Below are 56421 nucleotides of genomic sequence, written 5' to 3' on the forward strand. Positions count from 1 at the left end.
ACCGACGTTCCTGCTTGTCCAAGGTCAGCCCACCAGGCGCCACGGGCTGCTGCAGCGCGGCAAGTCGCGGCTGGTGCAATGTTTCTTCGGCGAGCGAAGGATCGCCGCTGAAGACATAGCTGCCGTCCTGCTGCCATTTCGCACGGTACATGGCCGCGTCAGCACGATCGATCAGCGTTTCAACGTCGTTGGCATCATCCGGATAGATGCTGATGCCAATGCTGGACCCCACGCGAACCACATGTCCTCCAGATCGACAGGGCACATTGAGGGCGGCGATGACCTTGTCAGCGATCGTGGCCACATCGGAAGGCTGGGCGATGTCGGCGAGCAGGATCAGAAACTCGTCGCCCCCAAAGCGCCCGACCAGGTCTTCTTCACGAATTGCGGAGCCAAGGCGCGTTGCAACCAGCTTGAGCACTTCATCACCCGTGGCATGACCCAGCGTATCGTTGATTTGCTTGAAGTTGTCGAGGTCCAAGAACAGCAACGCCAGGCGCGTGCCGTGCCGCTTGGCGTGGGCGATGGCCAGCGCAATCTGTTCGAGCATCAATCCGCGACCTGGCAATTGCGTCAGTGGGTCGATCCCCGCGGAGCGGGCGGCTGCGCTCAGCGCGTGCGCGGCATCTTCGGCCTTCTTCTGCGCACGCAGTGCGGCCAGAACCAACTGCTCGTTGGCCTCGACGATCCGGAACGTTTGGGTCGTGGCCAAACTGCTTTCGGCCACGACCACCTCCATCAGCAATCGCTTGAGCACCTCGCGCACAGCTTCGACCTGCTCTTGCAACTGAGCAAGCTCTTGCTCGGATTGTTCAGAAGCTGTCGAGTTCGGGTCCTGTGTCTGACTCACGGTGGCAGCCCCGGTTGGGTCCGTTCGGCTTGGAGGGTCAAGGGTCAAGGGTCAAGGATTATTTGCCGCTGGCGGATTGCCGGCATCTTCGGCCTTGCGCGTTGGCCGCCCTCCCAGCAGCCCCTCCTGATGGGGCAGCATCTCGCCGAGGTGGATGCCGTCGGCATCAATCTTGAATTCGCGCAAGGCGTTCGAGTGCGCGCTTGCCCGCACCTTGATGACGGCCATGACGCGCAGCAGGCGGCTGTCGACTTCAATGTATCGCTGCACGATGATGGCATCCGTCATGAAGGCGGCCCCGTAGGGACTGAAGCGCAGATCGGTATAGCGGTCTTCGAGCTCGGAAGTCATCAGCACGGTGACCCCTGCATACGACAAGGTGGTGACCATGCGCAGAAGAGATGCGCGGAAATCTTCCTTGAAGGTCGGAGCCAGCGCCAGCTCGAAACCCGATAGAGAATCAATCACGACCCGGCTTGCCTTCAGGCGCTGGACCTCACGCATGAGCATCTGAACGATTTCATCAATCGAAAGATCCGGCGCATGCTTATTCACCAGACCCACTTGATCGCGTTTGATGAGTTCCATGAGCGCGGGGTTGTTCGAACGGCTGGGGTGCTGCTCGAAGGTCGCAATCACGCCCGTCTCGCCGCACCGCGCCCCTTCAATCAAGAACGCCGAAGAAAGCGTACTTTTGCCGGAGCCCGAAGGGCCCGCGACCAGCAGTGAATACCCGCGCGGGAGTCCGCCACCCAGCATCTCGTCCAGGCCCGGAACGCCGAGCTTGAGTCGGAAACTCAGCGCCGACGTGGCGTCTTGATGGGGCCGGCGCGCTGGGGGCCGCGTATCGGACGATGGGAACACATGGAGGCCGGCGCTGCTGATGCGAAACGTGTGCAACCCCGGCTGCGGCGATTGACCGCGCATCTTCATGATCTCCATTTTGCGGACCATCGAGTTGCGGTGCAGGCTCTGGCGTAGCCAGATCAGGCCATCGGCCACGGTGAAGACCGGGTTGGCGTCGGTCTCGGTGAAGTATTCGCCGAGCAGGAACGTTGTCGCTTGCCAACTCGTCATCAACATCCCGAGTTGTTGGACGAATTGCTGCAGACTGTTGTGCTGGCTGCCCTCGGATTGGCTGGCAAGCACAACCGATCGGAACGAATCCACGACAACGAGTGCCGGGCTGTGCTCTTGAACCAGGGCGACGATGCGCTGCAGCACGCGGTCAAGATCCCCCGCCATCGCATCCTCCGAGAGGTTGAAGAAATGGACCCCCCGATTGATCTTCGAGCCGTCGAAGAAGTCGTACTGCTGCTGGTAGCGCAGCATTTTCAGCGGCGGCTCGCCCAGCACCGTGAAATACGGGGCGGGGCGCGCCGCTGTGGCGAGCGCAAACATCATCTGGTGCGCCAGGGTTGTCTTGCCACACCCAGGCGGGCCGGCGATGAGGTTGAAGGAAAACTCCGGCAAGCCTCCGCCCAACACTTCGTCCAAGCCGGGGACGCCGGTGACCAAACGTTTAATCGTCATTTTGGGGTGCTAGCCGGTTGTCTTGCCCCGTTGGGGCGCTCAAAAAATTGGTCCGCACGGACTCCAGCAAACGACCTGTCAACGTGGCTCCGATGAGGCTCGAGAGCAACGCATAGAACGTGTGGAGATGGGTTGTGGCACCGGCAGACGCATCGGCCCTGCTTTGCTGCGCGATGGCAGCTTTCAGGATGTCCAGATCCATGGCTGACGCCATGTCATGGTGCGCCATGCTCAACCAGGGATGGTCTTCGCTGGCGAGCCGCAGACTGCGCTGGAATAAAGCGGAGACTCCACGCTGCCCGATGATCGGGCTGAGCGCGGCATCGATCTGCTCCCAAAGGGAAATCACAGCCGCAGCGATTTGCGCCGAATCAGCATCGACGTCCCCCCCCCCCGAGAACTCCACGTTCATTGGATGCTGCCCCTGCGTGTCCATGGTGTGCCGTTGCGTGATGTTGCCAACTACGTGGGTCGGCCGGACCCTTGGATTGCGTGCAGCCCCTTGAAGATCAAAATCAGCGAACTCCTCGATGACGGCTGGTGCTGGCCAAGCTTGAACCACTGACAGAAATGTCCAAGCGCCGGAGTATGGGCTCGAACCAGTCCCCAGCGTTCTGTTTTTCAATTTTTTGACCTGCTCAGTGTACGTCTGGGAGGGGTTTCATGATGTTCGGTAACGCACAAAGCGGCAGACGAAATTGAGGGCCTGATTCTATTTCGATGTCTCCGGGCCGAACGCCCCGCGGCCGCAGTCGCTCGACGGATGCTCCTGAACTCGGGCCTGGATCTGTTGGGCCAAGCCCGGCGGCTGACGTCATGCATGGCGACCAGGAAACCGACTGGGCCGCCATGCCCTATGCCTGTGTGCATCCAAGACTGAACGCTGTGGTCATGACTGGGTGCGGCAGCGTACAGACGTATGGGGTGCTGTCTGCCATAGTCTTCACATGGCCATTTCGGTTGTATCTCGACAAGGAGTCATCATGAACTATTCAATACCCGCCGTTGTGTTGCTGGCAACCCTCGCGCTTGGTGCTTGTACAGGTCCCATGGGCCCGCAAGGCAACCAAGGTAATACTGGCAACCCGGGCAAAACTGGCATGCAAGGCATGACCGGGGATACCGGCAGCACTGGAAACACCGGCGATACCGGCGCGACGGGCGTTCCTGGCAAAAGCGGCGGCACCATCGTCGTTGTGCCGCCGCCGGCGCAGTAAGCAAGGGCGGAGGCAGTTGTCGTGGGCGCCGCTGCAAGCCACCATGTGAAGGGATGGCCGGATCAGCTCACCGGTTCAGCCATGCCCGCAGCAACCGGCCAATGGGATGGGAAGGCCGCGTGCGCATATAGGCATCTGCCGCCATTTTGATGGCCTCGGCCTGGGTCGGATAGGCATGGATCACCCCGGCGAGCGTGCTCAGGCCAATTCCCGCCACCATCGCCACTGAAATGCTGTTGATCATTTCACCCGCGTGCCGGGCGACGATGGTGGCGCCAAGAACGGTATCCGTGCCTTCTCGCACGTGAATTTTCACGAAGCCGTTTTCCTCGCCATCGGTGATGGCGCGGTCGACATCGTGCATCGGGACCGTGAAGGTCTTGACCGGAATGTTGCGCTCGCGTGCCTGCCGCACATACATGCCAACGTGGGCGATTTCGGGGTCGGTGTAGGTGCACCACGGAATCGTCAAGGCGCTCATGCGCTTGCGTCCGAAGAACAGGGCGTTTTGAACCGCGAGGCGCGCCGATGCTTCGGCCATATTGCTGTACTTGTGTTCGAGGCAGACGTCTCCAGCGGCGTAAATGCGTGGATTGCTGGTGCGCAAGAAGTCATCAACGTGAATCCCGGCATCAGGGTCGTATGCGACGCCGGCAGCTTCCAGCTTGAGCGCCCGTACCGCGGGCGTGTGGCCGATTCCGGTCAAAATTGCCTCGACCTCGACAGTCACGACGTTGCCGTCATTGACCAACTCAACGAGCTTGCGGCCGCGTTCCACGCGAACGCTGATGGCCTCGCTATTGAGGTGGATCTCGACACCGTCACGGGCCAGCGCGTCGGAGACCATCTGCGCGGCGTCGCGCTCTTCCTTGGGCAGGAACAAGGGGGCATTGTGGGCGATGATGGTTTGCACGCCGAAGCGGCTAAAGGCCTGCGCCAATTCGCAGCCGAGGGGCCCGCCGCCGATGACGAGCAAACTGCGCGGCAGCGCTGCCAGGTCGAAGACCGATTCGTTGGTCAGATAGCCGGCTTCGGTCAGGCCCGGAATCTCGGGCAGGATGGATCGTGATCCGGTGGCAATCAGCGCCTTCTTGAAGCGCAAACGCACACCGCCGACTTCGACCGCGTCAGCGCCGACGAAGTGCGCCGCGCCGAAATACAGATCGATCCCATCGGCGATCAGCCTTGCGGCCGAATCGACGCGGCTGATGCGGGCGCGGATGCGCCGCACCCGCTGCATCACCGCCTGAAAATCGACCTCGATCGTCGGGGGCGGCCCAGCGCCGAAGTTGGGCGCGTCGCGCATCTCGGCATACAGTCGCGAGGTTCGAATCATCGCCTTCGAAGGCACGCAGCCGTAGCTCAGTGAGCTGCCGCCAAGCCGGTGGCGTTCGATCAATGCCACGTTCATTCCGAGCCCCGCCGCGGCGCGTGCGGCTGCCAACCCGCCCGGCCCCGCACCGATGATGAGCAAGTGGTAGACGCCGGGTGGCGTCGGATTGACCCAGCCGGATGGGCAGACGTTGGCCAAAAGCTCCCGTTCATGGGCGCTGTCGCTCGAGGCTGCACCTGGGGTCGCGAGGGTCGACATCGGCCTCATGGTGCGCGGCGGCTACAGCCAGCCACCCGTGAACCCGGCGCGACGCAAGCCCGTCTGCATGATGCTGGAGCTTCGGCCCAGTTGCCACGGCAGGCCGGTACGGTAGTTCTCGATCATCAGCACGATCATGCCTTGATCGAGTCCGAACTCGCCCTCGGAGATCCAGACTTCGGCGGCGGGTTCGTTGAAGCTTGCATTGATTCCGCTGGAACGCAGCGCCTCGCGCTGTTGGCGCGCGCCATAGGCATCGAGATTCCGGACCGCGGGCAGCACGATTTCTGGCGCAAACACCAGCGATGCCAGGGTCGATGAGCCCGCAATGGTGCCGTCGTCGGGTCCGTACGGCACGCCGCGCGCGGCATAGCCGTAGAACCTCTGCAGCCGGCCGGCCATGAGCCGCGGCTCGGCCAACGGACCTTCGCCCGCGGAGAGGCCCCAGCAGTTGTCGGCATAGCCAGTGAAGCTGTGCGGATTGCGAATGGCATACTCGCGCTGCACATAGGTGGCACGACGGCTGTTCTCGAAATAGTCGCAGTTCTTTTCGCGCATGAAACGGTCGCGGATACCGCGAAAGTCAATCCACGCATGGGAGAACTGGTGAATGAAAAGCGGACCCGCATAGAGAAAGTCGTAGCCGTAAAGGTTCTCCCATTGGTAGGTCACGGTCCACGCCTGAAAGCTTGCTCCGGTGAACGGATGCGTCGGTGAACCCAGGCCCAACACATAAAGCAAGATGGCCTCGCTATAGCCCTCCCAGCCGTAGTGCAGAAAACCGCATTCAGGCTTCCAGCCCTGGGCAACCGTGGCGCCGTCGTATTGAGCCCAGCGCCAGTCAACCCTGCGGTACAAATGCCCGGCCAGCTCGCGCAGTTCGGTTTCGGCTGGCGTGCTGGCATCGAAGTAGGTGGCGGCCGTCAGCATCCCGGCCATCAACAAGGCGGTGTCGATCAGAGACAGCTCGGACTGCCACACCCGAGTGCCGGTTTCCATGTCGAGAAAATGAAAGTAAAAACCGCGGCAGCCGGTCGCGTTCGGGCTTCCCGTCTGGTCGCTGGCCCAAAAAAAACGCATGCAAGCGAGGCAGGCCTGCACGGCAGCGTCGCGCTCGATCCAGCCATGTTCCACCGCAATGGGATACGCCGACAGCGCGAAACCCATCACCGCGATGCTGGCCGGCGATCCGTCCCGCGTGGTGTCGGCGACCAAGCCGTTTCGCGCGTTCGTCGCCTTCGGAAAATAGTCGAAGGCCGCCTGCTGCAGCCGATCGAGCATGGCCTCGTCGGAGCACTGTGTTGCCTTCCCCGAGGCTGCCGCATCGGGCGTTGCCGGCGCTTTTGCCCGCATGCCGCCAGGGGGCGGGCTTGAGGTCGGCGTGGGTGCGGATGTCGGCATCATTCATCCAGCTTTGCTGCGCCCAGCCGGGCGCCGTGAAGCCGCCGCCGCGGCCGGCGATGAAGTCGCTGGCGCAATGGCGGCATCAACAATGGTTTGTGCCTCCTTGAGGATGCGCTGCAGGTGCTCGGCGCCCTTGATGCTCTCGGCATAGATTTTGTAAATGTCTTCAGTGCCCGATGGCCGCGCCGCGAACCAGCCGCTGCTGGCGACGACCTTGATCCCGCCAATGGGCGCGCCGTTGCCAGGCGCCTTGTTGAGGACGCTCTGAATCGTCTCCCCGGCCAACTCCGTCGATCCAATCTGTTGCGGCGTCAACGCCGCCAACTGCTTTTTCTGCTGCGCAGTCGCAGGCGCTTCGACCCTGTCGGCCACCGGATGATTGCCGAATGCCTTGGCCAAGTCCAGATACAGAGCGCCAGGATCGTGCCCGGTGCGTGCGGTGATCTCGGCCGAAAGCAGCGCCGCCGTGATGCCGTCCTTGTCGGTGGTCCAGACCGCGCCGTCGCGGCGCAGGAAAGCCGCACCCGCGCTTTCTTCTCCGGCGAACCCGAGGGTGCCGTCCAGCAACCCTTTGGAGAACCACTTGAAGCCGACCGGCACTTCGTCGAGGGAGCGGCCGAGTCGGGCAGCGATCTGGTCGATCAAGCGCGTACTGACAACGGTCTTGCCAACGGCAGCCCGTGCGCCCCATTGCGGCCGATGCCGAAACAGGTAGTCGATGGCGACCGCAAGATAGTGGTTCGGCACCAGCAGGCCGGCGGCGGGAGTGACGATGCCGTGACGGTCGTGATCGGTGTCGCAGGCGAAGGCGATATCGAAGCGGTCCTTGATGTCGAGCAAGCGCTGCATCGCGTACTTCGACGAGGGGTCCATGCGAATCTGCCCGTCCCAGTCGAGCGTCATGAAGCGAAAGGTCGGGTCGACGACATCGCTGACCACTTGAAGATCGAGCCGGTAGTGCTCCGCGATGCGTGCCCAGTAGTGAACGCCAGCGCCACCCAGAGGGTCGACTCCCATGCGGATCTTGGCGTTGCGAATCGCGTCCATATCGATCACGCTGCCAAGATCGCCGACATAGGCGTGGAGGAAATCATGGCGGTGCGTTGTTGCTGCGCCGAGGGCCTTCGGGTGGGACATGCGCTTCACGCCATCGAGGTTTTTTTCGAGAAGGCGGTTGGCGGTGGCGCCGATCCAGTCGGTGATGTCCTGGTCGGCGGGGCCGCCATTGGGCGGGTTGTATTTGAAGCCGCCATCGCGCGGCGGGTTGTGCGACGGCGTCACGACAATGCCGTCGGACAGCCCTGTGCTGCGGCCACGGTTGTGCGTCAGGATGGCGTGCGAGATTGCCGGGGTCGGGGTGTATTCATCGTTCAAGGCCAGCATCACATCGACGCCATTGGCTGCGAGCACTTCGAGCGCACTCGCGCATGCCGGCTCCGACAGCGCATGCGTGTCGATACCCAGAAACAGCGGCCCGTCGATGCCCTGCTTCTTGCGGTATTGGCATATGGCTTGCGTGATGGCGAGCACATGCCTTTCGTTGAAGGAAGCGTCCAAGGCCGAACCACGGTGCCCCGATGTGCCGAACGCAACGCGCTGCGCTGCGACTGTCGGGTCGGGCACATTGACGTAGTACGCCGTGACGAGCCTGGCCACATCGACAAGCAGCGCAACGGGCGCCGGCTTGCCCGCGAGCGGGCTGATCCGCGTGCTCATGGACGTGCTCCCTGCAGGGTCGGCGGCTGGCGGGCCAGTTGCTGCTTTGCCGCGGCGACGACATGCGCCGCATCCAATCCGAAATGCGCTTCAACGACCTTGCCCGGCGCCGACAAGCCAAACGTGCGCATGCCGAGGATGGCGCCGTGCTGCCCGACATAGCGCTCCCAGCCCAGGGGCGACGCGGCCTCGACCGAGACGCGCGCCGTCACGGCTGGCGGCAGCACGCTGTCGCGGTAGGCCTGGCTCTCGCGCTCGAACAGCTCCCACGACGGCATGCTGATGACGCGAGCCTTGATGCCTGCGCGCATCAGTTCCTCGCGAGCGGCGACGCACAGCGCGACTTCGCTGCCCGTCGCCAGCAGCAGCACGTCGGGCCGGCCATCGGCCGCGTCGGCCAGCACATAGGCGCCGCGCGCGAGGCCAGTGGCGCTGGCGTAGATGCTGCGGTCCAGCGTGGGCAGCGCCTGGCGTGTCAGCACCAGGCTGACCGGCCGATCCGTGGTCCGCATGATGACCTTCCATGCCTCCATCACCTCATTCGCGTCGGCCGGGCGCAGCAGCACCATGCCGGGCATCGCCCGAAACGATGCCAGCTGCTCGATCGGCTGGTGCGTCGGCCCGTCCTCTCCCATGCTGATGGAGTCGTGAGTCCAGAGATAGATCACCGGAATGCCCATCATCGCGCTGAGTCGGATGGCGCCTCGGCAGTAGTCGGTGAAGACAAAGAAGCTGGCGGCGAAGGGGCGAAGTTTCGACAAGGACAGGCCGTTGGCAGCGGCGCACATCGCATGCTCCCGAACGCCGAAATGAAGGTTGCGGCCCGCATAGGCATGGGCCCTGTCGGTGTGATCGGAGGGCGGCTGGAGGTCGCCGGCGAAGTCGAAAGTCAGATGGGTTTTTGTCGATGGCGCCAGGTCGGCCGCACCGCCGAGCAACCAGGGCATGTGTGCGGCGATGGCGTTCAACACCTTGCCCGAGGCGTCGCGCGTGGCGATGCCCTTGGGGTCGGCCGCGAAACTCGGCAGGGCGCCGTCCCAGTCGTCGGGCAAGGCGCGGCGCTGCATCTGCACGATTTGCAGCGCAAGGTCGGGGTACTGGGCCCGATAGGCGTCGAACTGCGTCGTCCAGTTGGCATGGGCACTCGCGCCACGCTCGCCGAATTGCGCACCGAAGTGCGCCTGCACACCGTCCGGAACGGCGAACTGCACAGTCGGATCGAAGCCGAAAAACTCCTTGGCGAGCCGCACTTCTTCGATACCGAGCGGTTCGCCGTGAGCTTCCTTGGTGTCTTGCTTGTGCGGCGCTCCGTAACCAATATGGCTTTGCACGATGACGAGTGTCGGCCGGTCGTCGGTGTCGATAAAGCTCTGGAAACTGCGTGTCAGAGCATCGAGGTCGTTAGCGTCGGCAACGCGAACGACCTGCCAGCCGTAGGCCTCGAAGCGCATGCCGACATCCTCCGTGAAGGTGATCGAGGTGGAGCCTTCGATGCTGATGTGGTTGTCGTCGTAGATCCAGCACAGATTGGCGAGCTTCAGATGGCCGGCGAGTGATGCCGCCTCGCTGCTGATGCCTTCCATCATGTCGCCATCGCCGCACAACGCGTACACGTTGTGATCGAACAGCGCAAAGCCGGGACGGTTGTAGGTGGCGGCGAGCCACGCCGAAGCCATCGCCATGCCGACGCTGGTGGCTGCCCCCTGACCGAGGGGGCCGGTGGTGGTCTCGACGCCCGCAGCCGCGCCGAATTCCGGGTGGCCGGTGCAGCAACTACCCGCCTGGCGAAAACGCTGCAACTCGGCCATCGTCACGGCCTGCCCGCGAGGCTTTGCATCCGCCGGGTCATCGCTCTCCGCCCCCGCCTTCACGCTGCACAGGAACAAGAGGCTGTAGAGCAAGGCCGAGGCGTGGCCGGCCGACAGCACGAAACGGTCGCGGTTCGGCCAGTCCGGCGCGTTCGGGTCATAGCGCAGAAAGCGCTGCCACAGGCAGTAGGCGACGGGCGCTGCGTCCAGCGGCGTGCCGGGGTGGCCGGAGCCCGCCTTCTGCACGGCGTCAATCGACAGCGTGCGCAGCGTGTTGATGCATCGCTGGTCGAGCTGCGCCGCGCCGCTCGCATCGTTGACCTCGGCGCCGTGTTCACCCTGCGTGTGGCTGTTCATAATGCCTCTCCGGCAATGGCATCGGTGCCGGCGACGCGTGCCGATCGCCCACGCTCGAAGATGTCGATCCACGCGCGCAGGCGCCCGGCAATCTGCGCGGCCGCGGCAGCACGCGTCAGGGTCTGTTCCCGGTAACCCGCGACAGCATCCCAAAAGCTCGTGCGCCCCACGGCGAAGCCAATGAACCCTGGAACGCTGGCGGCGGTTGCGAGCCAGCTTCGCACACTGGCTTCATCGGCGCCACGACCCAGCACGATGCAGCCGACCGCGTCGCGTCCATCGCGCCGCACCGTTTCAACCATCCGTACGCAATCGTCACGATTGGCCAGGCCCTCGATCTTCCAGACGTCGGGCTCGATCCCCGCGTCCTGCAAGGCGCGGATGGACTCGACCATGAGCTGCGGGCGCATGTTCAGGTCGTAGGCCGCCCGGTCACCGCTCAGGCCAGCGAGTTGCTGCCCGGTGGCGGGCACGAGCAGTTCGAACATGAATCGGCGACCGCTTGTTCGACAGACATCCGAGAGTTGTTTCAAGCGCGCGGCCTGGCGCAGATTCATCGCGCGGTCGCCCTGCGGGTTGTAGCGAACCAGCACTTTGGCGAAGGTCGGGTCGAAGACATCGATATGGCTGGCGAAGTCGTCTCCGTATTCAAACTTGAATTCGTCCGATCCACTGCTCTCGGTTGAAAGCGCCGTGGTGAAGCCGCGCCGGTGCGCGTCTCGCAGAATGCTGGCGCCGAACTCTTCGTCGACCAGGAGACCCGCCGATCCGCTTGGCACGCCGGCCTCCAATGCAAGCTGGAAGCCCTCGTAAATGAGCTGTTTGCTGTCGCAGACTTGGTCGCGCTGGAGTGCGGACAGCGGCGGCTCGAAGTGGAACATCCCGGTGACGTAGGAATGACGATGGTCGAATGGCAGCAGATAAAGCGCCTTGTCGTAGCCAATTTTCATGGCGACTCCTTGCGTTGGCGTTGGTAGCGACGCATCAATGCGTTGGTCGAGCTGTCGTGGGTGAGCGGCGCGTTGCTGGTGTCGGCCAATTCCGTCACGATGCGCTGCGCCAGAACCTTGCCCAGCTCGACGCCCCACTGGTCGAACGAATCAATGTTCCAGATGATTCCCTGCGTGAAGACGCTGTGCTCGTACAGCGCCACCAGGGCTCCAAGTGTGTGCGGAGTCAGCCGCTCGGCCAGCAGGGTATTGCTCGGGCGGTTGCCCTCGCACACGCGCTGCGCGACCTGCGCCTCGGCCACGCCCTCGGCCTTCAGCGCTTGTTCCGTCTTGCCGAACGCAAGGGCCTCGGTCTGGGCAAACAGGTTGGCCATCAACAAGTCGTGCTGATGGCCCCGTGGATTTTGGCTGTGGGCAAAACCGATGAAGTCGCACGCCACCAGCCGCGTGCCCTGGTGCAGCAGCTGGAAGAACGAGTGCTGGCCATTGGTACCGGGTTCACCCCAGACGATGGGCGAGGTCGCCGTGCTGACCTGCTGTCCAGCGGCCGTGACATGCTTGCCGTTGCTCTCCATGGTCAATTGCTGCAGGTAGGCAGGCAAGCGTTTGAGATCGTGGTCGTAGGGCAGCACGGCCAGCGTCTCGGCACCGAGGAAGTTGTTGTTCCAAATGGCCAGCAAGCCCAGCAGCACGGGCATATTGCGGGCAAGCGGGGTGCGCTGGAAATGCTCGTCCATGGCGCGAAAGCCAGCCAGCATGGCGCGAAAATGCTCCGGCCCGATCGCAATCATGGTGACGAGGCCGATGGCTGAATCCATCGAGTAGCGGCCACCGACCCAATCCCAAAGCGCGAACATATGGGCAGGGTCAATGCCGAAAGCCGCAACCGCCTCGGCGTTGCTCGAGACGGCGACGAAATGGCTGGCGACTGCGCGCTCGTCCCCGAGCTGGCTCAGGCTCCAGGCACGTGCGGCATGCGCATTGGTCAGCGTGTCGAAGGTGCGAAAGCTCTTGGAGCAGACGATGAAGACGGTTTCAGCCGCATCGAGGCCGCGTGTCGCTTCGGCCAGGTCGTTGGGATCGATATTGGAGACGAAGCGCATGCGCAGTCCAGCCTGGCTGTAGTGTCGCAGCGCTTCGCAGGCCATCACCGGGCCGAGATCGGAGCCGCCAATGCCGATGTTGATCACATTGCGAATGGGTTTGCCCGTGTGGCCGAGCCACCGGCCGCTGCGGATCCGGTCGGCGAAGGCCGCCATGCGGTCGAGCACGGCATGGACTTCGGGCACGACATTGACGCCGTCGACGACGATGCGCTCGCCGGCCGGAGCGCGCAGCGCCGTATGCAGCGCGGCGCGCTTCTCGGTCGCGTTGACCGGATCGCCACGGAACATTGCATCCATGCGCCCGCGCAGGCCGCAGCGTTGGGCCAACTCGACCAGCAGCTCAAGCGTCTCGTCGGTCACCCGGTTTTTCGAGTAGTCGAGGTAAAGCCCCGCCGCTTCGACATGCAGGCGTTCGCCGCGCTGCGGGTCATCGGCGAAATACTGGCGCAGATGCCGCTCGCCAAGGGCGTGATGGTGCTCGACGAGTGCCCGCCATACGGGAAGCTGGGTCAGCGGTTGCGCCGGTGGCCGTGCTTGCAGCGGCGCCGATGGCATGGGAAGCTCGGCGCGGCTCATGGCGCGCTGGCCTGCGTGAGCTGCGCCGTCTTGGTGCTGATGGCTTGCAACAGTTGACGCCACGAGGCGGCAAACGCCTCGGCGCCTTCACGCTGCAGGCGCTCGGCCAGGGCATCGGGGTCGATGCCCTGGCGGCCGCAGTCCGCAAGCACGGCTTCGGCGTCGCCTCCATCCGGCGGCAGCATGTGCCTGACTTGGCCGTGATCGGCAAAAGCGAGCAGGGTTTTTTCGGGCATGGTGTTGATGGTGCGCGGGGCAGCCAGGGCCTCGACATACAAGGTATCGGGCGCCGCCGGGTCTTTTGTGCCGGTGCTGGCCCACAACAAGCGCTGCGCGCGTGCTCCGGCGTTCGCCAGCTTTTGCCAGCGGGGTGAGGCCAGCAATGCGCAGTAGGCTTGATAGGTTTGCATCGCCACGGCGATGCCGAGGCGGTTGCGCAGCTGCGGCGGGATCGTGTCTTTCACCGCGACATCCCAGCGGCTGATGAAGAGCGACGCGACCGAGCCGACGTTCGGGTCGAGCCCGGCCTGGATGCGCCGCTCGACGCCGCGCAAGTAGGCCTCGGCCGCAGCCAGGTACTGCCTGCACGAGAACAGCAGCGTGACGTTCACCGCAAGACCGGCAAAGATGGCCGCTTCGATGGCCGCGAGGCCTTCGATGGTGCCCGGGATCTTGATGAACAGATTGGGACGATCGGCGCGGGCATGCAGTTCTGCCGCTTGCTTGATGGTGTTCGCGGCGTCGTGGGCCAGCAGTGGCGACACCTCCAGCGAGACCCAGCCGTCAACACCCGCGCTTGCATCAAAGATGGGACGGAACAGGTCGGCCGCCTGCGTCAGGTCTTCGAGCGCCAATGCAAAAAACAGGCTGTCGTCCGATTGGCCCTTGCGGGCCGTGCTGCGAATGGCCTCGTCGTAGGCGGCGGAGTGGCCGATGGCATGCTCGAAAATCGTCGGATTCGAAGTCAGTCCGGTCACGGCCAAGTCGCGGATATAGCGTGCCAATGTGCCGCTGCGGAGAAGCTCGCGCGTGATGTTGTCGAGCCAGAGGCTTTGGCCGAGATCGTGCAGTTTTTGGGTGGGGTTCATGACGACTCCTGTTCTGTGCCGCCGGCTGGTTTTGGCTCCAGTAGCGCTGCGAGGTCGACGTCCAGCAAATCACCGATGCAATCCAGGCTGATGTCAGCCTTCGGATAGTTCGCGATGTTCTTGGGGTCGTTGGCGTAATGGCCCTGGCGCGGAAAAACGGTTGTCAGGCGTTCGCCAAGGCTTTGCTTCATGGTCGCGAGGATGCGCAGCTTGTCATCGACCATCACGTAGTGCTGCGCCGGGTAGCGCTGCTGCACGGCGTCGAGCATGAGTTCCTTGTGGAGATAGATCAGCACGCGGCCCTCCACGGCGTGCCACAAGCCGGAGCGCTGCACCTTGCGCGGTTGGAACACGACATCGCCATCCGTCAGAAGCACGGTCGGGCCGAAACGCTGCAGCCGCGCGATGACACGCAGCGCGCCGGCATAGAGCCGGTCGGCGAATGGGTAATCGATCAGGAAGGTGGACATTTCCAGCAGCCGCGGATCGCTCAATGCATCCCGCAGCTCATCCATGCGGTAGCGCTGCAAGGCCCCCAGGTAGTCGGCATAGCCCAGTTCACTGCGCAACTGCTCGAAGAGAACCCAATAGCGTTCGGCGCTGACGCGGCCGAACGTGCGCTCCAGGTGCTGCCGGAGATCGTCGATGACACGGTCGTTGTCGAGCAGCGTGTTGTCGACATCCAGCAGAAAAACGACGTCATGGTCCATGGCATCAACCCTCGGCTTCAGGGTTGTGCCAGCCGCCGTCGGCCGCGATCAGGCGGTCGGCCTCTCGCGGTCCCCAGCTGCCGGGCGGGTAGGCGATGGCGCGCGGATGCTTGATGAGCACCGGCTCCACCACTGCCCAGGCTGCCTCGACAGCCTCTTCGCTGGTGAACAGCGCGTTGTCGCCGGCCATGGCGCCGGTGAGCAGGCGCTCATAGGGCGTTTCTTCGCCCGCCTCATCTTCGACGAGGGTCAGTTCGTGCTGCTCTCCCACATCATCCTTGCCAGGGCGTTTGACGCGGGCGGCCAGGGCAATCAGCGAGGTTGGCGACAGCCGAAAGCGCAGGTAGTTGGCCTCCACTCCCGTGGCCACGGCGTCCGCGAACAGCGCCAGGGACGGCGGTTGCAGCCTGACCAGCACCTCGCAGCTGGTCACTGGCAGTTGCTTGCCCGCACGCAAATACCAGGGCACGCCCGCCCATCGCTTGACGTTGATGTGCAGGCGCATCGCGCAATAGGTTTCGACATCCGAATCTTTCGCGACCTGCGGCTCATCGCGGTAAGTCGCGTACTGGCCACGCACCATGTCGGCGGGGTGCAAGGGCCGCATCGCCTTGAAAACATTGAGCTTCTCGCTGTTGACGGCCGCGAAGTCGCGTCGCGCCGGGGGCTCCATGGCGAGCAGCGCGGCGATCTGGAAGAGATGGTTCTGAATGACGTCGCGCAGGCAGCCAGCGCTCTCGTAAAAACGGCCGCGCCCAAGCACGCCGAAATCCTCGGCAAGCGTGATCTGCACGCTCGCCACATGCTTGCGGTTCCAGATGGGTTCGAGGAAGGAATTGGCGAAGCGCAGGTAGAGGATGTTCATGATCGCTTCCTTGCCCAGGAAGTGATCGATGCGGAAGATGGCATCGCTGGAAAAGGCGTCGGCCGCGACGCGGTTGAGTTCGCGCGCCGAGGCCAGGTCGCGGCCGAATGGCTTCTCGACGATGACGCGCCCCTGTGCCGCCAGCCCTGCTTTGCTCAGGCCACGGATGACGGTGGAGAACAGCGCGGGTGGAATGGCCAGGTAGTGCGTGGGTCGCTGGGACGTTCCGAGCGCGAGCTTGAGCTTGGCATAGGTGCCGGCGTCGTTGTAGTCACCGCTGACGTACTGCAGTTGCGACAACAACTGGGCGAGCGCCGACGTATCGTCGACGGCGCCGGCGCGCTCGATGCTTTGCTGTGCATGGACGCGCAGCTGCCCGATGGTCGAAGGCGAGGAGGCGACGCCGATCACCGGCCCATTCAGCGCGCCGCTCTTGCGCATGGCATAGAGCGCCGGAAAAATCATTTTGTCGGCGAGATCGCCAGTCACGCCAAAAACGACCAGCGCATCCGACGGCAGGGCTGCAGCGCGAGAGGAATCGTCATGCATGTCAGGGCTTCGGCTTGGGCTCGCCGGAAGTGAGTTCGACATGGCCGCCGAATTCATGCCGCATGGATGACAGCACGCGGTTGGCGAAATCGGCTTGATCGCGCGAGCTGAAACGCGCGTAGAGCGCAGCGCTCAGCACCGGCGCTGGCACCGCCTCGTCGATGGCGGCCTGAATCGTCCAGCGGCCTTCGCCGGAGTCGGAGACATGGCCCTGAAAGCTCGACAGCGCAGGATCCGCAGCCAGCGCTGCGGCGGTGAGGTCAAGCAGCCATGAACCAATGACGCTGCCACGCCGCCAAACCTCGGCGATCTCCGGCAGGTCCATGTCGAACTGGTACATGGCGGGATCGCGCAGCGGGGTCGTCTCGGCATCGACAGCGTCGGTGCGTTTGCCGACATTGGCGTTGTGCAAAATATTCAGCCCTTCGGCATACGCGGCCATGATGCCGTATTCAATGCCGTTGTGAACCATCTTGACGAAATGCCCGGCGCCATGGGAGCCGCAGTGCAAATAACCCTGTTCGGCGCTGCCTGCGCCTGGACTGCGCCCCGGGGTCGGGACGGCGGTGCCGGCTCCAGGCGCCAGCGCCACGAACAACGGGTCGAGGTGCTGGACGGTGGCTGTCTCGCCACCGATCATCAGGCAATAGCCCCGGTCCAGCCCGGCAATGCCACCACTGGTGCCCACGTCCACATAGTGCAAGCCAAGGGCACGCAAGGTGGCGGCGCGACGAATGTCGTCGCGGTAATAGGAATTGCCACCGTCGATGACGATGTCGTGCTTGTCGAGCAGCGGCGTCAGCGCAGCCAGGGTCGCGTCGACTCCCGCTGCGGGCACCATCAGCCAGATCGTGCGCGGCGTGGCCAGCGCCTGGACGAACTGCTGCATCGTCCCCGCGCCCTGGGCGCCCTCGCCCACCAGTGGCTTGATGGCGGCAGCTTGCGTGTCGTGGACGACGCATGCGTGGCCCGCGCGCATCAGCCGGCGCGTCATATTGGCGCCCATGCGTCCAAGTCCAATCATGCCGATTTGCATCGCAACATTCCTCGTTTTTCAGTTCGGTTCTTGTCGAGTTGGACACCGCACTTCGACCGCGTGTTCCAGACCGTCGTCAATCAAGGCAATGGCCGGCCCCGCCAGCTCGACACCATCCAGCGTCAGCCTCGGCTCTACGTCAGCTGCGGCCGTTTGCTGCACGGTGATGTGGTAGGTGGCCTCCAGGTAGCGGTAATGCACCTGGAATGAAGTCCAGTCCCGAGGAATGCATGGGACGAGGCGCAGTTGGTCGCCGATGCGCTGCAGACCCAGCAAGGACTCGAGGATGAAGCGGTACATCCAGCCGGCCGAACCGGTGTACCAAGTCCAGCCGCCGCGGCCGGCATGCGGCGCGAATGCGTAGACGTCGGAGGCCATCACGTAAGGCTCTGTTTTGTAGACCGCAATGGCCTCGGGCGAGTCGGCGTGCTGAATCGGATTCAGCATGTTGAACAGCTCCCAGGCACGTGCGGCATCACCAAGCGCGGCGAACGCCATGGCCACCCAAACGGCGCCGTGGGTGTACTGGCCGCCGTTCTCGCGGACGCCGCTGACGTAGCCCTGGATGTAGCCGGGGCTCGGATCGGAGTGGTTGAAGGGCGGGGCCAGCAGCTCGATCAGCGCGGCGTCGCGGCGCACGAGCCGGGTATCGACAGCGTGCATGGCGCGGCGTGCGCGCGTTGCCTCAGCGGCACCAGACAACACGGCCCAACTCTGGGCGATGGAGTCGATCTGACACTCGGCATTGCTCGACGTGCCAAGCGGCGAGCCATCGTCGAACCAACCGCGACGGTACCAGTCGCCATCCCAGCAGCTTTGTTCGATGGCGTTGCGCAGGCGAGTGGCCTCGCTTGTGCAACGCTCGACGAAGACAACATCGCCACGTTGCCGTGCCAGTTCGCCGAACTGTGTGAGAACACCATGCAGGAAGAAACCAAGCCAGACGCTTTCCCCTTTGCCTCCCACGCCGACCAGGTTCATGCCGTCGTTCCAGTCGCCCGAGCCCATCAGCGGCAAGCCATGCCCGCCGCAGCGCAAACCGTGCTCGATGGCACGCACGCAATGTGCGTAAAGACTTGCGGTTTGCCTGGACGTCGTGGGCAAGGCGTAGTCGGACACCGCATCGGCCTTGAGGGCGGCGCCGTCGATGAAAGGCACGGTTTCATCGAGTACACCGGTGTCGCCGGTGACACCGACATAGCGGCATGTCGCCAACGGCAGCCACAGGTAGTCGTCCGAGCAGCGCGTACGGATGCCGCGACCCGACGGCGGATGCCACCAGTGCTGAACGTCGCCTTCGGGAAACTGGCGTGACGCACTGCGGAGCAAATGCGCGCGCACCAAATCCGGGGTGGCATGGACCAGCGCCATCACATCCTGCAACTGATCGCGAAAACCGAAGGCGCCACTCGATTGATAGAACGCCGTGCGCGCCCAGAGCCGACACGAAAGAATCTGATAGACGAGCCAGCCGTTGGTCAGCACGTCGAGCGCCCGGTCCGGCGTTTCGACCTGCACGGCACCAAGCGTCTGCGCCCAGTACTGCTTCACGGCGTCGAGCGCGCCTTGTGCTGCCGCGGATCCGCGCCAGCGCTGCACGAGACTGGCCGCAGCCGCTTCGCCTTGCGCTGCGCCGAGTCGAAAGATCAGCTCGCCCGTCTGGCCCGCCGCCAAGGTGATCGGCATCCGGACGGCGGCACAAGGATCGAGCGCAACGCCGACGACACCCGAGAGCAGCGTCTGCGACATCGCGGCTGGATGACGCAGCGTGCCGTTGCGCCCAAGAAAGGCCAGGCGGTCACCGCACACGCTGGCGTTGGCGATGCCGTCCACATCCAGCATGGCGACCCGGCCTGCGAAGTCGGTGTTGTAGGGGTTGCGGGCGAATACGGCGCCGCTGCTGGCGTCAATCTCCGTTCTCACCTGCATGCAGGTCTTGGCGCGCTCATCGCCAAGCACCCATTCCACATAGGCCGTGACCGAAAGCCGGCGTGCGTCGGCCGAAGCATTGTGCAACTTCAGCACGGCAAATTTGACTGGCGCGTCGATCGCCACGTACACACTGAGAACCGAGTCAATGCTGTTTTCGCTGTGCTCGAACACGCTGTAGCCAAAACCGTGCCGTGTCACATATGGCGTGGCACCTGCTGTCGGCAGCAGTGTGGGCGACCAGAACTGGCCGCTGTCCTCGTCGCGGATGTAATACGCCTCGGTGTTGGCATCACCAACCGGATCGTTCGACCACGGGGTGAGGCGAAACGCTTGTGCGTTCTCGCTCCAGGTGTTCGCGCTGCCGCTCTCCGAGATGAGACTGCCGAATGACGGATTGGCCAACACATTGATCCACGGCGCAGGCGTCATCTGCCCCGGCGTGATCGTGATCACGTACTCGCGTCCATCGGGGCTGAACCCACCCAAGCCGCAGTCCAACAACAAATCGCGCGCAGGCGTCTGCATGGGCGGCGCCACTGGCGCCGGGCGCAAGGACTTGGTCGCGTTGTCGGCATCGCCCGCGAGGCGATCTGCAGCGGCTGGCGGCGGGGCTTCGGCCGCGCGCCGGCTGGCGAGTTGCTGCGACAAGGAGCCTTCGCCATCGCGCATCACGATGCGCGATGCCGTTTGCAGAAGAATGAGGTCGGACGGCGCCACTTTGTCGGCGTCGCGCATCCATAGCCCGCCCGGCTGATCCATCAGTTCAGCCGTGTTGCAGGCCTTGCTCGAACGCAGGAGCAGCGCGTGCAGATCAGCCAGGTTCGCGGTGTGGCCGTCACCTTCACACAGAAAGAGCGCATCCACCTTCAAGCCGTGCCATCGCCAATACGCATGCGCCTGGACGAACTCCCTGACCACATCGCAATGGGTCGGGCACCTCACCTGCAACAGCGCGATCGGTAAATCACCCGAAATCGAATACGCCCATAATCCCGATTGCCCCTGGTTGTTGCGCGCGATGATGTCCGGGCCGGCACGCATGGATGCGTTGGCGTAAATCAGGGAGCTGGCAAGCCCTGCATACAACTGCACGTCGGCTTCGCTTGCATCCAGCCGATGCAGGGTTTCTTGTCCACGCCTCGTCGCATCGGCAAGAATTGGGTCCGCGGCGGCGCCACTTCGATACCGCTCGATGCTTTGCAGGCAGGCTTTGCGTGTTTGCGCCACGCCGCAGAGCCAACGCACGACCACGGTTTCGCCAGGCTCGAGCTCGATCGGATAGCGAATCGACACGGCCGCATCGAGCACCGAGCCGGAGCGGCCGGAAAGCGTCGCGCCATGGTCCATGGCTTGCGGATGCTCCACAGTCCGCCCACGTCCGATGAAATCCGCGCGATCCGTGTTGTAGGACAGGTCCCCCAACGCCGGTTTCGATGCCTGCAGCAGGTGAAACGTCGAGGCTGGCTGGTCCCTGGCATCGCTCACCCGGCGGGTGCACAAGATGGCCTGTTGTGCGGGCAAGATCTCCGTTTCCACGAACAGCTTTTCAAAGGCGGGATGTGTGGAATCAGCAGCATTCGATGCAAGCACGATTTCCGCATAACTCGTGACTTCAATCGCTCTCTTGCCGAACGATTGGTTGCTGATTCTGATTCTGCGGAGTTCGACATCATCGAACGGCGAGACGGCAATTTCCGTTTCGATCCGTATACCGTGGTCAAGGCGGCGAATGATCGCCAGCCCTTCCGAGAACACAGTTTCGTAGACATCCCCTCGCTGCAACGTCGGCTGATACGTCGTCGACCATACCTGTCCACTCGCGAGATCGCGGATATAGCAAAACGATCCCCAGTTATTGCAGGTCGCATCGTCACGCCAGCGCGTGACAGCAATATCCTTCCATCGGCCGTACCCGCCGCCAGCGCTTGTGAGCATGATGTGGTATTCATCATTCGACAGCAAATGCACGTCTGGGTGCAAATGATTCAAGTCACGGCATAAATCTGCCTGGACGGTCCGAGAGGCTCTCATTGGCTGCCTCTACATGGCTTCAGTGAGCATGCTGGAATAGGCGTGCACCGGCAGCCTCGCATAGTGCTGACGTCGTTCGTGGGTAGCACACCCGGAAAGCAAGGACTGCAAACCAGAAGGATTGATCATGCGTAGATTGCGTTTATTCACCTCAAGCAACTCGGCCTGATGGAACTCCGACATGATTCTGCTGCCTGTTTCCAGGCGCAGCCCCAGATAACTGCCAATCTCCTCCCGGTTCATGCTCAACGTCAGCACATCGGATTCAATCATGTTCGGCTTGTAGCGCTCGAACAGTTCCAGAATAAACCGAGCGATGCGCTCATCAGCACGCGTGCTTCCCAGCATGAATTGAACCTCTCGGGCACGTACCGAACAATTTGCGCAATGAGGCGAACAATCCAAGATTTCTTGCATGGAATGAAATCCGTTACGGATTTTTGGATTCTGGCGTATTGCGTCCAATCCAAAATAATCGTTACACATCAAACTGGCATCATCCCGAAATACGCCTGCTGCATGGTAAACTGCGTGTGATGAAAGACACATGCAAAACTGTCTGCTCGCGATGAGGTGATCGTAGGCACAATATCGTGCTTTCAAAACACCGAATATGACGAATATCGGGATATCAGTCCAAGCTTCCCTCCGCGGCAATTGTTCCGGCAGCGGTGGGTTTTCCTTTGAGGATCCATTCGAATCCCACTGCAATCATCGCACCGATGATGGGACCAACAATGTAAATCCAGCTTGTACTCAAATTGCCGCGTATCAGGTCAGGAGCAAACGAACGGACTGGATTCATCGAGGCGCCACTGATTGGTGCCGCCCAAAGTCCTGCCAGGACGATGTAACCACCGATCGCGAGTGCCGCGTTGGAACCAACATTGCGCGCTCCAGAGGCCGTGCCGAGTATGGTGCTGACCAGGCCTGTCGTTAACAGGACTTCCATGACAAGCGCCTTGAAATCGCCAATTCCTTGTCCCGGTACCGTGGCACCCAATAGGCCTACCGTGCCGAACATCGCCCTTAAGAATAGAGCTGCGGCAATACCCCCCACGAACTGCGCAACGATATATCCAGGAACCCGGTTCCAAGGGAAATTGCGGCGCACCGCAAATGCAAGGGTGACTGCCGGATTCAGGTGCGCACCGCCGACAGTCCCCATGAAATAGATGATGGCCATGACCATCAAGCCCGGCGCGGTGACCATCATGCTCAGTGATATGGCGCCATCACTCCGGGCGCCAACGACTACAGATCCGGCGGCAACGACCACGAGAAGAAACGTACCCCAGACCTCGGAAAAAAGACGTCGCCATTCTTGCGATGACTCCTCGAAGTCAGGCGGTACAGGGGCATGCAGCATGCGCCGCACGGGTGCCGATCCAATATCCCGGGGATGCTCCTTGGCCATCGCTCGTCTCGACTCAGACAATTTTGCAGGGAATCGTGGCATCTTCATCAAATTTATAAACGGCGCAGAGTCTGTGATAGCCATCTGCAATAATCAATTTACCGCTCACTCTGTCTCTATAAAGCAATAAAGGTGATAATTTTTCGCCACGAATAATCTGCGCCGTATCATGCTCGACATGGCTGTTGCTGACTCCAAGAAACGATAATCCTGAAGCTCTGAAAATATCCTTTGCTGCAAATTCAGTCATATCAGCCAGCTTCAATTCGCCTGCGATCGTCTCCGCTTCGTCGCGGCTCTTTGTCAAGTTTAGATAGGAGGCGGCAGCCGGGTAATCATGTTTCTGCGGCTTATCAAACCATTTTATTTTCATTGACATTCCTTCAGACTATGCAGATCAACAGTTCTCGTCAAAAAATAAAATGGCGTGGGTAAATTGCTGCACGACAACAGGCCAATTTTTCTTTTTCGAAATGACGTTATACCCGTCACGTGGCATGAGACGAACCGACAAGTCGACGTGACGGCCTCGATAGAAAAGAAAGTTGCTGGCTTAGACATGCACAGTCATGAAGAGGCTAACACTTTAATTCTTCTTTTTCTGTTGCAATTCGTTTTTAACCATTTTCACACCTTCGACGGCAGATGCGATGCGAACAGCGCGTTCGGAGTCTTTCATGTTTTTGACGGTCCCACTCAAAGTCACCACATCCTGCTTCGTATCGACGTGGATATCCAAGCTCTTGAGCATTTCATCTTTCATCAACATGGCTTTCACTTTGGCCGTGATGACTGCATTGTCCATGTAACTGCCTGCGCCACCATCTTTCGATGACATTTGATTCTGTTGTGCCATGGTTGAAGGTTGTGACGCTGCCGCCCCGTAACCACTCGCTTGTGCATTGGTTACGGCTGTGACTGTTAAAAACAGAAAACAACCGACAAGGGGAATCCACTTCTTGTACGAAATATTGGTTGGCATGATATGCTCCTTGGTTTATGCAATAAAATGACGGATTCAATAAAAAAACAAATCGTTATGTTTGCGCAAAATCAACTCGAAAGAAGCCGCCAATCATCAATATTAAATTCCGCAAAGTACCGAAAAATTCCAAATTATTTGACATTAGGATTCGACGGCGCTTCAACCATGGCATCTGTGGTGCACAATAACCGCAACTTCCTCTCCCACCCGGAAAATCAATCAGACAAGTCCTAACACCAAGAGGACGACTAGAATCAAAACGATAAAGCCTAGAGTTCCACTTGGATAATAACCCCAACTCCTGCTGTGAGGCCAAGTTGGAATGGTGCTGATGAACATGATGACCAGAACAATCAATAACAGGCTTATCAGTGACATGTCAGATTCCCGATGAATGTGCTGCTTGTCGAGGCGATTTCTGATGCGGAAATTGATGTTTTTTGTTCAACCCATTTCCGAGACACTTCGCGCCATTGACGCACGACGCCGATGCGCGTTGCCTCAAGGCTAATATTGAACTCCTACGGATGTTTTGACGCTTCTTGCTTGGTTGACGATCCTTACCCTGTCATTGTTTTCGACATGATGGATTCATTTTGGTTGTTTAGACGATACTTGATTGATCATATAATGCGACTTGAAACCCGTTTTGAGTTGTTAGACCGGCGTCATGAACAAAGTACGGTAGAAAAGTTGTTAGAACAGTGCGCTACCGTACACAAGACATATTTTTTTACGTATACCGCATTCAACGTTCAATCTTGCCTCCTACCTGCAGGCTCGGCGCCATTCACGACTCGCATGCTCCGCATGCGGGCTTGTCACTTGACGGCGTGCTCGCGTCTGTGCAGGCAGATGGCACGGCCCAGGAGTTCGACAGTCACGCTTCCAAGCCGACCAAGCCGACGATACTGCTTGAGCAAGGATCGAAACGTGCCCCCACGGAAGGGCGGCCAAGTTCGGCGTCATGACGCGGTACAGGGCCAGAGCAGCAGATCAGCGCATGGACGAGGATGTGCTCGGGCAGGCGGCGAAAGACGGGGGCGATCTCAATCTCGGACTTCAGCACCCGGGAGCCGCGCTCGATGCCGGTCAAGTGCTTGTGGCGCTGGGAGACTTCTGCTGGCAAGAGGTCCTGGGTGTTCGTCGCATGAATGGAAAATGAGTCGCCATTCGATACAAACGCGCCACACGCCTTGCTGCAGGTCGCCCCATGTCCAGCGCTCTCGATTGAGCCCATTTTCGGGCGCGAGCTGCCGAACTCGGGCGCACTGGAAGTCAATGAAAACCGCGGTGATTGCGGTTTTTTCTTGTGCCACAGCGCATTGCAAGGCATGCGTGGGGCATCAACAACTGGCGTGTCTCGCCAGTTGCTTCAGATCTTCCAGCGCTCGGCCAATTTGGATGGCCGCAAGGTGTCGTACTCCTCGAACGGCTGATGAATCCAGGGGCTCGAAGGCAGCATGTCGACGTAGTAGTCGGGCAGAACCGTTGAAATGCCCTTCACCCAGATCACGGCGCTGCGCATCTCGCTGATCTTCAGCGGGCTGTGCAGGAGGCGATCGGCCACGGCCTTGAGGGTTTCACCCGAGTCGGCCAAGTCATCCACCAGCAAGACACGGCCTTCGAGTTCGCCGCGCGGCAGCGTGATGTAGTTGGCAATGTCCAAACGCCCCTGCTTGGTGCCCGCAGCTTCTCGGTAAGAACTGGTGGACATGATGGCCAGGGGTTTGTCAAACACACGCGACAGGATGTCGCCGGGTCTGGCGCCGCCGCGTGCGAGGCACAGAATCTGATCGAATTCCCAGCCCGACTTGTAGACCTTGAGCGCGAGTTTTTCGATCAGGGCGTGGTATTCGTCCCAGGACACATACATGTGCTTGCCGTCTTCGCTGAGCATGATGGATAGGGCCGGTGAGAGGATAGGAGTGTAGGTGTGGATGAACGGAGAGCGGGCTGCGCGGCTCAGCCCTGGAAGGGGTGGCGCAACACGATGGTGTGGTCGCGATCCGGGCCGGTGGACACCATGTCGACCGGCGTGCCGCTGAGCTCGGCGATGCGATCGAGATAGCGCCGCGCATTCAGCGGCAGCTGCTCCCAATGCGTGGCGCCAGCCGTGGTCTCACTCCAGCCGGGGAAGCGCTCGTAAATGGGGATGCAGCGGGTGATGTCGTCGGCGTCCAGCGGCAGGATGTCGATCACCTTGCCGTCCAGGGTGTAGCCGACGCCAATCAGGATTTCGTCCAGTCCGTCCAGCACGTCCAGCTTGGTGATGCACTGGCCGGTGGTGGAGTTGATGATGTTGGCGCGCTTGAGCGCCGCGGCATCCAGCCAGCCGCAGCGACGCGGCCTGCCGGTCACGGTGCCGCGCTCCTGGCCGACCGTGTGCAGATGGTGGCCCACGGTGCCGGGATGGTCGATCGGCAGTTCGGTCGGAAACGGCCCGCTGCCCACGCGCGTGGTGTAGGCCTTGGTGATGCCGAGCACATAGCCGAGGTAGGCCGGCCCAACGCCAGAACCCGCAGCGGCATTGCCGGCCACGCAGTTGCTGGAGGTGACGAAGGGATAGGTGCCGTGGTCGATGTCGAGCAGGGTTCCCTGTGCGCCTTCGAACAGCAGGCGCTCGCGGCGCGCATGGCATTGGTGCACGAGATAGCCCACGTCGGCCATCATCGGGCGAATGACTTCGGCCAGTTCCAGCAGACGCTGATACGTCGGCTCAAATGCCACGGCCTCGGTCTGCAGATAGTCGCGCAGGATGAAGTTGTGCAACTCCATGGTTTCGCGCAGTTTCTCGGCCAGGCGCGCGGGATGCTTGAGGTCTTGCACCCGCACCGCGCGGCGCGCGACCTTGTCTTCATAGGCCGGGCCGATGCCCTTGCCGGTGGTGCCGATTTTGCCGATACCACGTGTTTCGCGGCGAGCTTCGCGCGCCAGGTCGAGCGCCACATGCGAGGGCAACACCAGCGGGCAGGACTCACTGAGGCGCAAGCGCGAACGCACCTCCACGCCCGCGGCTTCCAGACGCGTGATTTCCAGCAGCAGATGGCTGGGATCGACCACCACGCCGTTGCCGATGTAGCAGGCCACACCGGGGCGCATCACGCCCGAAGGAATGAGTTGCAGCGCGGTTTTATGGCCGTTGATGACCAGGGTATGGCCGGCGTTGTGCCCACCCTGAAAGCGCACCACGCCATGAGCATGCTCGGTCAGCCAATCGACCACTTTGCCCTTGCCCTCGTCGCCCCATTGGTTACCCACGACGACCACATTACGTCCTGTGCTCACGACACCTCTTACAACGGAAATGGAAATGAACCAGTTGGACGCGTGTCAACCGGGGGAATAGGAAAGCACCTGCCACTGGCCATCGGTGCAGGTCAGTTGGCGGTCGAACATGAATTGTTTGCCTTCGAGCGCAGCGCCCTCAGGCAGCTCGATCACGGTGTGCCCATGCTGCCGCAGATCGTGGACAGCCTGGCTGTAGCCGCTGCGTTGCGACCATTCGGCCCTGATGGCCGGCGTCGGCGCCTGCGCCTGCGCGTGACGCACCAGCTCGCGCAAATCCAGCGAAAATCCGGTGGCAGCCCGCGGACGGCCAAAGGTCGCGCCGATTTCGTCATAGCGCCCCCCCCTGGCCAAGGCATCCGGCTGGCCCTGCGCATACAGGCCGAAAATGACCCCGCTGTGGTAGTTGTAGCCGCGCAGATCGGCCAGGTCGATTTGCACATCGACCCCGGCGTGCACGTGCGTTGCGGCCAGGCGCGCCAGATCGGCCAGCGCCTCACGAATCAGCGGGCGATCCGGCAAAGCCTTGGCGGCCTGCCGCAGGATTGCGGCATCGCCGAACAAGTCGGGCAAAGCCAGAATGGCATCGCGTTGTGCAGGCGCTGCGGCATGCGTCAGCTCCAGCAGCCGCGCATGATCCTTGCGCGACAGGGCCTCGAGGATCTCGCCCAGTTGCTGCGGCCCCGCGACCATGCCGGCAAGCACGCCGCGAACGATGCGAACGTCGGACAAGGTCAAGGTCATGCGCTGCACACCGCCCAATTGCAGGCTGCGCACGGCCAGTTGCTGCACCTCGAGATCGGCGTCCAGCCCGGCATGACCGTAGAACTCGGCGCCGAACTGCAGTGGCTCGCGCGTGGCAAACACGCCTTGGGCCCGCGTATGCACAACGCTGCCGCAGTAGCACAAGCGGACGATGCCCCGACGATTGAGCAGATGCGCGTCGATGCGGGTGGCTTGCGGCGTCATGTCGGCACGCAGTCCGAGCGTGCGCCCGGACATCTGGTCGACCAGCTTGAAGGTCTGCAGATCGAGATCCTGGCCCGTGCCGGAAAGCAGCGAATCCACATACTCGACCAGCGGCGGAATGACCAACTCATAGCCATAGCCACGCGCGGCATCCAACAAAGTGCGGCGCAGCTGTTCAATCGCGCGCGCCTCGGTCGGCAGCACGTCGGAAAATTGCTCGGGCAGGAGCCAGGCAGTCATGAGCGATGGGAGGTTGATGCTTGCTGAAATCAAACCGACATTCTAGGTCGCGGGCCATGCAGACCAAACGGTCGTGCAGCACCGGGGATGCTCATCTGCAGGGTCGGCAAAGGCGCTGCGGCTGGCTTGCAGGCATGGCCCCGCGCGCAGCGGCGCCATGCCTGCGTTCAACGTCTGGCTGGACTTGCTTTCGTTGAGGCGTCGCCGTTTGGATTGCGGAAGAAGCGGAAAAAATCGGAGGATGGATCGAGGACGACGACGTCGCTGCGGCTATTGAAGCTCGCGCGATAAGCCTCCAGGCTGCGATAGAACTCGGCGAACTGCGGGTTCTGGCCAAAGGCCTTGGCGTAGATCTCCGATGCCTTGGCGTCACCCTCGCCCTTGATGGTCTGGGCGCGGCTGTAGGCATCCGCAACGAGGATCTCACGCTGCTTGTCGGCTTCAGCCCGAATTTTTTCGGCCTCGGCCTGGCCGGTGGAACGCAGCTCATTGGCCACGCGCTTGCGCTCGGCGGCCATGCGGCGATACACGGACTGCGTGATGTCAGCCACGAAATCGACCCGCGTCAGGCGCATGTCCACGATCTGCAGGCCGGTGCCGCTGACAGATTGCGTGATGACCTTCTGCACATCGGTCATGATCTTGTCGCGCTCGGAAGCCAGGACCTGACCCACCGTGCGACGCGTGATCTGTTCGTTCAGCGCTGCCTTCACGATCTGGTAGAGCCGATCGTTGGCGCGCTGCTCATTGCCGCCGTAACTACGAATGAATTCGGTGGGGTTGACGATGCGCCATTTCAGATACCAGTCGACCACCACGTTCTTCTTCTCGGCGGTGATGAAGCGGTCGGTTTCCGGGCTTTGCAGCGTCAGCACGCGCTTGTCCAGAAACACCACGTTCTCCAATGGCGCAGGCCACTTGAAGTACAGCCCGGGCGACTTGATCACCTGCTTGATTTCGCCCAGTGCGAAGACCGCGGCATATTGGCGCTGATCGACGACGAACATGGAGGACGCGAGGATGCCCAGGACGACGACCAGGGCGACGATGGCAAGAATGATTCGATTCATGGCTGGACCTCAGCGGGAGTTGCGCTCGCGCAGGCTGTCGCGCGAACTGCTGTCTGAGGCGTTGGCAACGGGGTTGGAACTCACCAATGCGGCTGCGCTGTCGGTGGCTGCGGCTGCGGCTGCGGAGGCTGGCAAACTCGGCAGCGGCAGGCCTGCCGCTGCCGAGCGCGTCGGCGTCGCCGGCTGTGGCGCTGCGCTTTGTTGCAAGAGCTTGTCGAGCGGCAGATACAGCAGGTTGTTCGAGCCGCGCGACTCCACCATCACCTTGCTCACGTTCGACAAGATTTGCTGCATGGTTTCCAGATACATGCGCTCACGCGTCACCTGCGGAGCTTTTTCGTACTGCTGCAAGATGAGGTCGAAGCGCGAGGTATCGCCCTGCGCTTCCGCCACGACCCGAGCCTTGTAGCCCTCGGCCTCCTGGATCAGCCGCGAAGCGGTGCCCTTGGCGCGCGGCACCACGTCGTTGGCGTAGGCCTCGGCCTCGTTCTTCAATCGCTCGCGGTCCTGGCCGGCCTTGATGGCATCGTTGAAGGCCGATTGCACCTGCTCCGGCGGTTGCACGCTTTGCAGGGTGACGTTGGTCACCAGAATGCCGGTCTTGTAGCGATCCAGAATGGACTGGATCAAATCCTGCACCTTGATGGCGACTTCCGCACGGCCCTCGTACAGCACATAGTCCAGGGTCTTGTTGCCGACCACTTCGCGGATTGCGGTTTCGGCAGCTTGCGTCACCACGTCGTCGGGGCTGCGGTTGCTGTAGAGGTAGTTCACCACATTGCTGATGCGGTACTGCACGGCAAAGCGGATGTCGACGATGTTCTCGTCCTCCGTCAACATGGCCGAAGCCGGCAGGCCGGTGGTGCGAATTTCCCCACCACGGCCAATTTCGACCGAGCGCACTTGCGAAACGTTGACGATTTCCTCGGACTCGATGGGATAAGGCAACCGCCAATGAAAACCCGCCTCTTCGATGTAAGCCAGCTTGCCGAAGCGCGTGACGACGGCCTGCTGACCTTCCTGCACGATGAAAAAGCCGGAGCCGAGCCAACCCAGTACCAGAACGGCAACCAGGATGATGAGCCCCATGCCAGCAATCTTGGGCGAGGCCTGGAAATCCGGCCGCCGCGGAGGTTTGAAGCCACCACCGCCGCCGCCCTTGCGGCCAAACAGGCCATTGAGCTTGCGATTGAAGTCGAGCCACAGTTCGTCGAGATCCGGCGGACCACCGCCTTGACCCGGACGCCTGCCGTCCTGGCTCGGGCGCTTGTCACCTTGACCCGTACCGTTGCCGTTCTTGGGATCGGGGCTTTGGGGTTGTTGGTCCGAACCGCCTCGCCCCCAGTTGGGATCGTTCAAATTCAGGCTGGCTTCGGGCGGTGCAGAAGCGGCAGAGGCTGCCGCTCGGGGCCACTTGAGTTGCATGGTGGAGGCGTTGGATGTCAAACGTGAAAGGTGGGGTTGGTGTCGGCTTCGCTGCGAGCGACCAAGCCCGCCAGATACGCCCGCACCGTATCGAGTCCCGCGCCTGTCAAGGCGCTGACGTCAAAGCTTTTGATGCTATCACGACCACCAAAACCAGCATGCGCCCCGTAACGATCTGTAAACGGAACGGGGGCTTGAAGCTTGTCGATTTTGTTGTAAATCAAGATCTGCGGGATGTCCTTGGCGCCGATCTCCGCTAATACGCTATTCACTTGCTCGATCTGCTGCTCGCGCTGCTCATTCGATAAGTCGACCACATGCAGCAAGACATCGGCCTCCACGGTTTCATCCAGCGTGGCCTTGAAAGCATCAACCAGCGAGTGCGGCAAATCGCGGATAAAACCCACGGTGTCGGATACCACCGCAAAACTTCCGGGCGCGAGAAAAACACGGCGCGTGGTCGTGTCCAGCGTGGCAAACAACTGGTCGGCAACATAGCCATGGGCATGCGTGAGCGCATTGAACAGGGTGCTCTTGCCGGCATTGGTGTAGCCGACGATGGAAACGCGCAGTTGTCCGGCCCGGGCGCGGGCGCGCTGCTGGGTGGATCGCTGGCGTTCGAGCTTGTGCAGCCGCACCTGCAGGATCTTGATCTTGTCTTCCAGCATGCGGCGGTCGAGTTCGATCTGCTTCTCACCCGGACCACCGCGCAGGCCAATGCCGCCTTGCTGGCGCTCGAGGTGCGTCCAGCCACGAACCAGGCGGGTTGCAGCATGACGCAGTCGCGCCAATTCAACTTGCAATTTGCCTTCGCCGCTGCGCGCGCGGCGCGCGAAAATTTCCAGGATCAGCGCCGTTCGGTCCCAGACGGAAACGCCAAGTTCACGCTCGAGGTTGCGTTGCTGCACCGGGGACAAGGGATTGTCGAAGAGCACGCAAGAGGCCTGGCTGTCCAGCACCTGCTGCTTGAGTTCGGCCACCTTCCCGGACCCGATATACAGCGCAGGGTCGAGGCGGCGCCGGGCGCTCCACAGACTGGCGGACGGCAGGAGGCCCGCCGAGAGCGCCAGTTCATGCAACTCGCCAAGCGTGGAATCGGGGTGTGGCTGCCCGGTGTCGACCCCGACGAGCACTGCGCCGGGGGCAGCCTCAGGCCGCGTCTGGCTCAGACTCACCGACGTTGAAACTCACGGGACGGGCTGGCACAACGGTGGAAATGGCATGCTTGTAAACCATCTGCGTCACGGTATTGCGCAGCAGGACCACGTATTGGTCGAACGATTCGATATGGCCTTGCAGCTTGATGCCGTTGACCAGATAAATCGAAACCTGAACATGCTCCTTGCGCAGCAGGTTCAGAAAGGGGTCTTGTAGCAACTGCCCTTTATTGCTCATGAAAAACTCCGGTTGGGATTGTTATGCGAAAACTGCGAATTGCTGGTTGAACATAGCACAAACCCTTGTCATCGCGGGCTCGTCAAATGATCGGGACTTTCCGGCAAGAAGGCCGTCTGCAGCCTTACCAGCGCTCCGTTTTGTAGGGATTGTGGGAGGACCGATATTCCACCCGCAGCGGGGTGCCGCTGAGCTTGAAAGCCTTGGAAAAACGTGATTCCAGATAGCGCGTGTAGCTGTTGGGCACCCGGTCCAGGGCATTGCCGTGAATGACGATGACGGGGGGATTCTGGCCGCCCTGGTGGGCATAGCGCAATTTGGGCCTGACCGTGCCGGCACGCGGTGGCTGCTGGAAGGCGACCGCCTCCTGCAAGGCACGCGTGAGCTTGGGGGTGGACATCTTGGCGAATGCCGCCTTGTAAGCCTCGTTCACCGACTTGAGCACCGCCGACAGCCCCTTGCGCGACAAGGCTGAAATCTCGTGCTGGCGGGCGAAGCTCAGGAAGGGCAGGCGCTCGATGAGGGCGTTGTCGAACTGGTGCCGCTGGTAGTCGTCAACCATATCCCACTTGTTCGACGCCACCACCACCGCACGGCCCGACTCCACGGCGAAGCCGGCAATATGCGCGTCCTGATCGGACACGCCTTCGCTGGCATCGAGCAAGAGCACGACGACGTTGGCGGACTCGATCGCCTGCAGCGTTTTCAGCACCGAGAATTTCTCGATGGTCTCAAACACCTTGCCTTTGCGCCGCAGACCTGCGGTATCGATCAGGGTGTATTCCACGCCGTCGCGGCTGAAAGGCACTTCGATCGCATCGCGGGTGGTGCCTGGCTGGTCGAAGGCGATCACGCGCTCCTCACCCACCAGGGCGTTGATCAGGGTGGACTTGCCCACATTGGGCCGGCCCACGATCGCCAATTTGATGGCGCGCGGCTCAAGGCTGAACGCAAGGCTCTCGGGTGTGACGCCATCGGGCAAAACGGATTCGGCCTCGTGCGCATCCGTGGCGTCAACGACGGAATCTTCCTCGGCGCGCGGCGGCGCGGGGGGACGAAGATGGTCGCCAATGGCATCGAGCAGTGTGCCGACGCCACTGCCGTGCGCCGCGCTGACCGGCAAGGGTTCGCCCAGCCCCAGTTCATGAAACTCGGCCATGGCCGTCGGCGGCAGGCCTTCCGCCTTGTTCACTGCCAGCAACACCGACTTGCCGGTCTTGCGCAGATAGGCGGCAATGCGCTGATCCTGCGGAGCCAGCCCGGTTCGGGCATCGGTCAGAAAGACCACGACATCCGATTCGGCGATGGCCTGCTTGGTCTGCTTGGCCATCTCGGCCACGATTCCGCCATCCACCACGGGCTCGAAGCCACCCGTATCGACCACGAGGAAGGACTGGCCCTCCCACTGCGTCTTGGCGTAATGACGGTCGCGCGTGAGGCCGGGAATATTGGCGACGATGGCGTCGCGCGAACGCGTGATGCGATTGAACAATGTGGACTTGCCCACATTGGGGCGGCCCACCAGGGCAACGACGGGGATCATGTGGGGGCAGTTGCCAGGGTCATGCTCATTGCGGCAGGAAACCAAAAACACCGCCATCCGAAGTGACGGCCACGATGGTGTTGCCGGAGATGACGAGCGGCGAGCGAATGGCCGTCCCATCGGTGCTGACGCGCCCGATGAGCTTGCCATCCTTGGCTGAAAGAAAGGTGATGTAGCCCTGATAGTCGCCAACCGCAACCGTGACGCCCACCAGCAGCGGTGCGCTCAGCTTGCGGTACTTGAGTTGGTCATTGCTCCAGCGCTTGGCGCCATCCACGGCACTGTAAGCCTGCACCACGCCATCGCCCTGGGTGGCCAACAGCAGATCGCCGTTCTGGCTGATCCCGGTATCGCCGTCGGCCTTGTCGGCCCAGAGCAGGCGTCCGGTATCGAGATCGGCGCAACCCACGACCGATTGGTAGGCGCGGGCGCAGACCATGGACGCCGCGACCGATGGCGCCCCAGTGATGCCCACCACGCGTTCGACCTCGGTGATGCCGCGCGGCCGCGCGAGCGTGGCTTGCCACTGAACAGCGCCCGTCGCAGCGGAGATGGATTCGATCCGTCCCAAGGCCGTGCCCACCAGCAGGCTGTCCGCCTGCGGGGTGATGCCGGAAGCCTGTTGCAACAGCAGCGCGGGGGCGCGTGAATCAGCGGTCCAGAGCTTTTGCCCGTTCGCTGCATTGAATGCCCATAGGCGCTGGTCAGCGCCTTGCACGGCAATGGTTCCGTCCACCACCGCCGGCGCGGTGATCACACTCGTGGGCAGTTGGTACAGCCACAGCACCTGGCCTTGCGGTCCGAGGGACACGACCTGATTGTGCGAATTGACCACTGCCGTGAACGTGCCATCGCTGCCAGTGCCGGCGGTAATGCCGCCGGCAATTTTGCTGCGCCAGATGGTGCGCCCGGTGTTGGCATCCAGGCGCTCCACCGTACCGTCGCTCGAGGCAACGACCACGCTGCCGGCAGCAACGGCGGTCGAGAACGTGGCAGGAACCGGACCAATACTCGTTTTCCAGGCCGTTTTCGCCTGCAGGATGGACGCCACCGGAGTCAGCGGAGTGGGGTCGGGAAGCTTCGGCCCGGAGGCGCAGGACGCAAGCAACAAGGCGGAGCTTGCCGCAAGCACAACAGCCAAGGTGCGCATCATGATGCCAGGCCCCCAACGCTCTGCAGCTTGATTTGCACCAGTTGGCGGTAGCTGGAATTCGGTGGCAGTAGCCGCATCGCATCCTCATAGGCCTTGCGTGCTTCTTGGGGCTTGCCCAGCAGCGCTTCGATGTCGCCGCGGCGGGTGGCGAAGAGCGCGTCGAACGCCGGGGCGGGAGACTGCTTCACCGTGGCAAGCGCTGCCTGCAGCTGCTTGGCATCGACCTGCAGGGCTGACAGATTAAGTAGGGCCGTGGCGCGGTAGGACTTGCTTTCGGCATGCTCGGAGGTCCAACGCAGCAAGGCTTCGGCGTCTGCCGTCTTGCCTGCATCGGCATAGGCCTTGGCCATGGTCAGGCCACCCATTTGGGCGTAGGGACTGGTGGAAAATTTGTTCTGCAAATCGGTCCAAGCGGGAACTGCTTTTTGCAAATCACCAGCCTGAATCTCCTTGCTGATCTGGGCGAACAGGGCGGATGCCTCGGTGGTTTGGCGGACTTGCCACCATTGCCAGCCGGCATAACCGGCCCAGGCAAGGGCGACGACGAGCACGAGAGACGAAATCAGCGTCCCCCAGCGGCTCCAAAAGTCGCGCAGGCTTTCAATCTGGTCTTGTTCTTCGAGGTTGTAGCTCATGGATGGTGGCGTTCAGTGCGGCCAGTCATTCTAGGGGGCCAAGGCCGGCGGCGGAGAGGCGGCAAGCCGTTCGATCAGAACCTCCAGCGACTGGAGCGACACGAGTCGTTGCTGGCCGGCTTCTCCCTGGCCTTGACGCAAGGACTTGACCGTCACGGCACCAGCGGCGAACTCGTCCTCGCCGAAGATGAGCGCATGGCGCGCAGCGCTGGCGTCGGCTTTTTTCATTTGTGACTTCATGCCGCCACTGCCAGCATGCAGCACGACATGCAAGCCCGCTGCACGCAGACGTTCTGCGGTTTGCATCGCGACGGCCAGGGCAGGCGCGTGCGCCAGAACGATATAGGCGTGCGGCTCCAGGGCGGGAGTCTGCATGCCACCCTGCTCCAGCAAATCGAGGACCCGCTCAACCCCCAGCGCCCAGCCGCAGGCTGGCGCCGGCTTGCCGCCGATCTGCTCGATCAATCCGTCGTAGCGCCCACCGGCGCACACCGTGCCCTGCGCGCCCAGGCGGTCGGTGACCCACTCGAACACCGTGAGGTTGTAGTAGTCCAGCCCCCGCACCAGACGCGGGTTGACGGTGTAGTCCTGCCCGGCGGCAAGCAGCAAGGCTTGCACGCCCTCGAAGTGCGCCAGCGACGCCTCGCCGAGTTCGTCGATCAGGCGCGGCGCGGCATTCACCAGCGCCTGCATCTGCGGATTCTTCGTGTCGAGAATACGCAGCGGATTGCGGTGCAGCCGGCGGCGCGCATCTTCATCCAGCTCATTCTGGTGTCGCTCGAAATAGGCGATGAGCTTGAGCCGGTGGCGCTGACGCTCCTCGGGCTGACCCAGGCAGTTGAGTTCCAGGCGCACGTCGCTCAAACCCAGCATCTGCCACAGGCGGCGCGCCATCAAAATGAGCTCGGCATCCACATCCGGCCCGGCGAAACCCAGGGCTTCGGCACCCACCTGATGGAACTGGCGGTAGCGGCCGCGCTGCGGGCGCTCGTGGCGGAACATCGGCCCGGTGTACCAAAGGCGCTTGCCGCCGTCGTACAGCAGGTTGTGTTCGATGCAGGCGCGCACCACGGCGGCGGTGTTCTCCGGGCGCAAGGTGAGTTGCTCGCCATTGAGCGCGTCGGTGAAGCTGTACATCTCTTTCTCGACGATGTCGGTCACTTCGCCGATGCCGCGCACGAACAGCGCCGTGGGCTCGACGATGGGGGTGCGGATGTTGCGATAGCCGTAGGCGCGCATGAGTTCGCGCACCTGGGACTCGAACCATTCCCAGACTGCCGATTGCGGCGGCAGCAGATCATTCATGCCTTTGACGGCATTGAGTTTTGCATTCATGCGGAGATTAATTCGCGTGGGCCTGATGAGGAAACGCACGGCCGCCCGAAGTTTCCTCATCCCCCTCGGGGGGCGGCGGCTGCACAGCAGCCGCCTGGAGGCGGTCTAAGCCCCAACGCTGTTGGATATAGCTGTTGACGATGTCGAGAAATTGTTCGGCGATGCCGCCGCCACGCAGGGTGTAGCGTTTTTCGCCGTCGATGAAAACTGGAGCGGAAGGCTGTTCGCCCGTTCCCGGCAGACTGATGCCGATGTCGGCATGGCGGCTTTCGCCCGGACCGTTGACGATGCAGCCCATCACCGCCAGGCGCAAGGTTTCAACGCCGGGATATTGCGCCCGCCAAACCGGCATTTGCGCCCGCAGGTGGCGGTCGATGTCTTGCGCCAACTCCTGGAACACACTGCTCGTGGTGCGCCCGCACCCCGGACAAGCCGTGACGCTGGGAACGAAGCTGCGCAAGCCCAAAGCCTGGAGAATTTCCAGCGCGACCACCACCTCCTGGGTGCGCGCTTCGCCCGGCGCCGGGGTGAGCGAGACACGAATGGTGTCGCCGATGCCTTCCTGCAGCAGGACCGACAGGGCCGCGGCCGATGCCACGGTGCCCTTGGTGCCCATGCCGGCTTCGGTCAGGCCGAGGTGCAGGGCATAGTCGCTGCGGCGCGAAAGCTCGCGGTACACGGCGATGAGGTCGCGCACGCCCGAGACTTTGCACGACAGCAGGATTTGGTGGCCGGGAAGGCCCAGCTCCTCGGCGCGCTCGGCCGACTGCAAGGCCGATGCAATCAGCGCTTCGTACATCACCTGTTGCGCGTCACGCGGCTGGGGCTGCTTCGCGTTGGTGTCCATCAAGTCGGCGAGCAGTTCCTGGTCCAGGCTGCCCCAGTTCACGCCAATGCGCACCGGTTTGTTCCAGCGCGCGGCAACCTCGATCATCTGGGAGAACTGGCGGTCTTTCTTGTCACCCTTGCCGACGTTGCCGGGGTTGATGCGGTACTTGGACAGAGCCTGCGCGCAATCCGGATATTGCGTCAGCAGCACATGGCCGTTGTAGTGGAAGTCACCGATCAGGGGGACATCCACACCCATGCGGTCGAGCTGCTCCCGAATAACCGGCACAGCCGCGGCAGCCTCGGGGGTGTTGACCGTGATGCGCACCAGCTCGGACCCGGCTTGCGCCAATTCCTTCACCTGAATGGCCGTGCCAATGACATCCACCGTGTCGGTGTTGGTCATGGACTGCACCCGCACCGGCGCATCGCCGCCGATGGCAATGATGTTTCCCCCCCAGCTCACGAGTGCCTGGCGCGTCGCCCGCCGCTGCGGCACGGCATCTGGAATCAAGACCGCTTCTGGCATGAAGATCTTTTGCATCAGGGTTTGGGGATGGTCAAGCGGGCGACGTTGTTGTTGGTCTTGGAGGCCAGATCGACAGGCTTGCCGTCGAGGCTCACTTGGGTTTGAGCTGCATTGCCCACCACGAGTTGCAGCGGAAAATCTTGCTGGGACAGAGTGATGCTTTGCTGGCCTGCAGCAGCAACAAGACCCGAAAACAAGACGGTGCCCTGGCTGCTGGTCACCTGAATCCAGCTCTCGGCGGCGGCCTGAATGCTGAGTGCTGGTCCGGCGGCTGCGGCCACCGGGCTGCTGGATGCTGCGGCCGGCTGCGGGAATTGCCGTGAGCCGGCACTGGAATCGGGCGCGGCAGGAGCCGCTGCCGCCGATGCCGAAGCGGTGGCCAACGGGTTGGCGCTCGGCATCCCCGCCATGGACGATGCCGCCGCCGGAGGCAAAACAGGCGACGAACTCGCTGGCGCCAACACAGCGGAAGCCGGTTTTGCGGGCATGGCCTGAGGCAGCCACTTCGCCAGATCCTCCGCATGGGGCAGGAAGAACACCAGCAGCGCAGCGATGACAAGACCCGCCACCGCCAGCCACCAGAGCTTGCGCGCACCATGGCCCCCCCCTGCAGGAGCCGCGGGCAAGGGCTTGCCGGAACTCGTGGCTGTTGGCCGGGTCGCGATGGTTTTGGCATGCGGCAGCGGCGGCAGCACCTGCATGATGGCCTCGGTGTCGGCCTTCAGCGCCTTGCTCGCGGCGCGAAGCAGGCCGCGAGCGAAGGCCGCGTCTGGCAGGCGTTCCCAATCTCCAGCCTCGAGCGCCAGGATCTTGTCGGACGACACCTTGAGCTGGGTTGCGAGTTCGCTGGCGCTTTTACCCGCGGCCTCACGTGCGGCGCGCAGCATGCCACCCGCCTGGACACGCGCTGCGCGCTGCGCATCAGCCTGTGAATTGGGGCTTGTCATCGGCTGAAATCAGCGGGGAAGCAGGCTTGGGTCGTCAAACCTGCCCTGCTGGACGGCAATGGCCTCGCGCGAATCTGGAAAGCGCTGCTCCAGTTGCGTGGTCCAGGTGCTGGCATCCAGCGCATCGCCCGAGCGCCGCGCGATGAGAACACCCACCCAGAGCGATTGCGCGCTGGCGTACTTGCCGGAGTTGACGCGCTGGATATAGAACAGCGCATCCTTGAATTTGTTCTGGCGGTAAAGCACCAAAGCCAGATTGGTGGACAGCGCGGGGTTGGCTGGGTCGAGCGCGAAGCCGGCACGCAGCGTTTTCTCGGCCCCGGCAAGATCACCATCGCGGTACTGGCAAACACCGTAGGCCAGATCGGTGCGTTCCGGGTAACGGTAGCCGGGAACTGCCAGGGCGCGCTGGAACATGGTGAACGACTCGGCATAACGTCGATTGGTGCACAGGAACCAGCCATAGTTATGCAGCGCATCGGCATTGTTCGGCGCGATGGACAGCGCCTTGCGGAAGCTCTGTTCGGCCTGCGGGTTCTGGCCCAGGCTCATTTGAATCAGCGCCTGCATGGTGTAAGCCGGCACGTAGTCGGGAGCCTGGTCCAGCGCTTTGCCCACCTCGGAGAGTGCCACCTCGGCCTGACCGCGCTGGTAATAACCTTCGGCCAACTCCAGGCGGATTTGCGCGTTCTTGTCGGCCTCGGCGCTGCCCGTGCTGGGCGTCGCGCTCGTCGAGCCGTTGCTTTGGGCCGGATTGCTGGCGCAGCCGCCGAGTTGCAACAAGGCAAGACTCAGCATCAGGATGGCGAGCGGCAGCGATGCGAAACAACCACGTTCGGTCCATCGGACTTGCTTGTTCATGGCATCAGTTCAGGTTGGACAAGCGGGCAGGCGGGCTTGCAGCCTCGACCCGAATGGGGATGACGGGCTGAGGCGGCACCGCGGATGGCGTGCTTGCACGCGCCGGCTTGCGACTGGTGCGATCTTGCACATCGCCAGCCAGTTGACCGCAGGCGGCATCGATGTCGTCGCCGCGCGTCTTGCGCACCGTGGTGACGAAGCCCGCGTCCACCAGGATCTGCGCGAACGCAGCAATGCGCCCGGCAGGCGACCTTGCAAGGCCGGACTGCGGGAAAGGATTGAAGGGGATGAGGTTGAACTTGCACGGAAAGCGGTTGTGCAACAGACGGACCAACTGCCGGGCATGTTCGGGAGCGTCGTTCACACGGTCGAGCATGCAGTACTCGAAGGTGATGAAGTCGCGCGGGGCATGCGCCAGATAGCGCTCGCAGGCGCCCAGAAGCTCGGCCAGCGGGTATTTGCGATTGAGCGGGACGAGATCGTCACGCAAGGCGTCGTTCGGCGCGTGCAGGGAAACCGCGAGCGCGACGGGACAATCGGCCGCGAGCCGGTCGATCATCGGCACCACGCCCGAGGTGGACACGGTCACGCGGCGACGCGACAAACCATAGCCGTCGTCATCGAGCATGGCCCGCAACGCTGGGATGAGCGCGCTGTAATTCTGCAGCGGCTCGCCCATGCCCATCATCACCACATTGGAGATGGCGCGCTCGCCGGCCGCCAGGCCGAGGGATTCGCGCATGCTGAACTCGGCGCGCCAGAGCTGCGCCAGGATTTCGGCCGTGGTCAGGTTGCGGCTGAAGCCCTGCGCTCCGGTAGAACAGAAGCGGCAGGCCATGGCGCATCCCGCTTGCGACGAAACACACAGGGTGTTGCGCTGCGCCTCGGGAATGAACACGGTTTCCACGGCATCGCCCGCACCCACGTCGAACAGCCACTTCACCGTACCGTCACGCGAGCGCTGCTCGGTGAGCACCGGCAGGGATTCGATCCGGGCTGCGCTCTGCAACCAGGCCCGCAGAGGCTTGGCCAGATCGCTCATGCCGGCAAATTCGGCCACGCCCTTCTGGTGCATCCAGCGGAACACCTGGCGGGCGCGGAAGGGTTTTTCGCCATGCGCGGCGAACCAGTCCACCAGACCGGCACGGTCGAACTGAAGCAGGTTGGTGGTGGACATGGCCGCGCAGCGGGAATCAGCGAGTGAACACCCAGTTCGACGGAAAGAAAAAGGCGATTTCGGTTGCCGCGTTCTCCGCACTGTCCGAACCATGCACGGCATTGGCGTCGATGCTGTCGGCGAAATCGGCGCGAATGGTGCCAGGGGCAGCCTTCTTCGGGTCGGTCGCACCCATCAGCTCACGGTTCTTGGCAACGGCATTGCTGCCTTCCAGCACCTGCACCAGCACGGGGCCGGAAACCATGAAATCGACCAGATCCTTGAAGAAAGGACGATCCTTGTGCACGGCGTAAAAGCCTTCGGCCTCGGCGCGGGAAAGATGCATCATGCGAACGGCGGCGACCTTGAGGCCGGCAGTCTCGAAGCGGTCGATGATCTTGCCGATGCAGTTCTTGGCGACAGCGTCGGGCTTGATGATTGAGAGCGTGCGCTCCATAAGGTTTTTTCTCCAGAAATCAAGCGATTAAAAATGAATTGTAAGACGGTCACTCATGGCGAATGATGAACCTCCCAACCCTGAATTCAGCGCATCGCCGGCCATTGCCGGGCCACGCCAGGGCCACCCCAAGCTTGGCCTGCACACTCGCGGGGAGGAGTCCTCTGGCGAATGTCCTGGGCAATTTCAACGCGGGAAGTTGCGTCGTTTGCCGCCCTGCCCCGGACCCGCACGCGGACCCTGGCCGAACCCTTGCCCCAGGGCTGAACGCATCGGGTCAGGCTGGCCGCCGGAACCACCTTTCTTGCCACCACGGGCCGAACGTGGCTTGTTGTTGCCACCATGCCCGCCGGCACCTTTGCCGAACAAGGCATCGACAGCGCTCATGGCATAGCTGTTGGGTCCCGGCTCGCGTTCAGGAAGCTGTCGGTCGTCGTGCTCATGACGCGGAGCCGCGCGACGTGCTTCGCGGGTGGCCCGGCCGAAGAGCGCATCCACCGCGCTCATGGCGTAGCTGTTGGGGCCCGGCTCGCGTTCGCCGCTCGGGCCGCCACGCTCAGCATTGCCACGGCCAACGGGGGGTCCTTCCGGCCGATCTTGATTGCGGCCATCGTTGCGTCCGGCTTGGCCACGCGATTCCTGCCGCTTGTCATGGCGTCCACCAGGCTTGCGCTGGGACTGGCCATTGACGCCATTGGCGCCCGGCTTCTGGCCCTTGGACCGGTCATCGAAACCCTGAACCGTGCCGGAATGGTTCATCATGGCCTTGACGTCTTCGCGCTCGATTTCCGCGAAATCGCCGCGGCGCAAACCGGCGGGCAAGGCGATGGAGCCATAGCGCACGCGAATCAGGCGGCTGACCGTGAGGCCCACGGCCTCGAACAGGCGGCGCACTTCGCGGTTGCGCCCTTCGGCGATGATGACCCGATACCAGCGATTGGCGCCCTCGCCACCGGCTTCTTCCAGGCTCATGAAGCGTGCGGGACCGTCGCTCAGGTCCACACCCCCCAGCAATTTCTGGCGTGCCGGGTCATCCACCTGCCCCAGCACACGCACCGCGTACTCGCGCTCGACGCCCTGGCTGGGGTGCATGAGCTTGTTGGCCAGTTCGCCCGAGGTGGTGAACAGCAGCAGACCTTCGGTGTTGATGTCGAGCCGGCCGATCGCCGTCCACTTTGCGTTCTGCACCCGCGGCAGGTTGCGGAACACCGTGGGACGGCCTTCCGGATCCTTGAAGGTCACGACCTCGCCCACTGGCTTGTGATAGACCAGCACCCGCGCTGGTGGCGGGCTGATGCGGAATTTGAGCGGCTTGCCATTGACGCGGATCTGGTCGCCAGGCTGAATGCGCTGGCCCAGATGCGCCGGCTCGCCGTTGACGGACACCAGGCCATCGACGATGAGTTGTTCCATTTCGCGGCGCGACCCCACCCCGGCCTGGGCCAGGACCTTGTGCAGTTTCGGCGCTTCGGGTGATGGTGGCAGCACACGGCGGGCACCGGGCTCGGCGGCTTCGGCGATTTCGACGGCACGGTCGAAATCGCCGGAAATGACTTCCTCGATGCGCACCGCGGGGACGTTTTTGGCCGGGCCGCGCAGCGGCGAGTTGTGCTTCTTCTTGCGCTGGTTCTGGTTTTGACGCGGACGATCGGGCCGGTTCGGGCGATCGGCACGCGCGGAACGCTCAGGCTGTGCCTGGTTGCCGTCAGCATCGTGTTGCGCTTCAGCCGGCGCGGTTTGCTGCGCCTCCGGCACGACAGCTCCGGTTGGCTGGGTTTCGGTTTCGGTCTCTGCCAGGCTGGGCCCGGGGGCTTTGCGCTTGCGGCGCCGAGGCGCATCGCGCGGCGTCATGTCATCGCCTGCGGTCTGCCCGGCTTGCGGGCTCGTGCCTTCGGCAGACCTTTCAGCGGCAACCGGATCGACGCTGGGCGCCGCGTTGCCCGGCGACGCGATCGAGTGCGGCTCGGAGCGGGCTGACTGCGTGCTTTCACCTTCATCGTGCTCCGGGACTGCTGCTTCGGCTGCCACGACCTTGCGCCGCCGCGCCGGGCGCTGCGGGGCTGGTTCGGCAACCACCGGGGTGGCAGGGTTGGAGCTGGCGTCAGCGTCGGGGATGGATTCGTCGTGTTGCATGGAGTCGGTGGTGTGGGGTACGGGTCAGGCCTGTTCAGGCGGCTGGCAGGGGATCGGATGCGGCAATGCTGTCGGAAGCCGCCGATTCGGATGGAACTGGGAATGTGGGGGATGGGAGCCATGCGGCGGCGCTGGCGGCAGCGTCTGCAGTGGCGGCGGGGGAAGATTCGGCAGCTTCGACGCCGTCGCCTGCCGCTGCTTGACTGACGGACGAAGGCTCGAACGTGCCTTCAATCTCGCCGCCCAAGGGCAGCAGATCGATTTGCTGCGGGTCGGCGCTGGCGACCTCGGCTTGCATCGCGGGAAGTTCGCCAATCGTGGCCAGGCCGAGATCGTCGAGAAACTGGCGTGTGGTGGCGAACAGCACCGGCCGCCCGGGCCCTTCGCGATGGCCGATGGCCTCGATCCAGCCACGATCTTCCAGCTGGCGCAGGATCTGCGCATTGACCGCCACGCCGCGAATGTCCTCGATATCGCCGCGCGTCACGGGTTGCCGGTGGACGATGATGGCCAGCGTTTCCTGCACCGCGCGGGAGTAGCGCGGCGGCTTTTCGGGGTTGAGTCGCTGCAGATAAGGCTGCATGTCCTCACGGCTTTGCATGCGCCAGCCGCCAGCCACGGCGCGCAGCTCCACGCCGCGCTCGCGCCAGTCGTGGCGCAAGTCGTCGAGCAGCAAGCGCAGGGTGTCGGCGCCGACCTGTTCGTCGAACAGGCTGCGCAGACGCTCAAGGCTCAAAGGTTGGGTGGCACACATCAGCGCGGTCTCGACGACCCGCTTGGCCAGTGCAATATTCATGCGTGTCAGGAATCGTGCGCCGATGGTGGGTTGCCGGAATGGGACTTCGGCAAGCGGGTTGCGTGAACCCTGGAAAACTGCTGCGGCGCGACGTGCGATCTATTTTAGCCCAGTCCGTCAGGCCAGTGCCACCTGCATTCAGGTCGCGTCTGCTTGTTGTGCCGGATGTGCATTGACGAATGCCGGCAACTGCATGCAGGCGTCGAACAAGCGCATGAGGTCGGGAACGGCTTGCAGATCGCATTTGAAGCGCTGTGCGTTGCAGATCTGCGGAATCAGGCAGCAGTCGGCCAGGCCCGGCGCTTGTCCATGCACGTAGGGGCCGGGTGGGCCGGGCCAGCGGCGCCATTGCTCCTGCCAGGCTGCAAGGCCGGTGTTCACCCAATGCTGGTACCAGCGCTGGCGCGCCGCCTCGTCGGCGCCGAATTGGCTTTGCAGGCGGTTCAGCACCCGCAGATTGTTCAGCGGGTGAATGTCGCAGGCAATCGCCAGGGCCAGGGCGCGCACCCGCGCCCGACCCGCTGCGTCGGCTGGCAGCAGCGGCGGATTGGGGTGCTGCTCTTCGAGATACTCCAGGATGGCCAGCGACTGCGTGAGGCTGAGGCCGTCGTCCTCCAGCACCGGGATGAGCCCTTGCGGCGAACGCCGCAAATGCTCCGGCAGGCGTTGCTCGCCATGCGCCAGATGCACCGGAACGATGGCGTAGGGCAGGCCCTTGAGGTTCAGGGCGATGCGCACGCGGAATGCCGCGGAGGAGCGAAAGTAGCTGTAGAGCGTGCGCATTCAGACCTCGGACCGCAGTGGTGATGGCAAGGAAAGCAGGCCATTCGCTTCGGCTGCGCTCAAGGCGGCTTGCGCGGCAGGCGCAGCCTCGGCCAGTCCGGGCTTGGGCGCATAGAAGGCGTCAGCATGCACATCTCCGGCTGGCAGGCCGCGTTCCAGCAGACAGGCGCTCACCGCTTCGACCATGCCGGGCGAACCCGCGAGATAGACCTTGGCGCCGGCGAAGTCGGCCACATCGTCCAGCAGCACATCGCCGACGCGGCCGGTGCGGTCGCTCGCGCCAGCGTCCTGCTCCACCACGACGTGGGATCGGAAGTTGTTGAATTCATGCTGGAGTTGGGCGAGATCCTCACGGCCGTAGACCTCGGCCGGCGTCTTGAACCCGGCATAGAACACCACGGGCTCGAGCTTGCCGTTATTGAGCGCCGTTTTCACGACGCTGAGCATGGGCGCGAAGCCGGTGCCTGCCGACACGGCGTAGAGCGGGCCTTCGTGCCGTGGGCGGAAATGGCTGGAACCCATGGGCCCGTCGACAGCAATCAGGCTGCCCAACCGGATGCTGCGCCCGAGCAGGCCGCTGAAGGCGCCGGTGGCGGTACGGCGGATGTGAAATTCAAGTTCGTCGTCGTATTCCGCGTCCACCGGGGTGCTGGCCATGGAAAAGTCGCGCGCGACCAGAGTGTCGGGGTCGGTTTGCACACCGAGCTGGGCGTATTGACCGGCGGAGAAGAGGAAGGGCTCGCCATCGCGGTCGACGTAGCGGATTTTCAGGCGCAGGCCGAAAACTTCGGGCGCCAGCTCGCGCAGACCGATGACCTCGGCGACGAGATGGCGCTCGGGGTGGACGATGTAGTCGTCGCTGTCGATCAGGCGCAGTTGCACGTCGCCCTTGAGCCGGCTGCAGCAGGCCAGGATCAAGCCCTGCTCGCGCTGCGCCAGCGGCAAGGCGGTGTCCTTGTAACCGTGCAAGTCCACCTCGCCCTGCTCAAGAACGCATTTGCAGCTGCCGCACTCTCCCTGTTTGCAGGAATAGTGGATGGGCACCTTGTAGCGGCGCAGCACCTTCAGCAGGTTGTCGTCGGCGTCGGCCTGGAGTTCGAGACCGCTTGTGGGGATGGAGATGATGGGCATGGAATGGTCGCAGCGCGTTCGGCGCGTAATCTGAGCATTGTTTCAAAACTGCGCGGAACATGGTGCCGGGGACTGAAAAGCCCGCAGCGCTGCCCTGCCCCGAAGGCCCTGCAACAATGGGGCCATGCGCCCACGCCCGATCCAACATTGCAACCATTGCGGTGCGCCCGTCGAGCACCGGGTTCCCGAAGGCGACACGCATCTGCGTGCGGTCTGCCCTGCTTGCGGTCATGTGCAATACGAAAACCCGCGCAATATCGTGGGGACGGTGCCGGTGTGGGAAGGCCGCGTGCTGCTGTGCAAGCGTGCCATCGAGCCGCGCCACGGCCTCTGGACCCTGCCGGCCGGGTTCATGGAGCTGCACGAAACCACCGAACAAGGCGCCCTGCGTGAAACCCAGGAAGAGGCCGGCGTCGACGTCGAACTCGACGGCCTGTACTGCGTGGTCAACGTCAAGCCGGTGAGCCAGGTCTACCTGCTGTACCGCGCGCGCATGTTGCAACCCACATGGTCACCAGGGCCGGAAACCCTGGAAGCGCGGCTGTTCAGCCCGAGCGAAGTGCCATGGGAGCAACTGGCGTTTCGCACCGTGGGCGAAACCCTCAGGCGCTTTTTTGCCGAGCAGCAAACCGGACACTACAACTTGCAGGTGTTCGACATCGATTGACGCGCCGGGCCGCAATCCGTCCCAGGCCAGGGTTCGGGGTTGGCGGCAGCCATAGGCCGTTGGCGGCGAGCGCGGCGTTGCCCAGCACATGCCGGCGCAACGCACGGCGCCGGCGGGACCCTTGAGCGATCGAGTCGAAAGAATGCCCGAACCCATGCAAGATGTGCGATAGTTGCCCAATCCGCTCCGACCTCTGCCGCGCCATGAAAGCCATTCCCACCGCCCCCATGCATCGCATGGACAAGCCCCATCCCTGCGATGTGTGTTTTCAGAGTCGGTTCTGCCTGCCGATCTCGCTGCCACAAGACGAGCTCGTGCGCATGCGCGACATCATGCAAACCACCATCAGGCTGACCAAGGGAGAGCGGCTGTTCGAGTCCGGACAACCGATGGACAAGGTGTTTTCGGTGCATGCGGGATCGTTCAAATCGATGATCAGCAGCCCCGACGGGCGGCAGCAGATCGTGGGTTTCCACGTCCCCGGCGAACTGATGGGCCTGGAGGGTTTTTCCGCGCGCATCTACATGACCGATGTGATCGCGCTGGAGGATGGCGAGGCTTGCGAAATCGACGTCCGCATCCTGGAAAACAATGCCCGCGAACTGCCCACCTTGCAGCACCAGATCCATTGCCTCATCGGCAACCGGCTGGCGCGGGCGCAGCAAGACCAATTCGTGCTCGGCAGCATGCAGGCCGACGAGCGTCTGGCGCGCTTCCTGCTCGATCTGTCGGAACGCTACAAGTCGCGCGGCCTCTCACCCGAAGAATTCGTGTTGCGCATGAGCCGTGAGGAAATCGGCAGCTACCTCGGGCTCAAACTGGAAACCATCAGCCGTCTGATGTCGCGCTTCCACCAAGCCGGGCTGGTTCACGTTGCGCAGCGACAGGTGCGCATCACCAACCGCGAAGGCCTGACCGAGTTGCTGGTTCCACAGGAGCATTGAGTTCGGCGAGGAGATGGGCCGCAGCGCAGCGTGGCAAGGCGCCCATCGGCCAGCGATCGGTGCCAGCTATCGATGCCAGCTACCGGTCCTTGCCCAAGCGCGAAAAGGCCGCCGCCATGGCTGATTGGGCTGGTGCCGGCGCTGCCGCCGGCCGCGCTCTGCCGCCCTGCCCCGGCGGCTGACGCGCCGCACCGTCGCCGCGCTTGCCTGCGGCGGCCTCACCGGGCTTCTGGGTGCGCATGCTCAAAGCAATGCGTTGCCGCTGCACATCCACCTCCAGCACCGTGACCGTGACAATGTCGCCGACCTTCACCACCTCGGCGGCGTCTTTCACGAAGCGGTCGGCCAGTTGCGACACATGCACCAGGCCATCGCAATGCACGCCCAGATCGACGAAGGCGCCGAAAGCGGCGACATTGCTCACCGTGCCCTCCAGGCGCATGCCAGGCTGCAAGTCCTTGATGCTTTGCACATCTTCTTGCAGCCGCGCCACGCGGAAGGCGGGGCGCGGATCGCGGCCGGGCTTGTCGAGTTCAGCCAGCACGTCGCGCACGGTGTAGAGGCCAAAGCGGTCGTCCACCAAGGCTTCGGCGCGGATGGCTTGCAAGGCCTGCGCATTGCCCATCAGCACCTGAATGGGCTGGCCGGCAGCGGCAAGAATGCGTTCGACCAGCGGGTAGCTTTCAGGATGCACGGCGGAGCGGTCGAGCGGGTTGTCGCCATCCATGATGCGCAGAAAGCCGGCTGCCTGCTCGAAGGTCTTGGCACCCAGGCCGGGCACATCCAGCAGGTTCTTGCGGCTGCGAAAAGCGCCGGCCGTGTCGCGCTGGCGCACGATGTGATCGGCAATGCGCGCGTTCAAGCCCGCCACGCGCGCCAGCAGCGGCACGGATGCCGTGTTCACATCCACGCCAACGCGGTTCACACAGTCCTCCACCACCGCATCCAGCCGACGTGCGAGCTGGGTCTGGTCGACGTCATGCTGGTACTGGCCGACGCCGATGCTCTTGGGGTCGATCTTCACCAGCTCTGCCAGCGGGTCTTGCACACGGCGGGCGATGGAGACCGCGCCGCGCAGGCTCACGTCCAGATCGGGCAGTTCCGCGCTGGCCAGGGCGCTTGCGGAATACACCGAAGCGCCGGCTTCGCTCACCACCACCTGCGTCAGCGTGAATTCCGGATGGCGTTGGGCCAGCTCGCTCGCCAGCCTGGCGGTTTCACGGCTGGCGGTGCCGTTGCCGATGGAGACGATCTGCACGCCGTGCCGGCGGCATAGCGCGGCCAGGGTGTGCAGGCTGCCGTCCCAATCGCGCCGCGGCTCGTGGGGGTAGATGGTCGCGGTGTCCAGCACCTTGCCGGTGGGGTCGGTCACGGCCACTTTCACGCCGGTGCGAATGCCCGGGTCCAGGCCCATCACGGTCTTGGGGCCGGCGGGAGCGGCCAGCAGCAAGGCGCCCAGATTGGCGCCGAACACGGCGATGGCCTCGCTTTCAGCCTGCTCGCGCAGCCTAGTGAACAGCTCGCGTTCGAGCGAGAGCGAAAGCTTCACGCGCCAGGCCCATTGCACGCAGCGCTGCAGCCAGTCGTCAGCCGCACGGGCACGGTGGGACCAGCCGATATGCGCGGCGATGCGCTGCTGCGCTGCATTCAGGCCGCTGGCACTGCTAGCCGCGCCAGCGCCAGTCGTGCCGTCTTGTGGCAGTTGCAAGCTCGCATCCAACACCTCTTGGCTGCGACCGCGAAACACCGCCAGCGCGCGGTGCGAGGGCACGCGGGCAATGGCTTCGGCGTAATCGAAATAGTCACGGAAATTGGCGCCTTCCTCGGCCTTGCCCTCGCGCAGTTGCGCGCGCAGCATGCCGCAGCTCCACAGCCATTCGCGCAATGGACCCACCAGGGTCGAGTCCTCGGCCCAGCGCTCCACCAGGATGTCGCGCGCCCCGTCCAGGCAGGCTTGCGGCGTGCTGAAGTCGGAGCCGTCCTTCTCGGCGCGCACGAACGCCGTGGCCTCGGCCAGCGGGTCGAGCGCGGGGTTGGCGAACAGCGCATCGGCCAGCGGCTCCAGCCCGGCGTTGCGCGCCTTTTGCGCACGGGTCGTCACGCGCGGCTTGTAGGGCAGATAGAGGTCTTCAAGTTCCTGCTTCTGCGTGGCAGCAGCAATGGCGGCCTGCAACTCGGGCGTGAGTTTGCCCTGCGCGTTGATGGACTTGAGGATGGCCGCGCGGCGCTGCTCCAGTTCGCGCAGATAGCCCAGGCGGACTTCCAGATTGCGCAGATGCTCGTCGCTCATGCCCCCGGTGGCTTCCTTGCGGTAGCGGGCGATGAAGGGGACGGTGGCGCCAACGTCGAGCAGTTCCACCGCAGCCGCAATCTGCGCCGGGCGCAATTGCATCTCGGCCGCGAGCTGGGCCAGAATCAGCGCCTGTTGCGCGGCGCCGCCCTCTGAGTTCGAAGAAGTGGTCATGGAAGAAGCCATGCGGCAAAAAGCGCGCAGTCTAGCCCCTGCCGGCTTCAAGCCGATTGCATCAGCGGTTCAAGCAGCGGCAGACACCAGGCCATTGGGCTCGGCCCCAAGTCCTGGCGCAGGAGTGAAACCCGCCTCGGTCCGCCGCACGGCCTGCCGCAAGGCGTGCATGCAGCGCGCATCCAGGGCGGTACCGACGATCTTGTCCATCATCGCCAGGGTCTGATCCACTGGCACCGCGGCGCGATAGGGACGGTCGGCCGAGATGGCGTCGAAAATGTCGGCGGTCGTGATGATGCGAGTCTCCATCGAAATCGCCTCTGCCGAAAGACCGCGTGGGTAGCCCGTGCCGTCGAGCTTTTCGTGATGTGCACCAGCCACTTGCGCCAACTCGGCGAAGGGCGCGATGCCGCTCAGAATCTGCTCGGTATAAGTGGCGTGCATGCGCATGGCTTTCCACTCGGCAGCGTCGAGCTTGCCAGGTTTGTCGAGCACGGCGTTGCTCACGCCGAGCTTGCCCATATCGTGCAGCAGCGCACCTCGGCGCAGCCAGCGGCGGCGTCCGGGCGTCAGGTGAAGTTGCTCGGCCATCAAATCGGTGTAGAGCGCCACCCGTGCGCTGTGGCCCGCGGTGAAATGACTTTTGGCGTCGATGATCTGGCCGAAAGCCTCGGCGATTTCGTCCAGGTAATCATCGTCCAGCGGCACGCTATGACGCGCCGGCTCCAGAGCGTAGACCAGCGCTGGAAGTTCGGCGCTGCCCAGCGTGGTCCAAAAATCATCCCGCGCCGCCACCCGCTCGAAAGCGGCAACCAGGCCAGGGTCCAGCCATTGGCCGCTACGCAGGCGGGCCTCGGCCAGGGCCACGCTCGGGCCGCCCGTGGTGTGGAAGACATCGACCACCTGGGCCAGCAAGGCGATGCGCGCATACAGCGGGATGGCTTCGCCAGCCAGGTGCTCGGGCTTGCCGCGGCCATCCCAATGTTCGTCCAGCGCATGCACGCCTTGCGCCACGGCTTCGCCGAAGCGCAGTTGACGGGCGATGTCGGCGCCCCGCTGGCAGCGGGTCTGGATCAAATCCAGTGCAATATCGCCACCATGCTGAAAGATGTCCAGCGTGGCGCGGAAGCGATCGGCAAGGCCCGACTTGAGCCCGGTGTGGGTCAGCACGAAACGCACGACCTGGGGTAGCGAGCTGCCCACCAGTTTGAAGTCGCGCTTGAACTCCAGATCGTCCGTGAGGTAGAGCTCGCAGATGCGCGCGGCGTTGCTGCTGCATCCCAGATCCTTGAGCAGCAGGGTGTAATACAGCTCCCAGCGCTGCCGAGAGCCCAAGCCCATGTCCTGCGCCACGGCCATGCCGATGTAGGCGCAGCGCACGCAATGCCCCTTGGGCTGGCCCTCGGTCATGTCGAGGGCATGGCTCAGGGAGCCAATCAGTTCACAGAGCTTGAGGTCTTGCATCATTCGCTCACGGCCATCCGTCCTGAGCCGATGATGCCACGCGCTTGCTTACAGCAGGTTGATGGGGACTTTGAGATAGCTCACGCCGTTGGTCTCGGCTGGTGGCATTTCGCCGGCGCGAATATTGACCTGCACCGAGGGCACGATCAGCGCTGGCATATCGAGTTTTGCGTCGCGCTGCTTGCGAAAGGCGACGAACTCGTCTTCGGTCGTGCGGGCGTTGAGTTGCACATTGCCGTCGCGCTGCTCCTGCACGGTGCACACCCATTGGGCGGCACGGCCGCCAGGCATGTAGTCGTGGCAGAGATGAAGTCTGGTCTGGGGTGGCAGGCCGTAGAGACGCCGCACGGAGTGATAGAGGGTGTGGGCGTTGCCACCGGGGAAATCGCAGCGGGCGGTGCCGTAGTCCGGCATGAACAAGGTGTCGCCGACGAAGGCATCCTCGCCCGCCAGGTAAGTCACGCAGGCGGGTGTGTGGCCGGGCGTGTGCATGACATGGACCTGCAACTGGCCGATGGCGAAAGTTTCGCCATCCGTGAAGAGCTTGTCGAAAGGGCGGCCGTCACGCGGGATGCTGTCGTCGTGGAACACCTCGCCGAACACTTTCTGCACGTCTTTGATGTGCTCGCCGATGCCGGTGCGCCCGCCCAACTGCTTCTTGATATAGGGCGCTGCCGAGATGTGGTCGGCATGGGCATGGGTTTCCAGCAGCCAGTCGAGCTTCAAGCCTTCGGTCTTGATGAAGGCGATGATGCCGTCGGCAAATTCCGTATGCGTATGACCGGCGGCGTAATCAAAGTCCAGCACGCTGTCGATCAGGGCGCAATGGCGCGTCGCCGGGTCGATGATGCAGTGGCAGGCGGTGTTGGACTGCTGGTGGAACCAAGTCTGAACAGCAGGGTTTCCGATCATTTCGGGAGCCCTGGCAAGATCGGCAACTGTACTCATGAGGGTATCTCCGGATATTTTGAGGATAGTAACAGCGCATCGAAACTGATACTGTACGGGGCATATATCTGGAAGTTGTTTGACATGGATCAAACCACATCTTCTGGATTCTTGATCCACAACTCAATCGAGGAGACAAACCATGCTGTTCCAGCTCGATTCCGCTGCGTTTACGCCGGGTACCGCCATTGCCGGCGGCGCTCTCATCGGCTTGGCTGCCGGAGCCCTGGCCCTTGGCGCCGGCAAGATTGCCGGCATCAGCGGCATCCTGGGCAGCACCTTGAACGACCTCGCCACACGCACCCGACCCGATGGTTGGCGCGTGACGTTTCTTGCGGGCATCGTCGCCGCATCGTTCATCTGGGCGCTGTTCGTGCCGGTGCCGGGCGCAAGCTTCGGCGAATCCTGGCCTGTCATCGCCATTGCCGGGTTGCTTGTTGGCTTCGGCACCCGCATGGGCTCGGGTTGCGCCAGTGGTCATGGCGTTTGCGGGCTGTCGCGCTTGTCGGTGCGTTCAGCCGCAGCAGTGGCCGTGTTCATGAGCTTTGGCATCGCCACGGCGGTGCTGGGCCATCGGATCTAAACCCCACGGGAGTACGTGATGAAAATCTTTGCCTTCGTCTGCGGTCTGGCCTTCGGCTTTGGCCTGTTGATCTCCGGCATGACCGATCCGGTCAAGGTGCTGGGCTTTCTCAACATCGCCGGCCCGTGGGATCCCAGCCTGATGCTGGTCATGATCAGCGCCGTGGTGGTCGCGCTGCCGATGATGCAACTGGCCTCGCGCCGCGAAAAGGCACTTCTGGGCGACACCATTGCCTTCCCGCCGCGCTTCGGCATCACCGGCAAGCTGCTTCTCGGCAGCGCCATTTTTGGCGTGGGCTGGGGTTTGGACGGGCTATGCCCAGGACCGTCTCTCGCCTCGCTGGGCGCCTTCACTTGGCAGGAAGGGGTGTTTTTTCTGACGATGATTGCCGGCATGCTCGGCCATGAGTCTTGGCAGCGTGCCAGCCAATCAGCCCGCGCGCATGCACCGGCGGCCGGCACGAGCTGAGCGCGCCGGAGGCGGTGCGGTGTGCGCTTCAGACCCTGAGCGTTTCGGCCACGGGCGGTGTGTGGCCGATGCGCATCAGACCGTGGCGGCCTGGAGTTGTTCGCGCAGTTTGTTCTTGAGAATCTTGCCGGTGGCTCCCAGGGGAATGGCGTCGACGAAACGCACGCCGTCGGGAATCCACCACTTGGCCACCTTGCCTTCATAGAAAGCGAGCAACTCCTCCTGAGCCACTGAAGCCTCTGGCCTTTTCACCACGACCAGGAGCGGGCGCTCATCCCACTTGGCGTCGGGCATGGCGACGCAAGCCGCCATCGCCACGGCGGGATGTGCCATGGCGATGTTCTCGATGTCGATCGAGCTGATCCACTCGCCACCGGACTTGATCACGTCCTTGCTGCGATCCACGATGCGCACATAGCCGTCCGGGTCGATGGCGACCACGTCCCCCGTTGGAAACCAGCCGTCGCGCAGGGGGCTGGGTTTGCCGGACTGGTAGTAGTCCTGCACGATCCACGGTCCTTTCACCAGCAGTTCGCCCACCGACTTGCCATCGCAGGGTAGATCCTTGCCGTCTCCATCCACCACCCGCAGTTCCACCCCGAAAACCGGCCGTCCCTGTGTGGTCTGCACCGCCATGCGTTGCGCGGCGGGAAGATCCAGGTGCTTGTTTTTCAGCGTGCAGACCGTGCCGACCGGGCTCATCTCCGTCATGCCCCAGGCGTGGCGCACTTCGATGCCGTATCCGTCCTGGAATGCCGCGATCATCGACGCAGGCGCCGCGGAACCGCCGATGAGCACACGCTGCAGCGCCGCTGGCTTGCGCGCCTGCTGCTGCATCTGGTTCAGCAGCCCCAGCCAGATGGTCGGCACGCCGGCGGCGAAGGTCACGCCCTCGGCATCCATCAGCGAGAACAGCGATGCGCCATCGAGCGAAGGGCCGGGAAACACCAGCTTGCAGCCCACCAGTGCGGCGGCATAGGGAATGCCCCAGGCGTTCACATGGAACATGGGTACCACCGGAAGCACGGCGTCGCGGGCGGAGAGGTTGATGGCGTCGGGCAGGGCAATCGCGTAGGCATGCAGCACGGTGGAGCGATGGCTGTAGAGCACGCCCTTGGGGTTGTCCGTGGTGCCGCTGGTGTAGCACATGGACGAGGCCGCGTTTTCGTCCAGTTCCGGCCAGGCGTAGTCGTCGCTCAGCCCCGCCAGCAGGGTTTCGTAACTGCGCAGATTGGGTACGGCCTGCTGCAGTTCAGCAGGAATGCGGGCTGCATCGCACAGCGCCACCCAATGCCTGACGCGCGGACAACGCGAAGCGACGGCCTGGACGATGGTGGCAAAACTCATGTCGAAACACAGCACCCGATCGTCGGCATGGTTGATGATCCAGGCGATCTGGTCCGGGTGCAGGCGGGGGTTGAGCGTGTGCAGCACCCGCCCGCTGCCCGACACGCCGTAATACAGCTCGAAGTGCCGATAGCCGTTCCACGCCAGGGTGCCCACGCGATCGCCAGCCGCCAGGCCCATCGTGTCCAGGGCGCGAGCCACGCGCTTGGAGCGGCCACGAATCTCGGCATAGTTTGTGCGGTGCAGATCGCCTTCGACCCGGCGCGACACGATTTCGGTATCGCCGTGATAGCGCGCCGCGAACTCGATCAAATCCGAGATGCTCAAGCCGTGCGCCTGCATCATTCCATTCATGCTCGTCTCCTGAATCTTGGTTTTGTGGGCGCCGCAGCAACACCGAGAGGTTCTTGAGGCAGCGTTTGTGCATCGAAATGTACACCGCCGGGCAAACCCGGCAATTCCCCAAACTGGATGTGGGTTGCTGGCACCCGCCCGCCTTTGGTCGCGCTGGAAGCGGGCTTGATTTGCCACAAGCTGCGGGGGCAAGTCGGCCCGATAAAATAGACCGCTTCCTCAACACCAAGCAACAGGCTGAACGATGACTTTCGTCGTGACTGAAAACTGCATCAAGTGCAAGTTCACCGACTGCGTGGACGTGTGCCCGGTTGATTGCTTCCGCGAAGGTCCAAATTTTCTGACCATCGACCCCGACGAATGCATCGACTGTGCCGTGTGCGTGCCCGAGTGCCCGGCCAATGCCATCTTCGCCGAGGAAGACGTGCCCGGCGACCAGCAAGCCTTCATCGCCCTGAACGCCGAGCTGGCGCGCAAATGGCCCAGCATCACCAAGCGCAAGCCAGCTCCGCCCGACGGCGAGGAATGGAACGGCAAACCCGGCAAGTTCTCCTTGCTCGAGCGCTGATCGCGCTGGCCCAGCCACACCCCCTTTCATCGATCAATCCATGGACATGCACATCGACCCGGCGATTGCCGACATCCCTCGCCAGCAAGGCACTCCCATCGAGACCGACGCCGTCATCATTGGTGCCGGCCCGGTGGGCCTGTTCCAGGTGTTCGAGCTGGGGCTGCTGGAGATCAAGGCCCATGTCATCGACAGCCTGCCCCGCCTGGGCGGCCAGTG

50 protein-coding genes and 1 pseudogene are annotated in these 56421 nt (G+C 63.1%); 7 read left to right on the top strand and 44 right to left on the bottom strand.

Annotated features, from left to right (window positions below; genetic code table 11):
- From ACYCUK_RS07865 to ACYCUK_RS07875, 3 genes are all read right to left on the bottom strand, one after another.
- Positions 1-766 (bottom strand): diguanylate cyclase domain-containing protein (locus ACYCUK_RS07865; RefSeq protein ID WP_461594244.1); only part of this gene is annotated, 766 nt, incomplete at its 3' end.
- A 135-nt stretch (positions 767-901) separates the two neighbouring features.
- Complete coding sequence (locus ACYCUK_RS07870; RefSeq protein WP_461594245.1) at positions 902-2383, bottom strand: ATPase domain-containing protein; 1482 nt, start codon at positions 2381-2383, stop codon at positions 902-904.
- Positions 2373-3008 carry a hypothetical protein gene (locus ACYCUK_RS07875; protein ID WP_461594246.1) on the bottom strand — a complete coding sequence of 212 codons (636 nt, stop codon included), beginning with the start codon at positions 3006-3008 and terminating at the stop codon, positions 2373-2375. Before ACYCUK_RS07875 ends, ACYCUK_RS07870 begins: the two co-directional genes overlap by 11 nt.
- Before the next feature lie 358 nt (positions 3009-3366).
- Here ACYCUK_RS07875 and ACYCUK_RS07880 point away from each other — a divergent pair, with 358 nt between their 5' ends.
- Positions 3367-3600 (top strand): hypothetical protein, encoded by a 234-nt coding sequence (locus ACYCUK_RS07880; protein WP_461594247.1) that lies wholly within the window; start codon positions 3367-3369, stop codon positions 3598-3600.
- Positions 3601-3667: 67 nt separating this feature from the next.
- Here ACYCUK_RS07880 and ACYCUK_RS07885 read toward each other — a convergent pair whose 3' ends face one another.
- From ACYCUK_RS07885 to ACYCUK_RS08065, 37 genes are all read right to left on the bottom strand, one after another.
- The gene (locus ACYCUK_RS07885) at positions 3668-5191 is read right to left on the bottom strand and encodes a mercuric reductase (protein WP_461594248.1); all 1524 of its coding nucleotides are present in this window, start codon (positions 5189-5191) and stop codon (positions 3668-3670) included.
- A gap of 21 nt (positions 5192-5212) precedes the next feature.
- Positions 5213-6592 (bottom strand): glucoamylase family protein, encoded by a 1380-nt coding sequence (locus ACYCUK_RS07890; RefSeq protein ID WP_461594249.1) that lies wholly within the window; start codon positions 6590-6592, stop codon positions 5213-5215.
- Positions 6593-6595: 3 nt separating this feature from the next.
- The gene (pgm, locus tag ACYCUK_RS07895) at positions 6596-8311 is read right to left on the bottom strand and encodes a phosphoglucomutase (alpha-D-glucose-1,6-bisphosphate-dependent) (RefSeq protein WP_461594250.1); all 1716 of its coding nucleotides are present in this window, start codon (positions 8309-8311) and stop codon (positions 6596-6598) included.
- Positions 8308-10476 carry a transketolase gene (tkt, locus tag ACYCUK_RS07900; RefSeq protein ID WP_461594251.1) on the bottom strand — a complete coding sequence of 723 codons (2169 nt, stop codon included), beginning with the start codon at positions 10474-10476 and terminating at the stop codon, positions 8308-8310. The genes pgm and tkt overlap by 4 nt, the downstream gene beginning before the upstream one ends.
- Positions 10473-11426 carry a 2-deoxy-5-keto-D-gluconate 6-phosphate aldolase domain-containing protein gene (locus ACYCUK_RS07905; RefSeq protein WP_461594252.1) on the bottom strand — a complete coding sequence of 318 codons (954 nt, stop codon included), beginning with the start codon at positions 11424-11426 and terminating at the stop codon, positions 10473-10475. Before ACYCUK_RS07905 ends, tkt begins: the two co-directional genes overlap by 4 nt.
- The gene (pgi, locus tag ACYCUK_RS07910) at positions 11423-13108 is read right to left on the bottom strand and encodes a glucose-6-phosphate isomerase (protein ID WP_461594253.1); all 1686 of its coding nucleotides are present in this window, start codon (positions 13106-13108) and stop codon (positions 11423-11425) included. Before pgi ends, ACYCUK_RS07905 begins: the two co-directional genes overlap by 4 nt.
- A complete protein-coding gene (gene tal, locus ACYCUK_RS07915) occupies positions 13105-14196 on the bottom strand; it encodes a transaldolase (protein ID WP_461594254.1) in 1092 nt (363 codons plus the stop codon). The genes pgi and tal overlap by 4 nt, the downstream gene beginning before the upstream one ends.
- On the bottom strand, positions 14193-14906 hold the full coding sequence (locus tag ACYCUK_RS07920) for an HAD family hydrolase (protein WP_461594255.1): 714 nt from the start codon (positions 14904-14906) through the stop codon (positions 14193-14195). The genes tal and ACYCUK_RS07920 overlap by 4 nt, the downstream gene beginning before the upstream one ends.
- Positions 14907-14910: 4 nt before the next feature.
- Entirely contained in the window at positions 14911-16320 is a 1410-nt protein-coding gene (gene zwf / locus ACYCUK_RS07925) for a glucose-6-phosphate dehydrogenase (protein ID WP_461594256.1), read from the bottom strand.
- 1 nt (position 16321) lies between these two features.
- Positions 16322-17356 (bottom strand): phosphogluconate dehydrogenase (NAD(+)-dependent, decarboxylating), encoded by a 1035-nt coding sequence (gene gnd, locus ACYCUK_RS07930; protein WP_461594257.1) that lies wholly within the window; start codon positions 17354-17356, stop codon positions 16322-16324.
- Positions 17357-17374: 18 nt separating this feature from the next.
- The gene (locus ACYCUK_RS07935) at positions 17375-21319 is read right to left on the bottom strand and encodes a GH36-type glycosyl hydrolase domain-containing protein (RefSeq protein ID WP_461594258.1); all 3945 of its coding nucleotides are present in this window, start codon (positions 21317-21319) and stop codon (positions 17375-17377) included.
- 9 nt (positions 21320-21328) lie between these two features.
- Positions 21329-21667: a Crp/Fnr family transcriptional regulator gene (locus ACYCUK_RS07940; RefSeq protein ID WP_461594259.1), complete on the bottom strand. Its 339-nt coding sequence runs from the start codon at positions 21665-21667 to the stop codon at positions 21329-21331.
- 283 nt (positions 21668-21950) lie between these two features.
- Positions 21951-22736 carry an MIP/aquaporin family protein gene (locus ACYCUK_RS07945; protein ID WP_461594260.1) on the bottom strand — a complete coding sequence of 262 codons (786 nt, stop codon included), beginning with the start codon at positions 22734-22736 and terminating at the stop codon, positions 21951-21953.
- A 13-nt stretch (positions 22737-22749) separates the two neighbouring features.
- Complete coding sequence (locus ACYCUK_RS07950; RefSeq protein WP_461594261.1) at positions 22750-23109, bottom strand: hypothetical protein; 360 nt, start codon at positions 23107-23109, stop codon at positions 22750-22752.
- 213 nt (positions 23110-23322) lie between these two features.
- Positions 23323-23718, bottom strand: a complete 396-nt coding sequence (locus ACYCUK_RS07955) for a BON domain-containing protein (protein WP_461594262.1) — start codon at positions 23716-23718, stop codon at positions 23323-23325.
- Positions 23719-23940: 222 nt separating this feature from the next.
- Positions 23941-24099, bottom strand: coding sequence for a DUF3309 domain-containing protein (locus ACYCUK_RS07960; protein ID WP_112486918.1), 159 nt, complete (start codon positions 24097-24099; stop codon positions 23941-23943).
- Between the two features lie 502 nt (positions 24100-24601).
- The gene (locus tag ACYCUK_RS07965; protein ID WP_461594291.1) at positions 24602-25057 is read right to left on the bottom strand and encodes a hypothetical protein; all 456 of its coding nucleotides are present in this window, start codon (positions 25055-25057) and stop codon (positions 24602-24604) included.
- A gap of 39 nt (positions 25058-25096) precedes the next feature.
- Positions 25097-25621: a phosphoribosyltransferase gene (locus tag ACYCUK_RS07970; protein WP_112486921.1), complete on the bottom strand. Its 525-nt coding sequence runs from the start codon at positions 25619-25621 to the stop codon at positions 25097-25099.
- Between the two features lie 65 nt (positions 25622-25686).
- Positions 25687-27009, bottom strand: a complete 1323-nt coding sequence (locus tag ACYCUK_RS07975; RefSeq protein WP_461594263.1) for an adenylosuccinate synthase — start codon at positions 27007-27009, stop codon at positions 25687-25689.
- A 45-nt stretch (positions 27010-27054) separates the two neighbouring features.
- Entirely contained in the window at positions 27055-28218 is a 1164-nt protein-coding gene (locus ACYCUK_RS07980) for an ATP phosphoribosyltransferase regulatory subunit (RefSeq protein WP_461594264.1), read from the bottom strand.
- Between the two features lie 167 nt (positions 28219-28385).
- The gene (hflC, locus tag ACYCUK_RS07985) at positions 28386-29288 is read right to left on the bottom strand and encodes a protease modulator HflC (protein ID WP_461594265.1); all 903 of its coding nucleotides are present in this window, start codon (positions 29286-29288) and stop codon (positions 28386-28388) included.
- Positions 29289-29297: 9 nt separating this feature from the next.
- A complete protein-coding gene (gene hflK / locus ACYCUK_RS07990) occupies positions 29298-30713 on the bottom strand; it encodes an FtsH protease activity modulator HflK (protein WP_461594266.1) in 1416 nt (471 codons plus the stop codon).
- A gap of 17 nt (positions 30714-30730) precedes the next feature.
- Positions 30731-31888 carry a GTPase HflX gene (gene hflX, locus ACYCUK_RS07995; protein ID WP_461594267.1) on the bottom strand — a complete coding sequence of 386 codons (1158 nt, stop codon included), beginning with the start codon at positions 31886-31888 and terminating at the stop codon, positions 30731-30733.
- On the bottom strand, positions 31863-32108 hold the full coding sequence (hfq, locus tag ACYCUK_RS08000) for an RNA chaperone Hfq (RefSeq protein ID WP_461594268.1): 246 nt from the start codon (positions 32106-32108) through the stop codon (positions 31863-31865). Before hfq ends, hflX begins: the two co-directional genes overlap by 26 nt.
- Positions 32109-32232: 124 nt before the next feature.
- Entirely contained in the window at positions 32233-33651 is a 1419-nt protein-coding gene (der, locus tag ACYCUK_RS08005; RefSeq protein WP_461594269.1) for a ribosome biogenesis GTPase Der, read from the bottom strand.
- A gap of 25 nt (positions 33652-33676) precedes the next feature.
- Complete coding sequence (gene bamB, locus ACYCUK_RS08010) at positions 33677-34804, bottom strand: outer membrane protein assembly factor BamB (RefSeq protein WP_461594270.1); 1128 nt, start codon at positions 34802-34804, stop codon at positions 33677-33679.
- On the bottom strand, positions 34801-35439 hold the full coding sequence (locus ACYCUK_RS08015) for a YfgM family protein (protein WP_461594271.1): 639 nt from the start codon (positions 35437-35439) through the stop codon (positions 34801-34803). Before ACYCUK_RS08015 ends, bamB begins: the two co-directional genes overlap by 4 nt.
- Positions 35440-35469: 30 nt before the next feature.
- Complete coding sequence (gene hisS, locus ACYCUK_RS08020) at positions 35470-36774, bottom strand: histidine--tRNA ligase (protein WP_461594272.1); 1305 nt, start codon at positions 36772-36774, stop codon at positions 35470-35472.
- Between the two features lie 7 nt (positions 36775-36781).
- Positions 36782-38146, bottom strand: a complete 1365-nt coding sequence (gene ispG, locus ACYCUK_RS08025; RefSeq protein WP_461594273.1) for a flavodoxin-dependent (E)-4-hydroxy-3-methylbut-2-enyl-diphosphate synthase — start codon at positions 38144-38146, stop codon at positions 36782-36784.
- Positions 38146-39078 (bottom strand): RodZ domain-containing protein, encoded by a 933-nt coding sequence (locus ACYCUK_RS08030; protein WP_461594274.1) that lies wholly within the window; start codon positions 39076-39078, stop codon positions 38146-38148. The genes ispG and ACYCUK_RS08030 overlap by 1 nt, the downstream gene beginning before the upstream one ends.
- Positions 39079-39087: 9 nt before the next feature.
- Complete coding sequence (gene pilW, locus ACYCUK_RS08035) at positions 39088-39939, bottom strand: type IV pilus biogenesis/stability protein PilW (RefSeq protein ID WP_461594275.1); 852 nt, start codon at positions 39937-39939, stop codon at positions 39088-39090.
- Positions 39940-39943: 4 nt separating this feature from the next.
- Positions 39944-41116 carry a dual-specificity RNA methyltransferase RlmN gene (rlmN, locus tag ACYCUK_RS08040; protein WP_461594276.1) on the bottom strand — a complete coding sequence of 391 codons (1173 nt, stop codon included), beginning with the start codon at positions 41114-41116 and terminating at the stop codon, positions 39944-39946.
- 16 nt (positions 41117-41132) lie between these two features.
- A complete protein-coding gene (ndk, locus tag ACYCUK_RS08045) occupies positions 41133-41552 on the bottom strand; it encodes a nucleoside-diphosphate kinase (protein ID WP_461594277.1) in 420 nt (139 codons plus the stop codon).
- Positions 41553-41738: 186 nt separating this feature from the next.
- Complete coding sequence (gene rluB / locus ACYCUK_RS08050; protein ID WP_461594278.1) at positions 41739-43685, bottom strand: 23S rRNA pseudouridine(2605) synthase RluB; 1947 nt, start codon at positions 43683-43685, stop codon at positions 41739-41741.
- A 34-nt stretch (positions 43686-43719) separates the two neighbouring features.
- Entirely contained in the window at positions 43720-44481 is a 762-nt protein-coding gene (gene scpB / locus ACYCUK_RS08055) for an SMC-Scp complex subunit ScpB (protein ID WP_461594279.1), read from the bottom strand.
- 138 nt (positions 44482-44619) lie between these two features.
- Positions 44620-45264: a maleylacetoacetate isomerase gene (gene maiA / locus ACYCUK_RS08060; RefSeq protein ID WP_461594280.1), complete on the bottom strand. Its 645-nt coding sequence runs from the start codon at positions 45262-45264 to the stop codon at positions 44620-44622.
- Entirely contained in the window at positions 45265-46395 is a 1131-nt protein-coding gene (locus ACYCUK_RS08065; protein ID WP_461594281.1) for a 2Fe-2S iron-sulfur cluster-binding protein, read from the bottom strand.
- A 124-nt stretch (positions 46396-46519) separates the two neighbouring features.
- Here ACYCUK_RS08065 and ACYCUK_RS08070 point away from each other — a divergent pair, with 124 nt between their 5' ends.
- Positions 46520-47062, top strand: a complete 543-nt coding sequence (locus tag ACYCUK_RS08070; protein WP_461594282.1) for an NUDIX hydrolase — start codon at positions 46520-46522, stop codon at positions 47060-47062.
- Between the two features lie 203 nt (positions 47063-47265).
- Positions 47266-48006 carry a helix-turn-helix domain-containing protein gene (locus ACYCUK_RS08075; protein WP_461594283.1) on the top strand — a complete coding sequence of 247 codons (741 nt, stop codon included), beginning with the start codon at positions 47266-47268 and terminating at the stop codon, positions 48004-48006.
- A gap of 79 nt (positions 48007-48085) precedes the next feature.
- Here ACYCUK_RS08075 and ACYCUK_RS08080 read toward each other — a convergent pair whose 3' ends face one another.
- The 3 genes from ACYCUK_RS08080 to ACYCUK_RS08090 form a co-directional block, all read right to left on the bottom strand.
- Complete coding sequence (locus ACYCUK_RS08080; RefSeq protein WP_461594284.1) at positions 48086-50470, bottom strand: Tex family protein; 2385 nt, start codon at positions 50468-50470, stop codon at positions 48086-48088.
- A gap of 69 nt (positions 50471-50539) precedes the next feature.
- Positions 50540-51934 carry an HD-GYP domain-containing protein gene (locus ACYCUK_RS08085; RefSeq protein WP_461594285.1) on the bottom strand — a complete coding sequence of 465 codons (1395 nt, stop codon included), beginning with the start codon at positions 51932-51934 and terminating at the stop codon, positions 50540-50542.
- 48 nt (positions 51935-51982) lie between these two features.
- Positions 51983-52882 (bottom strand): MBL fold metallo-hydrolase, encoded by a 900-nt coding sequence (locus ACYCUK_RS08090; RefSeq protein ID WP_461594286.1) that lies wholly within the window; start codon positions 52880-52882, stop codon positions 51983-51985.
- 145 nt (positions 52883-53027) lie between these two features.
- Here ACYCUK_RS08090 and ACYCUK_RS08095 point away from each other — a divergent pair, with 145 nt between their 5' ends.
- Together ACYCUK_RS08095 and ACYCUK_RS08100 are read left to right on the top strand one after the other, a co-directional pair.
- Complete coding sequence (locus tag ACYCUK_RS08095) at positions 53028-53465, top strand: YeeE/YedE family protein (RefSeq protein WP_461594290.1); 438 nt, start codon at positions 53028-53030, stop codon at positions 53463-53465.
- 18 nt (positions 53466-53483) lie between these two features.
- Positions 53484-53933, top strand: a complete 450-nt coding sequence (locus tag ACYCUK_RS08100; protein WP_461594287.1) for a DUF6691 family protein — start codon at positions 53484-53486, stop codon at positions 53931-53933.
- Positions 53934-54008: 75 nt separating this feature from the next.
- Here ACYCUK_RS08100 and ACYCUK_RS08105 read toward each other — a convergent pair whose 3' ends face one another.
- Positions 54009-55634, bottom strand: a complete 1626-nt coding sequence (locus ACYCUK_RS08105) for a 3-(methylthio)propionyl-CoA ligase (protein ID WP_461594288.1) — start codon at positions 55632-55634, stop codon at positions 54009-54011.
- Positions 55635-55878: 244 nt separating this feature from the next.
- On the opposite strand from ACYCUK_RS08105, the gene fdxA reads away from it, so the two are divergent.
- Positions 55879-56202, top strand: a complete 324-nt coding sequence (fdxA, locus tag ACYCUK_RS08110; protein ID WP_461594289.1) for a ferredoxin FdxA — start codon at positions 55879-55881, stop codon at positions 56200-56202.
- 40 nt (positions 56203-56242) lie between these two features.
- Positions 56243-56421: pseudogene (locus ACYCUK_RS08115) on the top strand (ferredoxin--NADP(+) reductase); the annotation flags it as partial.

It is taken from the genome of Thiomonas sp., from assembly GCF_054608695.1.

Excerpts from the sequence above, each read along its gene's own strand:
- ACYCUK_RS07950 (WP_461594261.1), bottom strand. The coding sequence starts at position 23,109 with ATGAAAATAAAATGGTTTGATAAGCCGCAGAAACATGATTACCCGGCT.
- hflK (WP_461594266.1), bottom strand. The coding sequence starts at position 30,713 with ATGCAACTCAAGTGGCCCCGAGCGGCAGCCTCTGCCGCTTCTGCACCG.
- scpB (WP_461594279.1), bottom strand. The coding sequence starts at position 44,481 with ATGAATATTGCACTGGCCAAGCGGGTCGTCGAGACCGCGCTGATGTGT.
- ACYCUK_RS07890 (WP_461594249.1), bottom strand. The coding sequence starts at position 6,592 with ATGCCGACATCCGCACCCACGCCGACCTCAAGCCCGCCCCCTGGCGGC.
- ispG (WP_461594273.1), bottom strand. The coding sequence starts at position 38,146 with ATGCAAAAGATCTTCATGCCAGAAGCGGTCTTGATTCCAGATGCCGTG.
- hflC (WP_461594265.1), bottom strand. The coding sequence starts at position 29,288 with ATGAATCGAATCATTCTTGCCATCGTCGCCCTGGTCGTCGTCCTGGGC.
- fdxA (WP_461594289.1), top strand. The coding sequence starts at position 55,879 with ATGACTTTCGTCGTGACTGAAAACTGCATCAAGTGCAAGTTCACCGAC.
- ACYCUK_RS08015 (WP_461594271.1), bottom strand. The coding sequence starts at position 35,439 with ATGAGCTACAACCTCGAAGAACAAGACCAGATTGAAAGCCTGCGCGAC.
- pgm (WP_461594250.1), bottom strand. The coding sequence starts at position 8,311 with ATGAGCACGCGGATCAGCCCGCTCGCGGGCAAGCCGGCGCCCGTTGCG.
- ACYCUK_RS07955 (WP_461594262.1), bottom strand. The coding sequence starts at position 23,718 with ATGCCAACCAATATTTCGTACAAGAAGTGGATTCCCCTTGTCGGTTGT.
- ACYCUK_RS08075 (WP_461594283.1), top strand. The coding sequence starts at position 47,266 with ATGAAAGCCATTCCCACCGCCCCCATGCATCGCATGGACAAGCCCCAT.
- ACYCUK_RS08080 (WP_461594284.1), bottom strand. The coding sequence starts at position 50,470 with ATGACCACTTCTTCGAACTCAGAGGGCGGCGCCGCGCAACAGGCGCTG.
- zwf (WP_461594256.1), bottom strand. The coding sequence starts at position 16,320 with ATGCATGACGATTCCTCTCGCGCTGCAGCCCTGCCGTCGGATGCGCTG.
- ACYCUK_RS07880 (WP_461594247.1), top strand. The coding sequence starts at position 3,367 with ATGAACTATTCAATACCCGCCGTTGTGTTGCTGGCAACCCTCGCGCTT.
- tal (WP_461594254.1), bottom strand. The coding sequence starts at position 14,196 with ATGAACCCCACCCAAAAACTGCACGATCTCGGCCAAAGCCTCTGGCTC.
- rlmN (WP_461594276.1), bottom strand. The coding sequence starts at position 41,116 with ATGTCCACCACCAACCTGCTTCAGTTCGACCGTGCCGGTCTGGTGGAC.
- ACYCUK_RS08065 (WP_461594281.1), bottom strand. The coding sequence starts at position 46,395 with ATGCCCATCATCTCCATCCCCACAAGCGGTCTCGAACTCCAGGCCGAC.
- ACYCUK_RS08030 (WP_461594274.1), bottom strand. The coding sequence starts at position 39,078 with ATGACAAGCCCCAATTCACAGGCTGATGCGCAGCGCGCAGCGCGTGTC.
- gnd (WP_461594257.1), bottom strand. The coding sequence starts at position 17,356 with ATGCAAATCGGCATGATTGGACTTGGACGCATGGGCGCCAATATGACG.
- tkt (WP_461594251.1), bottom strand. The coding sequence starts at position 10,476 with ATGAACAGCCACACGCAGGGTGAACACGGCGCCGAGGTCAACGATGCG.
- ACYCUK_RS08090 (WP_461594286.1), bottom strand. The coding sequence starts at position 52,882 with ATGAGTACAGTTGCCGATCTTGCCAGGGCTCCCGAAATGATCGGAAAC.
- ACYCUK_RS07935 (WP_461594258.1), bottom strand. The coding sequence starts at position 21,319 with ATGAGAGCCTCTCGGACCGTCCAGGCAGATTTATGCCGTGACTTGAAT.
- ACYCUK_RS07905 (WP_461594252.1), bottom strand. The coding sequence starts at position 11,426 with ATGAAAATTGGCTACGACAAGGCGCTTTATCTGCTGCCATTCGACCAT.
- pilW (WP_461594275.1), bottom strand. The coding sequence starts at position 39,939 with ATGAACAAGCAAGTCCGATGGACCGAACGTGGTTGTTTCGCATCGCTG.
- ndk (WP_461594277.1), bottom strand. The coding sequence starts at position 41,552 with ATGGAGCGCACGCTCTCAATCATCAAGCCCGACGCTGTCGCCAAGAAC.
- ACYCUK_RS07940 (WP_461594259.1), bottom strand. The coding sequence starts at position 21,667 with ATGCTGGGAAGCACGCGTGCTGATGAGCGCATCGCTCGGTTTATTCTG.
- bamB (WP_461594270.1), bottom strand. The coding sequence starts at position 34,804 with ATGATGCGCACCTTGGCTGTTGTGCTTGCGGCAAGCTCCGCCTTGTTG.
- ACYCUK_RS08105 (WP_461594288.1), bottom strand. The coding sequence starts at position 55,634 with ATGAATGGAATGATGCAGGCGCACGGCTTGAGCATCTCGGATTTGATC.
- ACYCUK_RS07960 (WP_112486918.1), bottom strand. The coding sequence starts at position 24,099 with ATGTCACTGATAAGCCTGTTATTGATTGTTCTGGTCATCATGTTCATC.
- hisS (WP_461594272.1), bottom strand. The coding sequence starts at position 36,774 with ATGAATGCAAAACTCAATGCCGTCAAAGGCATGAATGATCTGCTGCCG.
- ACYCUK_RS07885 (WP_461594248.1), bottom strand. The coding sequence starts at position 5,191 with ATGTCGACCCTCGCGACCCCAGGTGCAGCCTCGAGCGACAGCGCCCAT.
- ACYCUK_RS07920 (WP_461594255.1), bottom strand. The coding sequence starts at position 14,906 with ATGGACCATGACGTCGTTTTTCTGCTGGATGTCGACAACACGCTGCTC.
- der (WP_461594269.1), bottom strand. The coding sequence starts at position 33,651 with ATGATCCCCGTCGTTGCCCTGGTGGGCCGCCCCAATGTGGGCAAGTCC.
- rluB (WP_461594278.1), bottom strand. The coding sequence starts at position 43,685 with ATGCAACACGACGAATCCATCCCCGACGCTGACGCCAGCTCCAACCCT.
- pgi (WP_461594253.1), bottom strand. The coding sequence starts at position 13,108 with ATGAGCCGCGCCGAGCTTCCCATGCCATCGGCGCCGCTGCAAGCACGG.
- ACYCUK_RS08070 (WP_461594282.1), top strand. The coding sequence starts at position 46,520 with ATGCGCCCACGCCCGATCCAACATTGCAACCATTGCGGTGCGCCCGTC.
- ACYCUK_RS07970 (WP_112486921.1), bottom strand. The coding sequence starts at position 25,621 with ATGCTCAGCGAAGACGGCAAGCACATGTATGTGTCCTGGGACGAATAC.
- hfq (WP_461594268.1), bottom strand. The coding sequence starts at position 32,108 with ATGAGCAATAAAGGGCAGTTGCTACAAGACCCCTTTCTGAACCTGCTG.
- ACYCUK_RS07945 (WP_461594260.1), bottom strand. The coding sequence starts at position 22,736 with ATGGCCAAGGAGCATCCCCGGGATATTGGATCGGCACCCGTGCGGCGC.
- ACYCUK_RS07965 (WP_461594291.1), bottom strand. The coding sequence starts at position 25,057 with ATGCCTTGCAATGCGCTGTGGCACAAGAAAAAACCGCAATCACCGCGG.
- ACYCUK_RS07870 (WP_461594245.1), bottom strand. The coding sequence starts at position 2,383 with ATGACGATTAAACGTTTGGTCACCGGCGTCCCCGGCTTGGACGAAGTG.
- ACYCUK_RS08100 (WP_461594287.1), top strand. The coding sequence starts at position 53,484 with ATGAAAATCTTTGCCTTCGTCTGCGGTCTGGCCTTCGGCTTTGGCCTG.
- ACYCUK_RS07980 (WP_461594264.1), bottom strand. The coding sequence starts at position 28,218 with ATGACTGCCTGGCTCCTGCCCGAGCAATTTTCCGACGTGCTGCCGACC.
- maiA (WP_461594280.1), bottom strand. The coding sequence starts at position 45,264 with ATGCGCACGCTCTACAGCTACTTTCGCTCCTCCGCGGCATTCCGCGTG.
- ACYCUK_RS08085 (WP_461594285.1), bottom strand. The coding sequence starts at position 51,934 with ATGCAAGACCTCAAGCTCTGTGAACTGATTGGCTCCCTGAGCCATGCC.